This is a genomic window from Flavobacterium sp. ALJ2 (assembly GCF_015594725.1).
Classification (GTDB): Bacteria; Bacteroidota; Bacteroidia; order Flavobacteriales; family Flavobacteriaceae; genus Flavobacterium.
Map to the genome: position 1 here is coordinate 230,687 of NZ_JADNRC010000004.1, position 57,671 is coordinate 288,357.

At 31.6% G+C, this 57,671-nt stretch carries 53 protein-coding genes (2 of these 53 running past the window's edge); 34 read left to right on the forward strand and 19 right to left on the reverse strand.

Annotated elements, in window-relative coordinates; genetic code table 11:
• From IUY40_RS06600 to IUY40_RS06615, 4 genes are all read left to right on the forward strand, one after another.
• Nucleotides 1–1,193, forward strand: partial view of a hypothetical protein gene (locus tag IUY40_RS06600; RefSeq protein WP_195736063.1) — the 3' portion only. The gene continues 121 nt to the left of window position 1, outside the view; 1,193 of the gene's 1,314 nt are visible here — the last part of the coding sequence; its start codon lies off the left edge, out of view; it ends in the stop codon at nt 1,191–1,193.
• A 177-nt stretch (nt 1,194–1,370) separates the two neighbouring features.
• Nucleotides 1,371–1,958 carry a hypothetical protein gene (locus tag IUY40_RS06605; protein WP_195736064.1) on the forward strand — a complete coding sequence of 196 codons (588 nt, stop codon included), beginning with the start codon at nt 1,371–1,373 and terminating at the stop codon, nt 1,956–1,958.
• Nucleotides 1,959–2,117: 159 nt separating this feature from the next.
• Nucleotides 2,118–2,738, forward strand: coding sequence for a hypothetical protein (locus IUY40_RS06610; protein ID WP_195736065.1), 621 nt, complete (start codon nt 2,118–2,120; stop codon nt 2,736–2,738).
• Nucleotides 2,739–2,915: 177 nt separating this feature from the next.
• Nucleotides 2,916–3,767 (forward strand): hypothetical protein, encoded by an 852-nt coding sequence (locus IUY40_RS06615; RefSeq protein ID WP_195736066.1) that lies wholly within the window; start codon nt 2,916–2,918, stop codon nt 3,765–3,767.
• Between the two features lie 461 nt (nt 3,768–4,228).
• On the opposite strand, the gene IUY40_RS06620 is transcribed toward IUY40_RS06615, so the two are convergent.
• The 3 genes from IUY40_RS06620 to IUY40_RS06630 all read right to left on the reverse strand — a co-directional run bounded on the left by IUY40_RS06620 (nt 4,229) and on the right by IUY40_RS06630 (nt 9,516).
• Nucleotides 4,229–5,296 carry a glycosyltransferase gene (locus IUY40_RS06620; RefSeq protein ID WP_195736067.1) on the reverse strand — a complete coding sequence of 356 codons (1,068 nt, stop codon included), beginning with the start codon at nt 5,294–5,296 and terminating at the stop codon, nt 4,229–4,231.
• 166 nt (nt 5,297–5,462) lie between these two features.
• The gene (locus IUY40_RS06625; RefSeq protein WP_195736068.1) at nt 5,463–6,020 is read right to left on the reverse strand and encodes a hypothetical protein; all 558 of its coding nucleotides are present in this window, start codon (nt 6,018–6,020) and stop codon (nt 5,463–5,465) included.
• A 64-nt stretch (nt 6,021–6,084) separates the two neighbouring features.
• Nucleotides 6,085–9,516, reverse strand: coding sequence for a hypothetical protein (locus IUY40_RS06630; protein ID WP_195736069.1), 3,432 nt, complete (start codon nt 9,514–9,516; stop codon nt 6,085–6,087).
• Nucleotides 9,517–9,880: 364 nt separating this feature from the next.
• On the opposite strand from IUY40_RS06630, the gene IUY40_RS06635 reads away from it, so the two are divergent.
• Nucleotides 9,881–10,228, forward strand: a complete 348-nt coding sequence (locus tag IUY40_RS06635) for a helix-turn-helix transcriptional regulator (RefSeq protein WP_195736070.1) — start codon at nt 9,881–9,883, stop codon at nt 10,226–10,228.
• Nucleotides 10,229–10,332: 104 nt separating this feature from the next.
• On the opposite strand, the gene IUY40_RS06640 is transcribed toward IUY40_RS06635, so the two are convergent.
• The 6 genes from IUY40_RS06640 to IUY40_RS19595 all read right to left on the reverse strand — a co-directional run bounded on the left by IUY40_RS06640 (nt 10,333) and on the right by IUY40_RS19595 (nt 15,031).
• Nucleotides 10,333–10,527: a hypothetical protein gene (locus tag IUY40_RS06640; RefSeq protein ID WP_229335414.1), complete on the reverse strand. Its 195-nt coding sequence runs from the start codon at nt 10,525–10,527 to the stop codon at nt 10,333–10,335.
• 393 nt (nt 10,528–10,920) lie between these two features.
• Nucleotides 10,921–13,074 (reverse strand): peptidase domain-containing ABC transporter, encoded by a 2,154-nt coding sequence (locus IUY40_RS06645; protein ID WP_195736071.1) that lies wholly within the window; start codon nt 13,072–13,074, stop codon nt 10,921–10,923.
• A gap of 7 nt (nt 13,075–13,081) precedes the next feature.
• A complete protein-coding gene (locus IUY40_RS06650) occupies nt 13,082–13,603 on the reverse strand; it encodes a redoxin domain-containing protein (RefSeq protein ID WP_195736072.1) in 522 nt (173 codons plus the stop codon).
• Nucleotides 13,604–13,770: 167 nt separating this feature from the next.
• Nucleotides 13,771–14,403 carry a hypothetical protein gene (locus IUY40_RS06655; protein WP_195736073.1) on the reverse strand — a complete coding sequence of 211 codons (633 nt, stop codon included), beginning with the start codon at nt 14,401–14,403 and terminating at the stop codon, nt 13,771–13,773.
• A 137-nt stretch (nt 14,404–14,540) separates the two neighbouring features.
• Nucleotides 14,541–14,699 carry a twin-arginine translocase TatA/TatE family subunit gene (tatA, locus tag IUY40_RS06660; RefSeq protein WP_195736074.1) on the reverse strand — a complete coding sequence of 53 codons (159 nt, stop codon included), beginning with the start codon at nt 14,697–14,699 and terminating at the stop codon, nt 14,541–14,543.
• 203 nt (nt 14,700–14,902) lie between these two features.
• Nucleotides 14,903–15,031, reverse strand: coding sequence for a hypothetical protein (locus IUY40_RS19595; protein ID WP_255520463.1), 129 nt, complete (start codon nt 15,029–15,031; stop codon nt 14,903–14,905).
• A 177-nt stretch (nt 15,032–15,208) separates the two neighbouring features.
• Between IUY40_RS19595 and IUY40_RS06665 the strand changes: the two genes are divergently transcribed.
• Nucleotides 15,209–15,556, forward strand: a complete 348-nt coding sequence (locus IUY40_RS06665; RefSeq protein WP_195736075.1) for a helix-turn-helix transcriptional regulator — start codon at nt 15,209–15,211, stop codon at nt 15,554–15,556.
• Nucleotides 15,557–15,626: 70 nt separating this feature from the next.
• Here IUY40_RS06665 and IUY40_RS06670 read toward each other — a convergent pair whose 3' ends face one another.
• On the reverse strand, nt 15,627–16,886 hold the full coding sequence (locus IUY40_RS06670; RefSeq protein WP_195736076.1) for an aspartate kinase: 1,260 nt from the start codon (nt 16,884–16,886) through the stop codon (nt 15,627–15,629).
• Nucleotides 16,887–16,917: 31 nt separating this feature from the next.
• Entirely contained in the window at nt 16,918–17,391 is a 474-nt protein-coding gene (locus IUY40_RS06675; RefSeq protein WP_195736077.1) for a GNAT family N-acetyltransferase, read from the reverse strand.
• A 172-nt stretch (nt 17,392–17,563) separates the two neighbouring features.
• Here IUY40_RS06675 and fbp point away from each other — a divergent pair, with 172 nt between their 5' ends.
• Complete coding sequence (gene fbp, locus IUY40_RS06680; RefSeq protein WP_195736078.1) at nt 17,564–18,571, forward strand: class 1 fructose-bisphosphatase; 1,008 nt, start codon at nt 17,564–17,566, stop codon at nt 18,569–18,571.
• 110 nt (nt 18,572–18,681) lie between these two features.
• Here fbp and IUY40_RS06685 read toward each other — a convergent pair whose 3' ends face one another.
• Nucleotides 18,682–19,113 (reverse strand): TerB family tellurite resistance protein, encoded by a 432-nt coding sequence (locus IUY40_RS06685; protein WP_195736079.1) that lies wholly within the window; start codon nt 19,111–19,113, stop codon nt 18,682–18,684.
• Between the two features lie 194 nt (nt 19,114–19,307).
• Between IUY40_RS06685 and IUY40_RS06690 the strand changes: the two genes are divergently transcribed.
• The 4 genes from IUY40_RS06690 (at nt 19,308) to IUY40_RS06705 (ending at nt 22,710) form a co-directional block, all read left to right on the forward strand.
• Entirely contained in the window at nt 19,308–19,901 is a 594-nt protein-coding gene (locus IUY40_RS06690) for a HupE/UreJ family protein (RefSeq protein ID WP_195736080.1), read from the forward strand.
• Nucleotides 19,902–19,903: 2 nt separating this feature from the next.
• Entirely contained in the window at nt 19,904–20,335 is a 432-nt protein-coding gene (locus tag IUY40_RS06695; protein ID WP_195736081.1) for a dCMP deaminase family protein, read from the forward strand.
• Nucleotides 20,336–20,417: 82 nt separating this feature from the next.
• Nucleotides 20,418–21,995 (forward strand): S41 family peptidase, encoded by a 1,578-nt coding sequence (locus tag IUY40_RS06700; RefSeq protein ID WP_195736082.1) that lies wholly within the window; start codon nt 20,418–20,420, stop codon nt 21,993–21,995.
• Between the two features lie 403 nt (nt 21,996–22,398).
• Nucleotides 22,399–22,710 (forward strand): hypothetical protein, encoded by a 312-nt coding sequence (locus IUY40_RS06705; protein WP_195736083.1) that lies wholly within the window; start codon nt 22,399–22,401, stop codon nt 22,708–22,710.
• A gap of 21 nt (nt 22,711–22,731) precedes the next feature.
• Here IUY40_RS06705 and IUY40_RS06710 read toward each other — a convergent pair whose 3' ends face one another.
• From IUY40_RS06710 to IUY40_RS06720, 3 genes are all read right to left on the reverse strand, one after another.
• On the reverse strand, nt 22,732–23,337 hold the full coding sequence (locus IUY40_RS06710) for an FAD-dependent oxidoreductase (protein ID WP_195736127.1): 606 nt from the start codon (nt 23,335–23,337) through the stop codon (nt 22,732–22,734).
• 4 nt (nt 23,338–23,341) lie between these two features.
• On the reverse strand, nt 23,342–23,542 hold the full coding sequence (locus IUY40_RS06715; protein ID WP_195736084.1) for a hypothetical protein: 201 nt from the start codon (nt 23,540–23,542) through the stop codon (nt 23,342–23,344).
• 127 nt (nt 23,543–23,669) lie between these two features.
• Complete coding sequence (locus tag IUY40_RS06720) at nt 23,670–24,248, reverse strand: MarC family protein (RefSeq protein WP_129540701.1); 579 nt, start codon at nt 24,246–24,248, stop codon at nt 23,670–23,672.
• Between the two features lie 260 nt (nt 24,249–24,508).
• Here IUY40_RS06720 and IUY40_RS06725 point away from each other — a divergent pair, with 260 nt between their 5' ends.
• The 14 genes from IUY40_RS06725 to queA all read left to right on the forward strand — a co-directional run bounded on the left by IUY40_RS06725 (nt 24,509) and on the right by queA (nt 41,292).
• Nucleotides 24,509–25,078 (forward strand): DUF3109 family protein, encoded by a 570-nt coding sequence (locus tag IUY40_RS06725; protein ID WP_195736085.1) that lies wholly within the window; start codon nt 24,509–24,511, stop codon nt 25,076–25,078.
• Nucleotides 25,079–25,419: 341 nt separating this feature from the next.
• Nucleotides 25,420–26,409, forward strand: a complete 990-nt coding sequence (locus IUY40_RS06730) for a ribonucleotide-diphosphate reductase subunit beta (RefSeq protein WP_195736086.1) — start codon at nt 25,420–25,422, stop codon at nt 26,407–26,409.
• Between the two features lie 274 nt (nt 26,410–26,683).
• Nucleotides 26,684–29,098 carry a ribonucleoside-diphosphate reductase subunit alpha gene (locus IUY40_RS06735; RefSeq protein ID WP_195736087.1) on the forward strand — a complete coding sequence of 805 codons (2,415 nt, stop codon included), beginning with the start codon at nt 26,684–26,686 and terminating at the stop codon, nt 29,096–29,098.
• 226 nt (nt 29,099–29,324) lie between these two features.
• Nucleotides 29,325–30,722, forward strand: coding sequence for a DUF1800 domain-containing protein (locus tag IUY40_RS06740; protein ID WP_195736088.1), 1,398 nt, complete (start codon nt 29,325–29,327; stop codon nt 30,720–30,722).
• 12 nt (nt 30,723–30,734) lie between these two features.
• On the forward strand, nt 30,735–31,904 hold the full coding sequence (locus tag IUY40_RS06745) for a DUF1501 domain-containing protein (RefSeq protein ID WP_195736089.1): 1,170 nt from the start codon (nt 30,735–30,737) through the stop codon (nt 31,902–31,904).
• Nucleotides 31,905–32,555: 651 nt separating this feature from the next.
• Complete coding sequence (locus tag IUY40_RS06750; RefSeq protein ID WP_195736090.1) at nt 32,556–33,395, forward strand: prephenate dehydratase; 840 nt, start codon at nt 32,556–32,558, stop codon at nt 33,393–33,395.
• A gap of 81 nt (nt 33,396–33,476) precedes the next feature.
• On the forward strand, nt 33,477–34,622 hold the full coding sequence (locus tag IUY40_RS06755; RefSeq protein ID WP_195736091.1) for an aminotransferase class I/II-fold pyridoxal phosphate-dependent enzyme: 1,146 nt from the start codon (nt 33,477–33,479) through the stop codon (nt 34,620–34,622).
• Between the two features lie 85 nt (nt 34,623–34,707).
• The gene (locus IUY40_RS06760; protein ID WP_195736092.1) at nt 34,708–35,565 is read left to right on the forward strand and encodes a prephenate dehydrogenase; all 858 of its coding nucleotides are present in this window, start codon (nt 34,708–34,710) and stop codon (nt 35,563–35,565) included.
• 12 nt (nt 35,566–35,577) lie between these two features.
• Complete coding sequence (locus tag IUY40_RS06765) at nt 35,578–36,660, forward strand: bifunctional 3-deoxy-7-phosphoheptulonate synthase/chorismate mutase type II (RefSeq protein ID WP_195736093.1); 1,083 nt, start codon at nt 35,578–35,580, stop codon at nt 36,658–36,660.
• 265 nt (nt 36,661–36,925) lie between these two features.
• Nucleotides 36,926–37,903 (forward strand): ribosome small subunit-dependent GTPase A, encoded by a 978-nt coding sequence (gene rsgA, locus IUY40_RS06770; RefSeq protein ID WP_195736094.1) that lies wholly within the window; start codon nt 36,926–36,928, stop codon nt 37,901–37,903.
• 95 nt (nt 37,904–37,998) lie between these two features.
• Nucleotides 37,999–38,451 (forward strand): D-aminoacyl-tRNA deacylase, encoded by a 453-nt coding sequence (dtd, locus tag IUY40_RS06775; protein WP_195736095.1) that lies wholly within the window; start codon nt 37,999–38,001, stop codon nt 38,449–38,451.
• A 26-nt stretch (nt 38,452–38,477) separates the two neighbouring features.
• On the forward strand, nt 38,478–38,804 hold the full coding sequence (locus IUY40_RS06780) for a nucleotide pyrophosphohydrolase (RefSeq protein WP_041518431.1): 327 nt from the start codon (nt 38,478–38,480) through the stop codon (nt 38,802–38,804).
• Nucleotides 38,805–38,884: 80 nt separating this feature from the next.
• Nucleotides 38,885–40,114: a 3-phosphoshikimate 1-carboxyvinyltransferase gene (locus tag IUY40_RS06785; protein ID WP_195736096.1), complete on the forward strand. Its 1,230-nt coding sequence runs from the start codon at nt 38,885–38,887 to the stop codon at nt 40,112–40,114.
• Between the two features lie 128 nt (nt 40,115–40,242).
• Nucleotides 40,243–41,292: a tRNA preQ1(34) S-adenosylmethionine ribosyltransferase-isomerase QueA gene (gene queA / locus IUY40_RS06790; protein WP_195736097.1), complete on the forward strand. Its 1,050-nt coding sequence runs from the start codon at nt 40,243–40,245 to the stop codon at nt 41,290–41,292.
• Nucleotides 41,293–41,358: 66 nt separating this feature from the next.
• On the opposite strand, the gene IUY40_RS06795 is transcribed toward queA, so the two are convergent.
• Nucleotides 41,359–42,093 (reverse strand): SIMPL domain-containing protein, encoded by a 735-nt coding sequence (locus IUY40_RS06795; protein WP_195736098.1) that lies wholly within the window; start codon nt 42,091–42,093, stop codon nt 41,359–41,361.
• A gap of 147 nt (nt 42,094–42,240) precedes the next feature.
• Here IUY40_RS06795 and kynU point away from each other — a divergent pair, with 147 nt between their 5' ends.
• Both kynU and IUY40_RS06805 read left to right on the forward strand, forming a co-directional pair.
• Nucleotides 42,241–43,515 (forward strand): kynureninase, encoded by a 1,275-nt coding sequence (kynU, locus tag IUY40_RS06800; RefSeq protein ID WP_195736099.1) that lies wholly within the window; start codon nt 42,241–42,243, stop codon nt 43,513–43,515.
• 165 nt (nt 43,516–43,680) lie between these two features.
• Nucleotides 43,681–44,109 (forward strand): glycine zipper family protein, encoded by a 429-nt coding sequence (locus tag IUY40_RS06805; RefSeq protein WP_195736100.1) that lies wholly within the window; start codon nt 43,681–43,683, stop codon nt 44,107–44,109.
• Nucleotides 44,110–44,217: 108 nt separating this feature from the next.
• On the opposite strand, the gene IUY40_RS06810 is transcribed toward IUY40_RS06805, so the two are convergent.
• A complete protein-coding gene (locus IUY40_RS06810; RefSeq protein ID WP_195736101.1) occupies nt 44,218–46,017 on the reverse strand; it encodes a hypothetical protein in 1,800 nt (599 codons plus the stop codon).
• Between the two features lie 107 nt (nt 46,018–46,124).
• A complete protein-coding gene (locus IUY40_RS06815) occupies nt 46,125–47,687 on the reverse strand; it encodes a hypothetical protein (RefSeq protein WP_195736102.1) in 1,563 nt (520 codons plus the stop codon).
• Between the two features lie 122 nt (nt 47,688–47,809).
• Between IUY40_RS06815 and IUY40_RS06820 the strand changes: the two genes are divergently transcribed.
• Nucleotides 47,810–50,197, forward strand: coding sequence for a penicillin acylase family protein (locus IUY40_RS06820; RefSeq protein WP_195736103.1), 2,388 nt, complete (start codon nt 47,810–47,812; stop codon nt 50,195–50,197).
• Between the two features lie 197 nt (nt 50,198–50,394).
• Nucleotides 50,395–51,732, forward strand: a complete 1,338-nt coding sequence (locus tag IUY40_RS06825) for an NAD(P)/FAD-dependent oxidoreductase (RefSeq protein WP_195736104.1) — start codon at nt 50,395–50,397, stop codon at nt 51,730–51,732.
• A 76-nt stretch (nt 51,733–51,808) separates the two neighbouring features.
• Here the strand turns inward: IUY40_RS06825 and IUY40_RS06830 are convergent, their stop codons facing one another.
• Nucleotides 51,809–53,323 carry a helicase HerA-like domain-containing protein gene (locus tag IUY40_RS06830; RefSeq protein WP_195736105.1) on the reverse strand — a complete coding sequence of 505 codons (1,515 nt, stop codon included), beginning with the start codon at nt 53,321–53,323 and terminating at the stop codon, nt 51,809–51,811.
• A 378-nt stretch (nt 53,324–53,701) separates the two neighbouring features.
• Here IUY40_RS06830 and IUY40_RS06835 point away from each other — a divergent pair, with 378 nt between their 5' ends.
• The 5 genes from IUY40_RS06835 to IUY40_RS06855 all read left to right on the forward strand — a co-directional run.
• A complete protein-coding gene (locus IUY40_RS06835) occupies nt 53,702–54,523 on the forward strand; it encodes a MotA/TolQ/ExbB proton channel family protein (protein WP_195736106.1) in 822 nt (273 codons plus the stop codon).
• A gap of 45 nt (nt 54,524–54,568) precedes the next feature.
• A complete protein-coding gene (locus IUY40_RS06840; protein ID WP_195736107.1) occupies nt 54,569–55,180 on the forward strand; it encodes a biopolymer transporter ExbD in 612 nt (203 codons plus the stop codon).
• A 19-nt stretch (nt 55,181–55,199) separates the two neighbouring features.
• Nucleotides 55,200–55,757, forward strand: coding sequence for a biopolymer transporter ExbD (locus tag IUY40_RS06845; RefSeq protein WP_195736108.1), 558 nt, complete (start codon nt 55,200–55,202; stop codon nt 55,755–55,757).
• 39 nt (nt 55,758–55,796) lie between these two features.
• Complete coding sequence (locus IUY40_RS06850) at nt 55,797–56,591, forward strand: energy transducer TonB (RefSeq protein WP_195736109.1); 795 nt, start codon at nt 55,797–55,799, stop codon at nt 56,589–56,591.
• Nucleotides 56,592–56,823: 232 nt separating this feature from the next.
• A protein-coding gene (locus IUY40_RS06855; protein WP_195736110.1) for a substrate-binding domain-containing protein crosses the window boundary here: on the forward strand, nt 56,824–57,671 show its 5' portion. 73 nt of this gene lie beyond the right edge of the window; only the first 848 of its 921 coding nucleotides appear in the window; it begins with the start codon at nt 56,824–56,826; its stop codon lies off the right edge, out of view.

Below are 57,671 nucleotides of genomic sequence, written 5' to 3' on the forward strand. Positions count from 1 at the left end.
ATAATAGATTGTCAGCAATTACTATTCAAAATACAAAGGCATTGTTTATTTCAACATCAAATGTAGGAAGTAAACTTTATGGTGTAAAATCTTCTTCTATTTCTAGTAAAAATATGTCAAATACTGAAGAAATTTTTGAAATTAAATACTTAAATAGTGATGGTGAAGAAATACAAAAATCAAATCCTGCCTACATCTACAATCTAAAAGATTTTATAGTATTAGGATTTGGTACAAATTATTTAATTAATAGTGGATTTGAGGAAGCCTATCTAATAAAAAAAACAGATGGAAAAGTATTCGAGATACCTAAGAACTATATGCCTCACGTAGTCGGAAATAAATATAATTATTTACGACAATATTTAAATACCGAAAATAAAATTCAAGAAGATGAAAACAATAATATTTATTACACAACTTATCCAAGTCAGAAAATACTGAAAGTATCGTTAAATACACCTTCTTCATTACAATTTCAAGAAATTTCAGCCGTAAATGATGTTGTATATGGTTTTTGTGTAGATGGCAAAGGAAATATTCATTATGGATATCATGATTCTAATACCCAAATTTACAAATATCGTTACAGAAAATCAGAAGGAAACTTTGTAAATACTTCTTTCCCTCAAAGTCAGTATTATAATCGTATTTGGACAGGTACAGATGGAGTAATGTATAGCGCTAAGATGAATACAGCAGATGATTCATATCTTGGAAAAATACAAGATGGTAGTTTTTCAGAAATTAAACATTCCAATATGAATATTAATGATTGGAAATTTGGTGATGTGTTTAATGTAAAAGGAAAAATAATCTATACTTACTATGAACATAATCCTAACAAAATTTTTAATCTTTCAAATGAAATGGCGTTTGCCGAAATCTCTTGTTCAGTAAAGGCTAATTATGTGTTAAATAACGATTTGTATAACTTTGACAAAGCTACTTTTGCTTTAACTTTAATAAACGTGTCGAATGGGAACACTTCAGTAGTTTATGATTTAGATGAAACAAAATTAGGCAATTACGACATCGACAAAATAATAAATGTAGACCAAGACGGCGTAACATTTAGTGCAGTAGATTTAAGCAATGGACAATATGTTGTAGCTAAAATTTCCACGGCAAATCTGGTTACAATTCAAACAACTATTAATGGACAGATTACAACGGTAACGTCCTTAAATTAAGATAACACTGGAAAAGTACATTTAAACTGCCTAAAACCGCCGATTTACAATATGGCGGTTTTAGGCATAATTTAAAGCTGGTTTTGTATTTTAAAAATTAGTTTTTAACCGAAAGTCTAGGCTTTCTTAATCCCAGTCTACGTGTAGCGCGAAAACGTTAGACCCAATATCCTACCAATGACACATTCCGAATATTTTTTAAAAAAATTAGCCAGCGAAAAAGTTACAGGAGACTTTTACCCATTTGACACAGGCGAAATTGATAAGGTAGAAGATTATATTCGACAAATTGTTGGCAGACTTAAAAATAATCAGAAAATCATTATTGAACCAGATTTTGACTATTATGGAAGCGGTTTTGCTTCATATATTAACGTTCGTATTTCAAAGCGAGATAAATCTGACAGTAAAATCACGACAGACAAAAACCGTGTAACAAAATGTACAAAAGGACTTTTGTTGTATATTTCAAATCTGACACCATTTTGGTATTATGGCACTGCTGAGTGGGACAGAACAACAGAAAACGGAGTTTTTAAAAGCGGTTCAACGGGGTTTTTAAGACCTCATAGTATAGACAATATTGACACGCAACTTTGGACGAACGACATTGAAAAAATTAAACTAGTAATGAGCGATTTCGGCTACTACTTACTAACGAGACAAGAAGTAGAAGATCCAATAGATTTTAAAGTAAATATGGCAAGTAACTTAATCGAAAAACCGACAAAAGTGTTTGACTGCTTTTTCCATTGGGAAGACTAATAACACCTAGAAAAACGGCGTGCAACATGGTATTTCCAAAAGCGGTGCTTCGGTGCTTTATTGAACATTAGTAATTCTAAACCCCGCCTTCGGAAATAGCTAGACGTTGTGTGCAATTTTATGACAGAGCATCTATACCGAAAATTTGAACCTAACATTATGGCAATATCACACAAGCGAAAGCGGAAAATAATATTTAAGGAAAAATTATACTTGTGGTATATTATTAAAGATGACGATTACGAATACCATTATTTAAGGATAATCTCTGAGGATAAAAAATTACAGTTATCTTACAGAATAAATCAAATTAGTGATTGTTTTATACATCCAAAAATTGGGGTTCTTAAAAGTGAGAATTTGGAAGAAGGGGTGTACCATTTTTTTCCAACAATTGCAGACGAAATAATTTCAAATCATAATGTAGGAGCAATATTGAATTGGTATGACAATCAAGAAAAAACAGTAAAACCGATAGTATTTAAACTGCCGAAAAATCCTTTTGAAAGTATTGAATTTAAAAGTGGTATTGTGACCCATATTGAGAATAATTTTTCGAAAGTAAACCTAAAAGAAGATATGTTGCAAGTAATTTATCCTAAAAACTATTTACTTGATGTCGGTTGGTATGGCTCAATGAATAGCTATATAATTTATATAATCAGAAATAATGATTGGGAAAATCCAGTGGCAAAAGCGAATAAAGGTCTCTATGATTTGCAAGAAGCCATCATTTCTGCTATTAATATAATTGAAAAACGAATTAATGAGTTGGAATAATAAAAGTGGTACACAACAAGGGCTTGGTGTCAGGCGGGCTGAAGTACAAAATTAAACAGTAGTTTTTTAATTGAACTTTAGTAATAAAACCAGCTTTTGTGTTTCGATTTCCCGCCCGAACGCAAAGCTCCAAAACGTTACCTGCTATTTTTAAAGACACAGCGAAAGACAAACAATATGGACAAAAAAACACTTTCAATATTAAAAAAAATCTACTTTCACGAAAATGGATTTTATAATTCTAAACTTAAAAGCCACGAACATAAAATTCCAGCGACAGTAACACAAGCTGATTTAGAATTATTAGACAGCAAAGGACTGAAACCAAATAATTTTGAAACTTTTGACCACGATAATTCTTTGGACAGACTTCTGAAACTTCGAGAAAACAAAAAATTAACACTTGACTTTGTAACAACAATGTTTTTAAAAGGTTTTACAGGAGAAATGCCTAGAGGAAGACAAACTTTGATGAGTTATTTATATATCAAACATTTATCTAAACATAGTTTTGTTGGCAAAGACACTTGCGAAATTTGTGGTTTACCGAAAGTTAAAACGGAAGATAGAACACATAAGCTTTATACCTATTATTTAGGATATTCGTGGAACGAATTACCCTTACATTATTTAATTGAACTTGAAGAAGCTATTACCTTTGACAAACCAGAAATAACAAAAACGGACAGAGAAAAATTAGAAAAATCATTAGAGTTTATTGCAAAAGCTGATGAAAAGGAAACACCAAGCAAATTAGAAAAAAGGCTTGCATCAAACAAAATTTTAGACCAAACAGACAAGTATAAACGTTACGGGATTTTACAAACACTTTCCGAATGTGGAATATTGCCCAACAAATTTATGCGACCAAAATATGAACAATTCACAAGCCAAAAGGATTTATGGAAAGTAAGTGAAAAGCTGACAACTTCTTTTCGGTCAGACATTATATTGCCTTTAGGTGGTTGGAAAGGAGAAAATGGTATTGATACTAAACGCTACAATGAAATATTCAATGCGACAAAATAAAACAGCAGGCAACAAGGGCTTGGCGTCAGGTGAGCTAAAGTGCAAAAATCAACAGCAGTAATTTTATTAAAAATTAGTAATAAAATCAACTTTAGTACTTCGATTTCCCGCTCGAACGCAAAGCCCAAAATGTTAGTGGCAATTACCACGCAGAATCAAGAATCAAAAACAATTTTTAATGAATTAAAGAAAATTTAAAAGAAAATGAAGAATTAAAAAAATACGTTGCAAATGAGTTTGAAGTATATTATGATGCTCATTTGTTGATAGAATCGGCACGTACTATAGGAAAAATAACAGCAATACTTTAATGCTGAAACTATGATAAAAGTTACTGTAGAATATGTTATTGCAGATAGAACTTTTGAGGATAGCATATTACCAAATAACCGACAACAAGGAAATTTATTGAGAATACAGGTTCAATTTAATTTCTAAAAAAAATATAAGGATGGAGTTTCTTATTTTTCGAAAACGGAAAATAATGAACTCCATTTCGCTTTCTTCTTATATTGGGGTAATCCTTTATACTCGTCAATTTTTGTAATATCCTCAATCCTAAAATCATCTTGTAATGCATAAGGTACAAGTCCTTCTTCTTCTAATTTTTCAGCTAGATATAGTTGTTCATATTGACCAGGAGTTGGTATAAAAAAAGCTTTCTTCTCTAATTTAACCAAATCCATTACGGTTGTATAGCCAGAACGACATAAGATTTGCTCACTTTCGTTAAAAGTTTGCTCTAGTTGTCGTGTATTCATGAAATTATAATAGGTAACATTCTCAACGATTTCCTTTTTTTGGTCTTTTTCGACAATACCTTTTACAAAAACAACTTTCCCTTTGTAGCGAAGCACTTCTTTCTTTAATTTCTCTTCAAGATAGCCTCGTTGAGGTTCTGGTCCAGATAAGATAACCATTAAATCATAGACTTTTGGTGTTTCTTTCTTGCGCATTCTGCTTAAAGGACCAATGTATTTTAATTTAATTTTTTTTGTTTTTAAATGGCCTAATTCACCAGTTAGATTCGGTTTCTTTTTTATGTCTGGAACCCAGCATTCAGTATATTTTTTTATAAAGTACTGATGACATTTACTAGTAAACCAAGTAGTATTTCCTGTCATCACATTTAACTGGTGTGTAATAAAAACCGAAGGTATTTTGTTTGAGTAAACTCCTAAACGATTATCAGAAATAATACCATCAATGCCATATTTTTTTATCCAAGATTTTACCATCTTTTTTTCATCTAGAATGGCTTCAATCATTTTAGGACAATTTTTGATTAATTTCCATTTGAAGTTCTTGGCATTTTTTGCATATTCTATTTGGTAAGAAGGTAATTCCAGCGTTTGGATATAGGGAAATTCTTTTCGCAATAATTCTAAAGCAATCCCATCTGAGGCAATTATCGGAATGTAATTGTTTTCTTGTAGCGCCTTAATTATAGGGATACATCTTGTAGCGTGGCCTAAGCCCCAATTTAATGGAGCAATAAGAATGGTTTTATTGGTTGAATCTAAATTCATATAGAATTGGGTTATGTTAAGTTAACCCTGCGAAAGTTACAAATAGTAAGTGTTTTCCTTATTTATAAATGATTACTAAAATATTAAGTTATTATTTTAGTAAATACAAAAAAGGTTAGACATTATAAGTAGTCTAACCTTTTTGTATTTATCAAGAATAAGTTATTTAGTCTTGAATGTACGTTTTATTTCCGTTAGAATTAATGTAGTATTTGCCACCTCTAGGGCCAGTATATACTTTTTTACCATTATACTCACCAGTAACTTTATCAGCTACTTTAGGAGCCTTTTCGTTAGTTTCTTTAACCTTTTTTGTAGTAGTCTTTGATGCTGCTTTAGTATCAGCCTTAGCTTTGTCTACTTTTTCAGTAGCAGCTTTAGTATCTGCTTTGGCTTTAGTTACTTTTTTAGTGGCATCATCAGTTGTACTTTTAGCATCTGCTTTAGCTTTGGTAGCTTTTTTTGTAGCAGGCTCTTCTGTTTTAGTTGTTTTAGCTTTAGCATCACTTTTTGTTTTTGCAACTTTATCATCTACACTTTTAGTAGCAGTTGCTTTTTCTTTAGTTGCTTTTTTCTCTGCAGTAGTTTTAGAGTCGGTAGCCTTTTTTTTCTCTTTAGCGGCTTCTGTTTTAGCTTTGGCTTTAGTCTTTTTTACAGCAGTTTCCTGAGCGTAAAAATTACTAGAGAAAACGAACATAAAACAAAGTAATAATAGTTTTTTCATGTCTTAAAGTGTTAAAATTCATAATAAAATTAATCAATTTATTGTAATGTTTTCAAAATATATATTAAAAATAAGCTCTTAGCTGAATGTTTCCTGTATGAATAGTAGTTCCCATTTCGCCTTTTCGTCCCTGGTAGTTGACATTAACATCTAAAAATTGTGTAATATTTTTTTGTAATAGCAATCTCCACACCAAGTTTTGCCCTGTTTGTAAGCCTTCTAGCATTTGAAAACCTACAGATGAAAACTCATTGCCTGTGAATTTATTCTGGTAAAAAGAGAATTCTCCATTTAGGGTTATTTTTTTATCTCCTGCATAAGAGAATGATGTTCCTAATCGGGTTTGTTTTAAGGTTTCTTCATCGCCAATTTGGTTGTCTTTGTTTTGAATCTCATAAAAGAAATCCAAGCTTGTACTTTTAGAAAATAAATAACTAATCTTTGGTGCTAGTTGATAACCAGTAAGTTTATAGTTTTTTTCGGGGAAACTTTCAGAAATAAGATCAGTTTGAATGGTTTTGGTGAAAAAGCTTAATAACCAGCTTTTATCATATAAATGAGAATATTGTAATTGATGCGAACTGTTTGTAGCTTGCTGAGACCCTATTGTAAGTAAGTTTCTGCTTTTGTTTTGTAAATAGGTATAAGTTGTTGAATGGTTTTGTTTGCCTCGATTATAAAATAGACTGTTTCTGAAACTTGAGTTTAAACCCAATACATTTTCATCAGAGGAATTAAAAGGGTTTAGCTCAAAACGATCGCCATTACTTTTTACTTTTCGATCTAATATAAATGAGGTTTGATTATAAAAATACGAGATTATTTTTTTTATGCCAGTCTCATTTAACCATTGATTTGGATTTAGGGTTACTGATTGGGAAAATTTATTCTGATTTGTTTTTATGTAAACTCGGTTAGGCAAAAAGATTCGAATGTATTTTGCCTGATCAATAAATGCTGCGATTTCAAACTCTTGTAGCTCCTGAATTCCATTATTGTTGTAATCTATCCAAGTATAAACCCCTTGCCCTGCGGGAACTTCTATGTATGTATAATCTTGTTGTGGCATTGTTCCTGAGTTGGTTTCGTATGCAGTAGTAGTTTGAATAAACTGATTAAAAAATCGATCGTTATATAGAATTCTTGAGTTTAAAGAAGGTTCTCTTTTTTTAGTAACATCTTCAAAATTTAATACTCTATAGCTTGCATATACAGACAAATCACTTTTGGTGGTTTGTATCAACTTTGACTTCAAGTAATAGGTTTGAGAATTATTTACACGTTGTAATAATCCGTTTTGCAAACTATCATTGCTTCGTCTTAAAAATCCCAATTCTACAAAAACTTTGGTACTATCACCACGACCCACAAATAAGCCATATTCATTAAATCGTTGGCTTAAAACCGAAAACTGATTGGTTTCCTTATTCTTTTCTTGATTGTCCTCGAGTTGTATTGTGCCACCAACCCAGTTTTTATTAAAATGATAACGGGCTTGAGTTTGATTTCTTAAAAACTTAGAAGTCGATATTATACTGTTGCTATTTAATAAACTACCTTGATTTTGAATAAGCCAGTTTTTTAGTTTAAAAAGTCCATTAACTGTATGTCGGCTTCCAGAATAGTTTTTGGTAAAATCTAAATTTTCAAATTGATAGGTAATCAGTCCTATATCGGATGATTTTTTTTGAGGAAACAAATCGAAGTTTAATCCCGAAATCAGTAAACTTTGATTCCCAAACCGTGTTGCGGGAAGATTCCAATCCCGATCAAACTCAATATTATAAAGTCGTTCAACTGATTTGAAATTTTCCTGAATAAATTGATAATTTATAAATGCATCCAGATTCCAGCTTTTACTAAACAAACGCTGTTTAGCGTTTATTTTGGTAGCGATACCTTTATTATTGCTATCCTGTATATTCGAAAATAAGTTTGCATCATTGTTACTAACTCCAAGTTCAAAATCAAAAATAGTTTTTTCGGTTGGGCTATATTTACCCAAAAAAGTAGCTACTTGTAGTTTTATTGGAGCAACAAGTTTAACAATTGGAGCATAATTTCCCTGCGAAATACCATTTATAGGAGCAATATATTCATAAATACGATCAATAGTATTTACGTTCTTGAGGATATAGTCTCCAGAGTGAGCGCCTATTAAATTGAATCTTACGTTGTAAAGCTCCTCTTTAGGATCATTGGAGAATTCGTATATTTCCTCCCCGTTAAGTATTATTTTTTTATAGAGAATTTTATTGTCTGAATACGTATCTGCATATGCTGAGGGAGCAATCATAGCATTTGTATCATCTCCTGCATTACTTAATATTTCAACCTGTTCCTTGGTTAAATTTTGCTGTAGCGGTTGGTTTTTTAAATCATTTTCGGAGTATAAATACCCTCCAAAGCTCCATTTTTTATTTTCATGAGTTACTCCAGCATAAGTTACAAATCGGGTGTAATTTTGATTTGAATATTGGTATTCCACGCTTATTCGCATCTCTGAAGTAATGGTGAATAACGAAGTAAAAGTGATTTCGCCGGCATTATAGTCAATAGTATAATCTTTATTTTCACCTCGTTTTAATAAAACACCATTTACATATACTCGCTCAGAACCCGAAATCACCAATATATATAGCTCACCATTTTGTCCAGTTAGTTTATATGGGCCTTGATTTCCTTCTTGTCCAGTAATGTTGCTTTTAGCATATTGACCTCTTACTAGTGCAGCCGAGGCGAATACATTGGTTTTACTTTCTTCATCGCCAAAATTAAAATTAACGGCCAGTCCTTGAACCTTTTTATCAAAATTAAGGAATTGAGTTTTTTTGTTCTCAAGAAAAATATCTCCAGCTCGTAATGCCCAATTATTGCTAAAGAGTTCTATAAATATATTGTCAAATTGATCTAGCTTTTGAGAATAACCACCGTCTTGTAGCGGAATATTATTGTCTTGTAATGAAGCACGAATACTTACATTATCGGATATTTTTCCTGTAATTTGAAGATCCAGATTGGAGTTTAAAACTGTGTTTTGATTGTTGCCAATGGTGATTCCGCGAGTAATACTTCCCGAAGTAGTTAATCCATCAAAAGGAGTAATAGTTTTAACATTCTTAGGCTGTATTTGGTACAGAGATTCAGAAGTTGCGCCATTGCTTACAATTCTATTAGAGTCGTAAATTTTATATTCTTTGGTTAGTATATCGGGAAGCTTTAAATACTCAACTGTTATGGAGTCGGTACTCGAAGTTAATTTTCCGTTTAAAAGTAATGTTCCTTTTTGAAAGTTAATTTTGTATAAACTGCTATCAATAAGTTTATTGTTGGCGTCTAAAAGCTGAAAAAAATTGGAATTGATACTAAAGTTCTCTAAATAAATAGTGTCTCGAGAGGTACCGATTTTTTTGGTTTTATAGTACGAGTTTATTTCCTGGGCATGAAGCCCAGAACAAAAAATAATTACAATCCAAAAAAGTAATTTTTTAATCATAAACACTTTAACTCCAAAACTTCAAAAGTAGTATTTATAATTGGGAAATATAGGTAACGTTGATGATGATGAATTAAAGAATATTGTAAAGATGTATTTTATAAATTTTGATAAGATATAATTAGTAAAATTAAGATTTCAAGAAAAGGAAATTAGGGTTTAGAATGCCAATGTAGTGGCTATTTTTTTTTTAAAGGGTATTGTTTAGAAATATTTTAAGTACCTAATAACCTAAGTATTTAATTTTGCAAGGCAAATCTATAAGTACCTATAAATGAGTATTATATGTAAATTTATTATTTTTAATCTGTATATTTGTCAATTGTGTAATTTTTCTTATATTTTTGTAGTTAAAATAGAGTTAATGAATTTAGTTGTAGGAAATAAGTTAAAGCAGTTGCGTAGAAGTAAAGACTTGTCACAAGAACAAGCGGCAAATTTGTTAGAAGTGTCACAATCTACTTATGCTAGGATCGAAAGAGGGGAGAGTAGTTCATGGGCAAGCCATATAAATAAAATATGTACAGTGTTCAAAATAAGCCCAGAAGAGCTAGTAAAGAATGTAATAGCAGAAAATAGAGAAGAGATTAGTAATTTAAATGAAACTTTTATAATTAATCAATTATCTGATAAAATAATAGAACAATATGAGGCTCGAATAAAGGAGTTAAAAAAAGTAATAAAAGGTTTAAAGAAAAAACGAAAGCTATAAAAAACGAAGCTGTCTAAAAAAGTATTCTTTTTCTCGTTTTTTAAAGTTGAGGGTTTTGGTTTAATCAATATTAAAATAGGGATTTAGGATTTCGGCTAATTTATTTAACCAATAAACCCATGGTCTAACTCTGTTGTATGGCATTCTAATGTCTCATTTCCTCTAATTAAACTTAATGCAATTACGTAGTTTAAGTGGCGAATTATTTTGGTCATAGATTCGGGAGGTACGTCCTTACTAAAAAATTCGAGAAGCTTTTCAGGATTGTAGCTTGTAGCGGATGTGTGTTTTGCATTCATAATGTAGTAATTTCAGAAGTTACAAATACAAGAAAACCCGTACAATCAATACGGGTTTTCTTATCAATAAAAATAATTAGGCTAGTAACCTCCTAACTTTACGTTTATGTTGCCGGTTTTCGGTACTCCTAATAATTTTGAATAACCGTTGTAAACTAACAGAAAGAGGTTGTCTTTAGACAGCCTCTTAAGTAGGATATAAAATAAATCATCTAGAAATAGAATGTTTGTTTACCTCATATTTAAGTTAATTTTCTTTTGAAGAAGGGTTTAGGTTTAAGCACAAAAGCCATAATTTTTTTGTTTCCATTAAAAGATAGAAAAAGCACCAATATATAGGAAGCTTGAATTTATCTTTAATTAGCTATATGATTTATTATGAAGAAAAATTATTTACAAGGTTTCCCAATAAGTGCTATAAAAGTTTTTGGTTTCCATTAATTCTAAATGATTCCCCGATTTAGAAATTGTTTTGTTTTCTAGAATATAAATAGTATCGGCTATTTTTTTTAGCATATTTAAGCGATGTGAGATAAAAAAAATGGCACATTCTTTTTTAATTTTTTGCAGGAGATCTATAGTAAATTGTTCTGTGTTTCGGTCCATTGCAGCAGTAGCCTCATCAAGAATTAATAATTGAGGTTTTTTGTATAATGCTCTAGCCAAAGCTAGAATCTGTTTTTGACCTCCAGACAAATTGATACCTTCTTCACCAAGAATAGTTGTTAAGTCTTGAGGTAATTGGCTAAAATAGAAATCAAAACCATATTGTTCTATAAACTTTATGAAGCCCTCTGGCGTTTCTTCTTTGCCGAGTAAAATGTTATCAATAACGTTTCCGTTAAAAATAGTAATTTCTTGAGGAATTACCGCCAATAAATCCCTATAGTATTTAAGACCAATTTCTTTAAGAGAATATTTATTGTTTAGGATGATATTTCCGTTTTCAAAATTATAAAAGCGCTGTAGTATTTGGCTTAAGGTACTTTTTCCGCTTCCACTTTCTCCAACAATAGCAATAAACTCACCTTTTCTCATTTCTATGTTTACATCATGAAAAAGTTCGCTTCTTCCTGCAAAGCGAAAAGAAAGATTTTGGATTGAAATTTTTTCAATTGAAAAAACTTCTAAACCTTCTTCGTTTTCTTTTTCTATCGATGCAAATTCGTACATTCTATTAAAAGCAATTTTAGCTTCATTTATTGGGATTGATATTAATGCTAGATTAGCGATAGAAGGTAACAAAGAACTTATGATACCTAAAATTGCCATTAATTCGCCAATTTTAATTTCTTTATTAAAAACCTGTATAGAAGTGTAAATCAAAATACTAATCGAAAAGAGAACACTAGCTAAGCCAGATTTCCAAGATAAAGAGATGTTTATTTTTCCCAGATTGAATTTTTTTTCTTGAAAATTAGTAAAGATCTGTTCATTTAATTTATTAAAGATAGGTTGTTTATTGTCGTTTTTTATAGTTGAAATTCCTTGAATACTATTGATGTAATTGCTTTCGTTTAGGGCATAACTTTGCATGACATCTTTCTGAGAATCTATTATTTTTTTATTGTTCCGATAAATTATAAAAAAATAAATGGGTAAACTTAGCAAGGAAATCAAGCCCAATTTCCAAGAATAACTAAACAAAAATAGTAATGAAATGATAGCTACTAAAATATCTATGACTAAAGTACTTGTAAGCATTTTTATTACATTTTGTACACGCTGTGTATCGTTTAATCTTGCCACAAGTTCCCCTATTTTTCGAGTATCAAAAAAGGGTTTTGGTAATTGTAATATAGAGGAGAAAAATGAATTGTTTATTCGATTATTAAAATCTTTAGATTGTTGTAATAAAAAGTACTCTCGTAGAACAGTTATTCCAACTCTGGCTAAGAGCAAGATAACTAATAAAGAAATTCCTGAAATTAACTTTTTGATATTATGTGAAGGTAAAATATCATCTATCAATTTTTGAGAAAATAAAGCCATAGACATTCCTAAACCAGCGATAAATACACCTAATAAAACAGAGATCCAAATAAGTTTATAATCTTCCTTTAGTAGATTTAAAAACCATTTTATCTTAGCGTTTTTTTCTGCTTTTTCGGTTGTAAAATTCTCGTTTGGTTCTAGCGTTAAACAAGTTTTTGAAATCCAAATTTTCTCTAATTCTTCTGTAGGTAAATTATAAATTCCTTTTGCAGGATCTCCAATCAAGAAGCCTTTGTTTTTATTATATTCATAACAAACTACATAATGTTGTAGTTTGTTTTCGATTAAAACATGTAAAATTACAGGCTGTTTGTGGTTAATAAGAGCTTGGATATCTGCTTCACAGCCTTCGGCATTAAATCCTAACTTATTGGCAGCTTGGTATAAGCCCAGTACCGTAGTGCCTTGCTTGTTTGTACCACTTATTTCTCGAAGTTTTTCGATAGACTGGTTTCCGTTATATAATTTTATTATTGACAATAAACAGGCTACACCACAATCGGATTGGTCTAATTGTGAGGTGTGCGTTTGTTGTATGTGTTTTAAATTCATTATAATTTTAATTGGCATTCATTTTTTTGATTAAAGTTTCGATTTTTATTTGCCCTTTTATTTTATCTATTAAGTTTTGTTCCTTATCATAAAGTACTAAATAAGGCAATGTATTTATGTCAAAAGTAGAAGCGAAAGTAATTTTGTCATCACATAAAAAATGAATGTTGTTATACGTATTCAGTTGATATTCCTTAGCAAATTTTTTTATGTTTTCGTTTTTTTCAAATGATACAAAAATTAATTGAAAATCATTTAAATACTTCATATTTTCTTTAATCATTTTAGCTTCTTCATTGCAAAATTCGCATTCTGTATTAAAATAAATAAAAATAGTTGCAGTTCCTTTTTTTAGATTTTTTTTGGTAAAAAGTCCTCCATTTATATCTGGATATAAAAATTCAGGAATGCTTTTTATGTTTTGAGCAATTTCTTTTTTTTGATTTATTTTAGATACTATTTTGTAACCTAAAAAAAGTAAAATACCCATGAATGCTATAAGAAGAGTAATTTTTAGTTTTTTTTTCATTTTTGTAGTTCTTTATTTTAAATCAATGATGTAATAATGAAAATCATGGCAACAGTACCTAGAAAAGTCTGGGCAATGTATATATTAGAAAAGAAATATCGAACAACATGCGAAATAAGGATGATAGAGCATATAATAAGAAATATTTTTCTGTAGTTTTAGATATTTTAAGAATAACTAAGTGTAAAAAACATTACTGTTGTTATCCATAATAATAAAGCAGGTCCATAACTATAAACTACAATTTTAAGTCCTTTGTCCATATTCGTATCAGTTTCTTTACCAATAAAATAGGCAAGAATAAGCCAGTATGTTAACTCAAATAAATTAAGAGTTTGGAAAGGATAAATAAACCAAGTTTCTAATCCCCTATATCCAACTATATTTAGTGCTGATAATGGGTAGAAATATTGAATATCTTCTAAATCGTAGTTGGTTTGAAAAAAATAAAACCAAATAATTTTAGTTGTGGCTACCAATAAAAATATAAACTCAGCTTTAATTACAATGTTCCATAAAGAGTTATACCCTACTTCTTTTTGACTGAAAAAATAAGTGCCCACATACAATACTGTTGCAATTATACTTGTTTTGATTACAATATATATTGGAAAAAAAATATAAGAAATCCACTTCCATTTATTCTGAAATTCGAAAAAATGATTCAATTGTTGAGAGGTAAGTTTTTCTGCTATTGTATTGTAAAGTAATTTATCAATGTCTAAAGCTATTTTTGTAATTTCAGAAATTAGAATTAATAGAATAGAAAATAATATACATTTTACAAGAGGATTTTTCATTTTTATTATAAATTTTAAAATAGCTAAATACTTCTAGTATGTAACAGAATATTAGAATTACGGATGTTTATTGCCAGAAATCTTGTTTTTAATTAATTACTAGATAAAATAGTTATTAATTAAAAATAAGTATTAGGCTATGTTTTTTTTTCATCTTCTTTTTCTTTAGATGCTTTCTTGAATTCTTTTATACCATTTCCAATTCCTTTCATTAATTCAGGGATTTTTTTTCCGCCAAATAATAAAGTTATTGCAAAGATTATAAGTATTATTTCTGTAGTTCCTAATCTTCCCATAGGCTTTGTTTTAATAAAAGCGACCTTAAACAAATTTGTTTAAAGGTCGCTTTTAAAGGAGTTATTTATTGGTTTTTTTATTATTATACCTGTATCCTAATCCAATTATTATAACGAGAAAGGATAAAATTAATACTGAATTATTCATAATTTTTTTAAGAATATGTTATTTTAAAGTGATTATTCTTAACATATACGCGTTGTTAGGTTAATAAAAAACATCCAAGTGTTGTTAGTCCTCCAACAAGAGGATTGAGACCTGCAGCAACTCCTGCCGCTAAGCCTGTTAAGGCACAACCTGCAAGTCTATCTCCACCTTCTAATTTTTCCATTTGATTTAATTCTAATTTTTTCATAATATGATAATTTAATGGTTAGTAATAATATATTGTATAAACAAATATATGTCTGAATTTCAGATAAATCTTATGCGTTAATTGACTATTTCAAACCTAATTTCGATTAAATATGTTTTATTTCTTATGTTTGTGATTGTAAATAGTTAAAGTATGACTATAACCGTAGGAAATAAGTTAAAAGAATTGCGTAAAAGCAAGAATATGTCGCAAGAGCAAGTAGCAGATTATTTGCACTTATCTCAATCAGCTTATGCTAGGATTGAAAGAGGCGAGAGCAGTTCTTGGGCAAGTCATGCTAATAAAATATGTGAGTTTTTCGAAATTACCCCTGAAGAATTGGTGACAAATGATATGCGACAAGATAAAGAAACTACTAATGATTTAAATGAAACACTTATTATAAATCAATTGTCGGATAAAGTCGTAGAACAATATGAAGCGCGAATAAAAGAGCTGAAAAAAGTGATTAAAATTTTAAAAAGTAAACAGAAACCATAAGAAAGGCTTCACTTTTTTAAGTGAAGCCTTATTTTATATTGAATGATGTAATTAATTTTTTTAAAGAAAACTAATCTATATTTTTTGTTACCACTTGCATGGTTTCGCGGCTAACTTGTTTCAGTAAAACCACTTTATTTTTTTCAACGGCTTCGGCTGCTTTATCATCAAAATGGCGAATAGTATATAGGGTAACGTTTTCACTAAAATCAACTTTAAACTTTTTAGAAAGAATAGCATTCATATCATTGAAATTTTCAAATTTATCTTCTACACAAACAGAAAAACTAATTGCTGAGTTTTGAATTAAATTCACTTTAATTTTAAACTCATGAAATAAGGCAAAAATCTCACTGATATTTTCTTCCATTATAAAAGAAAAATCTATAGATGAAAGAGAAATTAAAAGTTGGTTTCTCTTTACAATAAAACAAGGTAAATAAGGTTCTAAATCGACACCTTTAGAAACGCTTGTTCCTTTTAACAATGGGTTGATAAAAGATTTTACATATAGCGGAATCTCTTTTTTTTGTAAAGGCTGTAATGTTTTTGGATGAATAACCGTTGCTCCGTAAAATGCCAATTCAATAGCTTCACGATATGAAATCTGATTAAGTAAGCTTGCATTTTCAAAATAACGAGGGTCAGCATTCATTACTCCAGGAACGTCTTTCCAAATGGTAACACTTTCGGCATTTAAGCAATAAGCAAAAATAGCAGCAGTGTAGTCAGAACCTTCACGGCCCAAAGTTGTAGTGAAGTTGTTTTCATCGGCACCTAAAAACCCTTGAGTTATGTTCAGCATATTTCGCTTTACATTTTTACTAATATTTTTTTGGGTTAACTCCCAATCTACTTCAGCATCTCTGTAAGTTGCGTTAGTTTTTATGAAGTTGCGTACATCAATCCATTGGGTCTGAACACCCATGAAATTCATGAAATGACTTAAAATAGTAGTCGAAATTAATTCTCCAAAACTTACAATTTGATCATAAACAAAGTTATAGTTAGGCGATTTATTATGGACAAGAAAATATTCTAATTCCGAAAAGAACGCATTTACAGCAGCAAAAACTTCATGTTTTTCATTCTCGAATAAATCCAGCAATATCTGGTTGTGGTATTTTTTTACTTCTTGAACAGATGCATTTAACTCACTCGATTTTTCAAAATAATTCTTTATTACAACTTCTAGAGCGTTTGTGGTTTTTCCCATAGCCGAAACTACAAGCAATACATCTTCATAACCTACTTTTTGTAAAACGTCATATACGTTTTTAATTCCTTCAGCATCTTTTACTGAGGCACCACCAAATTTGAATACTCTCATTATTTATTGTTATATATTGTGTCTTGAATTTTTATTTTTTCTCTAAAAAAGTATCTATTCCAGCTTCGTCCATTTGAACAACACGCCATTCTTCGAAGACTTTGGCTCCAGATTTTTCATAGAATTTAACTGCAGGAGTATTCCAGTCAAGTACATTCCACTCGACTCTTCTTACTTTATCTTTTTTCGCCTGCTCCATTATTTTAGAGTATAATGCCTTTCCTAAACCAGATCCGCGCATTTTATCTTTAACAATTAAATCTTCTAAATGTATTGTTTTGCCTTTCCAGGTTGAGAATCGGTAATAGTATAAGGCAATTCCAACTATTTCGGCATCGACCTCGGCTACAAATACATGAAAAAGAGGATTTTCTCCAAAGCCATCACGAACTAAATCGCTCTCCGTAACCAAAACTGCATCTGGTTCATTTTCAAATAGGGCTAGTTCCTGAATCAAGCCTAAAACAGCTTTCATGTCATCAGGATTTCCTTTTCTAATATTCATAAAATATTATTATTAATGTGTTTATATCTAAAACAGTGGTTTTTTAGAACTTAATTTTCGCTTTTGATTAACAAATATACAATACGCACAAACTAACTAAATAAATTTTAAATCAATTTCACAAAAAAGGCGATATTTGTGACTTCAAAAAAACCTACAACGATATAGTATAATGGAAGAACGCAATAAAACACTAGGAGAGTTTATTATTGAGAACCAAAAAGCATTTCAGTATTCGTCGGGAGAGCTTTCCCGAATTATCAACTCTATACGTTTGGCGGCCAAAGTCGTTAACTATAAAGTAAACAAAGCCGGATTGGTGGATATTATTGGCGCTGCAGGCGAACAAAATATTCAGGGCGAAGACCAACAAAAATTAGATGTGTATGCAAACGAAGTATTTATCCAGACGTTAATAAACCGTGAGATTGTCTGTGGTATTGCTTCAGAAGAAAACGATGATTTTATTACAGTTCAGGGGAGCGACAACTGTCATAATAATAAGTACGTGATCTTAATGGATCCGCTTGACGGATCTTCAAACATTGATGTAAATGTTTCTGTTGGGACTATTTTTTCTGTTTTCAGAAGAATTACACCGATAGGAACCCCGGTAACAAGCGAGGATTTTTTACAACCGGGAATCAATCAAGTTGCAGCAGGTTATGTAATTTATGGAACTTCGACCATGTTGGTTTATACCACAGGTCATGGCGTAAATGGTTTTACACTGAATCCGGCAATTGGTACATTTTATTTGTCACACCCTAATATGAAATTTCCACAAAACGGAAATATCTATTCGGTAAACGAAGGAAACTATGTTCATTTTCCGCAAGGAGTAAAAAACTACATTAAATATTGTCAGAGAGAAGAAGAAGACAGGCCTTATACCTCCAGATATATTGGAAGTTTAGTTTCTGATTTTCATCGAAATATGATTAAAGGCGGAATTTATCTGTACCCAACAAGCTCAAAAGCACCAAAAGGGAAGTTACGTTTATTATACGAATGCAACCCAATGGCATTTATAGCTGAACAGGCAGGAGGAAAAGCAACAGATGGTTTTAACCGAATTATGGAGATTAATCCAACTGAATTGCATGAGCGTGTTCCATTCTTTTGTGGAAGCTACAATATGGTAGAAAAAGCAGAAGAGTTTATGCAGAAAGCAAAATGATAAAGAAGCAAAACCCGACTAGTAAATAGTCGGGTTTTATTTTTAGTAGCAGTCTTACTTTTTAGTACCAGTTTAAAAACTGAATATTGTCACTGAAAACTAAATACTTCTTATTTATTCATATTTTGCATTTCGAAAGTAAAAGTATCTAAATCTACTTTTTTATCTACTAGCGAAAGTGCTTTTGCAATGATATAGTTTACGTTTCCAGGAGTAAATCCTAGTGCGAGTCCAAGTCTTCTTAGCATGATTTCTTGACTATCTCCTATGTGGTGATCTACGTGTACCATACGAGCCAAATCGTATAAACGCTCTAAACGTTGAGAATACAAATAAGGCGCGTTTATAGGGTGTTTGAAAGGGTCAGCAAGAATCTCTTTGTATTCTTCGTCCGAAATTTCTAATCGAGAAGCTAACTTGTCTAAAAAAGCTTTTTCTTCTTGATTTGTTTTTCCGTCTGCAAGAGCTACGCGAACAATAGCCGAAAAATGACCTTTATTTCTTAGTTTAAATTCGCTATCAAATAAATCTGAAAATGACATAATTAATTGGTTTTTTGTATCACAAAGATAAATCTATTTTTAAATTATTAATTTTAATTTTCTCATAATTTTTATAATTGCAAAAATTGTAATTTTAACTTATTTTTATTTAATGATTTTAGAATAGCAATCTACCATTTTCAAAATTAATCGTAAGTTTACACACCCTTTATCAATTTTAAATTAAAATACTCATGTCGGATTTTTGGATTTATTTTCAAATAGGATTAAAACACGTTCTAGATATTCATGCATACGATCACGTAATGTTTTTAATGGCCTTAACGGTTCCTTATTCGTTTAAGGATTGGAAAAGAATTTTACTACTTGTAACTGTTTTTACTGTCGGTCATACATTAGCTTTATTACTTTCGGTTTATGGAGTCATTATTATTAAAGTAAATATCGTAGAATTTTTAATTCCGATAACCATTTTAATAACTGCCTTCTTTAACTTTTTTACAGCAGGAAAATCATCTAAAACAGAGAGTATTAATTTAGTGTTTTTTATAACACTTTTCTTTGGGATAATTCATGGATTAGGATTCTCTAACTATTTCAGAACGATATTAGGAGGTAGTCCAACATCAAAATTGTTGCCCTTGGGAGAATTTGCATTAGGGATTGAGGCAGCTCAAATTATTGTAGTTTTTGTGGTTTTAATAATCTCATATATTGTTCAAACAATTTTTCGTTTTTCAAAACGTGATTGGACACTAGCTATGTCGGCTTTTATAATAGGAGTTGTAATTCCGATGGTTATTGAAAGTGAAATATGGAATAGATAAAAATGGAAAAAGAAAAATTAAATAGATATGACAAAGCTTATTTGCGAATTGCAAAAGAGTGGAGCATGTTGTCGTATTGTAAGCGTAAGCAAGTTGGTGCAATTATCGTAAAGGATCGGATGATTATCTCTGATGGTTATAATGGTACACCAACAGGATTTGAAAACTGTTGCGAGGATGAAGATGGGTTAACGCGATGGGATGTTTTGCATGCCGAAGCCAACGCTATTTTAAAAGTAGCAAGATCAACTCAGTCTTGCGAAGGAGCAACCTTGTATATAACACTCTCACCTTGTAAAGAATGTAGCAAATTGATTCATCAATCGGGGATAAAAAGAGTAGTTTATCAAAATGGATATCGGGATGATGCTGGAATCCAATTTTTAATAAAAGCAGGCGTAGAAGTCGTGCATATTCCTGTGTTAGAAGAGTAGAAAGTCGCAGTAATTTCAAAATACATGGTTGCTTATGAAGAATAACAATAGTATATTCTCGTAAAATAAATATTAGCTACATATGAAATTCAATACGAAGTATTTACCAATAGTTATTGGAGCAACTTTAGCTCTGGGAACTGTACTCGGGAGCTTATTAAGCACTCCAGCACAGGATCAGTTCTTGGCTAAGAATAACTCTAAGAATAAACTCAATAAATTAATTGATTTCATTAATAATGAGTATGTCGATAGTATAAATACTGATTCTATAGTTAATCTTACAGTCGATAATATACTGTCAAAATTAGATCCTCATTCCGTCTATATTCCGCCCAGTGAACAAGCAGAAGTTGCAGAAAGTATGAAAGGCGATTTTGTTGGAATTGGAGTGAATTTTTATATGTATAAAGATTCGGTTGCAATAATAAAGCCAATAGAAAATGGACCTTCTGCAAAAGCAGGAATTCAGGCTGGAGATAGAATTTTATATGTAGGGAAGACTAAATTATTTGGGCGAAAACTTCCGTCAGATAGTTTGTTTGCTAAATTAAAGGGAAAAAAAGGCACAGAGATAGAGCTTACTGTTTATCGAAAATCAGAACAAAAGAAATTAAAAGTTAAAATAAAGAGAGACATTATTCCTATAAAGAGTGTTGATATCTCGATGCTATTGGATAAAAATACTGGATATATAAAGATAAATCGTTTTGCTGAGACAACCTATGCCGAATTTAAATCAGGTTTAACCAAATTAAAGCAAAACGGAATTCAGTCACTTATTATAGATCTTCGCGATAATGGTGGAGGTTATATGGAAGAAGCTGTTGCAATTGCGGATGAATTTTTGAAAGATAAGCAACTTATCGTTTTTACCAAAAACAAGAATGGAGAAATGGAAAAAACGTATGCAACTGGAAGCGGAAGTTTTGAGACTGGAAAAGTATCTGTATTAATCAATGAGAATAGTGCTTCGGCTAGTGAAATTTTAGCAGGGGCAATTCAGGATAACGATAGAGGAAACATAATAGGTCGTCGTTCATTTGGAAAAGGACTGGTTCAGCGCGAAATGGATTTTAATGATGGATCAGCAGTTCGATTAACGGTTGCTAGATATTACACGCCAACAGGGCGTTCTATTCAGAAGCCTTATAGTCATGGAAACGAAGATTATTTTAAAGAGTCGGATTCACGTTTTAACAACGGAGAATTATATAGTAAGGATAGTATTAAGATTATTGACACATTAAAATATAAGACCCCAAAGGGTAAAATTGTTTATGGTGGAGGCGGTATTGTGCCAGACGTTTTTGTACCTATCGAAATTGAGCATGGCAGCGAAGGTTCAGCTTATTTGTTGCAAACAGGAATTGTTGGGCATTTTGTTTTCGAACAATTGGATAAAAACCGTAAAGCGTTCACAGGGTTAAATTACCGAGAATTTGTTGCAAAAATGCAGTCAACAGATTACTATTTTAAATCTTTTCAGAAGTACCTTTTTAAGAATGGATTAGATTTGAAATTAGAAAAAAATAAAGCAATCATTAATCGTTATATTACAGCTGAATTTGCTAGACAATTGTATGGTGAAATTTATTACTATGATATGATTCTTAAAAATGATGCAATGATTAAGGTAGTTTTAAACCAGAAAAAATAATTCTAATTTTTTTAAATGGAAATAAGTGCTATTGTAAATACTGAAATCGAGCTATTAGCTGCGGTCAAGAATGCAGATGTTTTAGCTTTATAAAATTTATTTACGATGATTTATTATTTAATTTACAAGATGGATAAACGATAACTAAGGAATTCGATTTAGAGTTATATCGTTCAGGTAAAATGAAAATCGAAGTATTATAAGCTTCGGGTCAAATTATTAATGTAATTGATGTCCTGTTTTAGGAGTTGCTATTTTATTAAGAGGGGAGCATGAAAAGCCTTTTAGATGGCATTTTTGGATATAGTAGAGTTTGGAAGCAATTTGTTGATAATCTAAGGGTTATTGTAGGAAACGGTGTAAAGTTAAAATAGCATTAATAGTTCAATTAAAAAGATAAAAGATGAGGAATGCCAAAAAAATAAGTTTCCTGTTAGTTTTAATGGTTCTTGTGATTTCTTGCGTAACTATGAAAGATAATAATACTATTTCAGGGAAAATTGAATCGATTGAGTTTGGTAAAGACGGATATACTGCAAAAGTTAAGACCGAGAAAAACGAAATTTATTATGCTATAATAAGTATTGTAAATATGGGCGGTCCTGAAAACTACAAGAAATTAAAAGAGGGAGATGAGGTTTCTTTAAAAGGAGATATATGGAAAACCAACACAGAGAAACATATAAAAGTAAAAGAAATTATTTCTGTAAAATAAAAAAACTAATGTTTTAAGAAATTATCGAATACTATCGTGCGCATGAGTTTGTACGCCATTATTCCATAGTGTTAATATATCAGTTGCAACGGCTGCACCGCTTCCTGCTGCAATTGCCAGTTGGCTTCTCCAACCAGCGAGAGTACCAATAACATAAATGCCTTCGGCAACTTTATGATCACTGTTTTTTAACTGAATTCGTTGTTTTTCGGGGAGTGCTTTTTTGTGAGGCTCAATGTATTCTGTTAAGCCTTCGATAGCAAAAGTATTTGCAGAACCAATTCCAATAACTATTATTTTAGTTTTGTACGTGTTTTTGTTGGTAGTAATTAAAAATTCAGGATATTCACCTTCAATCTTTATTACTTTCTCGTTGGGAATTTGTGTAATATGTGGGTATTCCTGATTTAAATGTTCGGTACTTTCTGATAATAATTCAGAACCTAATTTCCCAGGTATAATACCGTAAGCATTGTTGAAAAGAGCATCTTGGAGAGAAGAACTTTTTTGATGCGTAAAAACCCCAATTTTTTTATCAATGACAAAAGGTTTATTTTGTGCAGATCCTAAAACAAGTGCACAGGACATACTTGATACGCCTCCGCCAATAATTAAAATATCAAACATATTATTATTGATCATTCATTTTTTCTTCTATCTTTTTAGAAATTCTAAAAATTAAAAGAATTAGTACGGCGCAAAATGCAGCTGCTATTCCAATAAATGCTACCATGCTATCTCCTTGTAAAGGATTTTGAAAGTCAAGCAAAGTAATATTGAAAATAATCAAAGCTAATGCTAAAAGCACTAATATGGAAGTAAAAATTTTCATAGGATAACTATTTATTTCTAAATGATTAAAAGAAATAATTAAAAAAGAAATATTGCTTTTGGTAGTTCCGTAAACGAGTATTTCGACTTTTAAGTATTACTAGTGGGTAAATTTATGAAAATTAATTTTAGACAAACAAACCTTTAACATTAGCTGCGAATAATTTAACAGCAATAGCCAAAAGTACAACTCCAAAAGTCTTTCTAACTACGCCAAGTCCGTTTTTTCCCAGCATTTTTTCAATTTTCGAGGATGATTTTAAAACAATATATACAAGGGTTATGTTGAGAATAATAGCAATAACAATATTTATAGTATGAAATTGTGAACGTAGTGAAAGTAATGTGGTCATAGTTCCAGCTCCTGCAATTAAAGGAAAAGCTAATGGTACTATAGAAGCAGAGCTTGCTTCTTCATCACGATATATATGGATTCCGAGTATCATTTCTAAGGCTAGAAAAAACAATACAAAAGATCCAGCGACAGCAAAAGAATGTACGTCGATACCAATTATCTTCAGGAAACCTTCTCCAATAAAAAGAAAGATAATCATTATTAGTCCGGCTACTATCGAAGCCTTTTCAGATTCAATGTGTCCAACCTTAGATCTTAGGTTAACAATAATAGGAATAGAACCAACGATGTCAATTACGGCAAAGAGTACCATTCCAACAGTAATTATTTCTTTTAAGTCTATTTCTAACATGTGTTTTTATTTAAGAGTTAAACGTGTGTAAAGGTAAAAAATAAATGGCTTTTTTTAACATTTCGGCATTAATCTGTAATTTTTTGTTATAAAAATATGTTTTAGCGGCTCTTGCGTGATTTTTGTAACAAAAATGAGCTTTATTTGGTTAATCTATTAAGTAGAATTGATGTCTATTTTTTTTTTTGATTCAATTTATCTAGCGGGCATCGAGATAGTTTGACTATCTTTGCATTTTTATAATTCAGTACACTATTATCATGTTTCAATTAGGGAAAACTATTATTTCTGAGGATATTCTTGAAAAAGAATTTGTTTGTAATTTATCTGCTTGTAAAGGCGCTTGTTGTGTTGATGGAGACGCTGGGGCTCCCTTAAGTGAAGAGGAGACAAAAATTTTGGAAGAAATTTATCCAAAAGTAAAGCCCTTTTTGCGAAAAGAAGGAATTGCGGCAATTGAAGCACAAGGAGCTTGGATTAAAGGTATTGATGGTGATTTTGAAACACCATTAATAGATAATAAGGATTGTGCATATGTGATTTTCGATGGAAAAACTGCGCTTTGTGGTATCGAGCAAGCATACAATCAAGGTATCGTGAGCTGGAAAAAACCTGTATCATGTCATTTGTATCCAATTAGAGTAAAAGACTTCACTGAGTTTGCAGCAGTTAATTATGATAAATGGGACATTTGCGACGCAGCCTGTTCTTTGGGTCAGGAGCTTGAAGTTCCAGTTTATAAATTTGTCAAAGAAGCGTTAATTCGTAAGTTTGGCGAAGATTGGTATATGGAGCTTGATAAAATTGCGGAAGATCTGAAGCGCTCTTAAAAAAAAATCTATTTTCATAATTGAATAAAGCTGAGATTATAATAAAGAATCTTCCAAATGATTCATAAAAAATATTTTTAAAATTTATAAAAAAGTCTTGCTTTTTATTTTAAAAATCCTATATCTCACGGTTGCTAGAGTCTATTTAGTTAGATTTAACTTATTCATTTACAGAAAGTTAATAATTGTATGAAAATTATTCTGTTTTTGTCGCTTTGTTAAAAACTAGAGCCGATTGTGAATAAGTTTGGCTTTTATTTTAGCCAACAAATGACAATCTTTGTAGTCTACAGAAATGGATGAAAATTCATTGAAATTTTTTAAAATAAAACACAACAATAATGTCACAAGTCGAACCAATTTTACAAGAAAATAAGAACCGTTTCGTAATTTTTCCAATCAAGCACCATGATATTTGGGATTGGTATAAGAAGATGGAAGCGAGTTTTTGGACTGCTGAAGAAATTGATTTACATCAAGACTTGAATGATTGGAATAATAAGTTGTCAGATGATGAAAGATATTTCGTTAAACATATATTAGCATTCTTTGCTGCATCTGATGGAATTGTAAATGAAAATCTAGCTGAGAACTTTGTAAACGAAGTACAATATGCTGAAGCTAAATTTTTCTATGGTTTTCAAATCATGATGGAAAATATTCATAGCGAAACGTATTCACTTCTTATCGATACTTATGTAAAAGATGAAGCTGAAAAAGATCAGTTGTTTAATGCATTAGATGTTTTTCCTGCAATTGCAAAGAAAGCAAATTGGGCATTAAAATGGATTGAATCTGACTCGTTTGCTGAGCGTTTAATAGCATTTGCTGCAGTAGAAGGAATATTTTTCTCAGGTGCTTTTTGTTCTATTTTCTGGTTGAAAAAACGTGGTTTAATGCCAGGTTTAACATTCTCAAACGAATTAATCTCTCGTGACGAAGGAGTTCATTGTGATTTCGCAGTGCATTTACACAATCACCATTTAATAAATAAAGTTCCAAAAGATAGAATTAAAGAAATTATCGTTGATGCTTTAGATATAGAAAGAGAATTTGTTACAGAATCTCTTCCAGTAAGTTTAATTGGTATGAATGCAGTTTTAATGACGCAGTATTTAGAATTTGTTGCAGATAGATTACTTGTTGAGTTAGGTTGCGACCGTGTTTATGGCTCATCAAATCCATTTGACTTTATGGATATGATTTCGCTTCAAGGGAAAACTAATTTCTTTGAAAAAAGAGTTTCAGAATATCAAAAAGCAGGAGTTATGAATAGTAGCTCTGGTGGAGATAGCGATTCTCAGAAAATTAGCTTTGATGCAGATTTTTAGACATCAGTAATTTTTAGTGATTACCACGCACTAGAAATAATAAAATTAATGAACGAAGGTTCTTATAACTAGACAATTTAAAGATTGAATTTTTCTCCTAAATCGAAGATTCAATAGTATTACTGACTAATTTTTGATCTATATATTAGATTGAGGAGAGGCAAACTATTGGGAAGTAATTTCTAATATTAAAAATAAAACACACAATGTTTAAGTACTGGGATTCGTTATTTCAGTGTCTTTCATTTTTTCAATAACAATAAAAAGTAAGCTTATGTATGTAATAAAGAGAGATGGACGTAAAGAGCCAGTAATGTTTGATAAGATTACAGACAGAATCAAAAAGTTGTGTTACGGGTTAAATGAACTTGTAGATCCTGTTAAAGTAGCTATGCGTGTTATTGAAGGATTGTATGATGGAGTTTCGACTTCAGAATTGGATAATCTTGCTGCCGAAACTGCTGCATCTATGACTATTGCGCATCCAGATTATGCACAATTAGCTGCTCGTATCGCCGTTTCTAATTTACATTCTAATACGACAAAATCTTTCTCAGAGACGATGTCAGATATGTATAATTATGTTAACCCAAGAACAGGTAAAGAAGCGCCTTTGCTGGCAGATGATGTTTACGAAATAATTAAGAAAAACTCACAGGTTCTGGATTCAACAATTATTTATAACCGTGATTTTAATTACGATTATTTTGGATTTAAAACATTAGAACGCTCTTATTTATTAAAAATAAACGGAAAAATTGTTGAGAGACCACAACATATGTTGATGCGTGTTTCAATAGGAATTCATAAAGATGATATTGAGTCTGCGATCGAAACGTATGAATTAATGTCTAAAAAATTCTTTACTCACGCTACGCCAACATTATTTAATTCAGGAACACCAAAACCTCAAATGTCATCTTGTTTCTTATTAACAATGAAAGACGATAGTATTGATGGGATCTATGATACATTAAAACAAACAGCTAAAATCTCACAGTCAGCAGGAGGTATCGGTTTAGCAATACACAACGTTAGAGCAACTGGATCTTATATTAGCGGAACTAATGGAACTTCTAATGGAATTGTTCCGATGCTTCGTGTATATGATATGACAGCTCGTTATGTTGATCAAGGTGGAGGAAAACGTAAAGGAAGTTTTGCTATGTATATTGAGCCTTGGCATGCTGATATTTTTGATTTCCTTGATTTGAGAAAAAACCATGGTAAAGAAGAAATGAGAACCCGTGATTTATTTCTTGGAATGTGGATTCCAGATTTATTCATGAGAAGAGTTCAGGAAGATACAACTTGGACATTAATGTGTCCTAATGAATGTCCAGGATTATCGGATGTACACAGTGAAGAATTTGACGCTTTGTATTTAAGTTATGAGGCAGCTGGAAAAGGAAGAAAAACAATTAAAGCAAGAGAAATATGGGAAAAAATCCTTGAATCTCAAGTAGAAACTGGACTTCCGTACATGTTGTATAAAGATGCAGCAAACCGTAAATCAAACCAAAAGAATTTAGGAACAATCCGTTCATCAAATTTATGTACTGAAATTATTGAGTTTACATCTCCGGATGAAGTTGCAGTTTGTAACTTGGCTTCAATATCATTACCAATGTTTGTTGAGAATGGACAATTTAATCACCAAAAATTATTTGATGTTACTAAACGTGTAACATTCAACTTAAATAAAGTAATTGATAGAAATTATTATCCAGTAAAAGAAGCAGAAAATTCTAATGTACGTCATAGACCAATTGGTTTAGGTGTTCAAGGACTTGCTGATGCTTTTATCATGTTAAGAATGCCATTTACAAGCGATGAAGCAAAACAATTAAATCAAGAAATTTTTGAAACATTGTATTTTGCTGCCGTAACTTCATCTATGGAATTAGCTAAAATTGAAGGACCATATTCTACATTTGAAGGATCTCCAATGTCAAAAGGAGAATTTCAATACAATATGTGGGGAATGAAAGACGAAGAATTGTCAGGACGTTGGGATTGGGCTTCATTGCGTAAGGAAGTTGTAGAACACGGTGTTCGTAACTCTTTATTAGTTGCACCAATGCCTACAGCATCTACTTCTCAGATTTTAGGAAACAATGAGGCTTTTGAGCCATATACATCAAATATTTATACAAGAAGAACGCTTTCAGGAGAATTCATTGTGGTAAACAAGCATTTACTTCATGATTTGGTAGAAAGAGGTTTATGGAATGAAACTCTGAAACAAGAGATCATGCGTCATAACGGATCAGTTCAAAATATTGATGGAATTCCAGCTGATCTTAAAGAATTGTATAAAACAGTTTGGGAAATGTCTATGAAAGATATCTTGGATATGTCACGTCAAAGAGGTTATTTTATTGACCAGTCGCAATCATTAAACTTGTTTATGCAAGATGCGAACTATTCTAAACTTACATCAATGCACTTCTATGCATGGCAATCAGGTTTAAAAACAGGAATGTATTACTTGAGAACAAAATCGGCTGTAGATGCAATTAAATTTACATTAAACAACGATAAGAAAGAAGAAATTGCACCAGTAGCTAAAGCATCGGTTTCAGTTTTAACTCCAGAAGTAGAGCCAATAAACGTAGAGGATTATAAAGCAATGCTATTAAAGGCACAAGCCGGAGATCCAGATGATTGCGAAATGTGTGGGTCTTAATTTAGAAGAAATAAAATTGAGCAGAGAGAATAGTATTTGCTCTTAATTTAATAGGAAGCAGTTATCATAATGATAGCTGCTTTTTTTGGCAATATACCTAAAAAATATCCGTTTTAAATGGTATCAAAGAGTTTTAAAACGTAATATCTAAGTAGTTTATAAGATATCTCTAAGTTAAACCTTTAAAAAATAGTTGAGTCCTATTTTCAATATAATTCTAGTTATTATGAAAAAAAGCAATGTTTGGTCGTTACGATTGGGTTTTTCAGGTAAAGAATTCGATAAGATTGAAAAACTAGGATTAGAAAAATTTCTAAAACATTCCTATGACTCAAATTTCGACAAACAACTTCCAGCTTTTTTAGACGATGGTCCCAAAACACTTATTGAACTTAAAGAGCTACGTGAATCTATAAAAACAGCAGATACAGATGCTAAAAGGAAGATTCTCAAGCAAGAGATTTATTCATCAGTTGAATTAAAAAAATGGTGGATTGCCAAAATGCAAAATGATGAATTTCCATTGCGAGAAAATATGGTTTGTTTCTGGCACAATCATTTTGTTTCAACTTCCCAAAAAGTAAAAGTCAATTATTGGATTTATCAGCACAATATGATTTTACGAGAACATGCTTTTGGAAATTTCAAAGAACTAACCAAGCAGATTATAAAATCGAATGCGATGGTGAAATACTTAGATAACGTTGATAATAAAAAAGGTAAATACAACGAAAATCTAAGTAGGGAATTACTGGAATTATTCACAATCGGAATTGGAAATTATACCGAAAGCGATATTAAAAATGGCGCTAGGGCTTTGGCAGGATTAAATTATGGTGATGATAATGCGGTTTATAGAAAATTTGCTGAAGACAATACTGATAAAACTTATTTTGGAAAAACTGGAAATTGGAAAGCCGATGATTTAGTCGATATTATTTTTGAACAAAAGAATATTCCGTATTTAATTACTCGAAAAATTCTGAAATGGTTTGTTTATGATAATCCATCCAAAGAATTAGTGACCTATTATGGAGATTATTTCAGGAAAGTGAAGTTTGAAATGCAACCCTTACTAACTAAAATTTTCACAGAGGAATATACCAAAGATGTTTCCGGAACTAAAATTAAAAATCCGTTGGTGTATATTTTACAACTTTTAGAAGAATTGCATATTGACGATTTGGATGATGGTGTGATTGTATTCTTTTTGAAACAGCAAGGAATGGATTTGTATAATCAAGTTAATGTAAAAGGATGGGATGGGGGGAATTCATGGCTGACTTCTCAGATTTATTTACAACGAAATAATACCTCGGATATACTTTGCAGCGGAAGAAGCATTACAAGAAAAGTACTGAATACTATGAGTAGTGAAAGTGAAAAACAAAAGACCGAATACGAGAAAATTGATGTAAAAATCGATTTTAATTCCAACGGAAATAATAAAACAATTATTACAGAATTGTCGAATAGGTTATTATTTAATGTAAGTGACTCTATGCAAAAAGATATGGAAAACTTACAGAAATATGATTTTTCCCCTAAGGATTCTCATGCTGATTTTGCAGTGATTCGATTGTTTAATTACATTTCAAAATTACCAGAATATCAATTAATCTAGAAGTTTAAGGTTATGAACAGAAGGAATTTTATATCGATAACAGGAACGTTTACTGGTGGGGTGCTTTTACTTCCTGATTTTTTGCACGCTTATGGTTCTCAAAATAGTTTGGTAGTTGGGGAACAATGTGTTGTATTTGTTCAACTTAACGGTGGGAATGATGGATTGAATACTTTTATTCCGTACGATAATCCGTTGTATTATGATTTGAGGACAAAAATTGCTTTGGATAAAGATGTTATGGTAGGAAAAAATAAAGGAATGGCATTTCATCCCTCTTTAAAAGATTTTGCTCAAATGCAACAGAATGGAGATTTAACTGTAATTCAAAATGTTGGTTATCCAGAGCCTATTCGTTCACATTTTCGCAGTCAGGAGATTTGGCAAACAGCAACAGATTCGAACAAATATATAAATGAAGGCTGGCTTGGGCGCTACTTAGACTTGCAGTGTAAAGAGCATCAGGCTACGGCAGGAATAAATCTAGATACTATAGATAATTTGGCTTTGAAAGGATTTGAGCCAAATTCAATCACGGTAAAAGATCCAAACCGATTTAAAGTGAAATCAGATAAAGAGGAGAATGTAATGTTATCGGATAATCCGCAATTGGATTTTGTTCGAAAAATAGCCAACTCGGTTACCGAAGGTTCCAATGAAATCCAGAAAGCATTGGCAAAATCAAAAGCCGAAATAGGTTATCCTAAAACAGGCTTGTCTAAAAATCTGGAATGGATTGCAAGATTGATAAAAGGAAATTTAAACTCAAAAGTGTATTATACATCATTAGGAGGTTTTGATACGCATGATAATCAGCTTGCAATTCACGGGAGAAAATTAACTGAATTAAACGATGCACTTTATAGCTTTTATAAGGATATAAAGCAGTCTAAGATGCTTCAAAATGTTACTGTAGTTGTCTTCTCGGAGTTTGGAAGAAGAGTAAAAGACAATGGAAACGGAACAGACCACGGAACGGCAGCACCAATGTTTATTATAGGAGGGAACAATAAAGGAACAATTTTAGGAAAAAATCCTGATTTGACCAATCTCGATAACGGAGATTTAAAATATGAAATTGATTTCAGAAGTGTTTACGCCTCTTTATTACAACAAAAAATGAATTTTGATTATTCTAAAATTGGAATAAATAATAAACCTGTTGTGGGATTGTTTTCTTAAAGTGCAAAATAGTCAAACTGGTTTACTTGTTTCTGATAAAGTGAAAGGAGAATTAGACATCATTTTATTCCTTGTGCTAAAGCAGGAGATAATTTAAAAAAGCCATCATTAAGATGTTTTTTTTAGGATATCGTTTTGCATAGATAATTTATCTGAAGTAATTAAGCTCAATATATGGTAGATAATAATTACCTGAATTTGTTTCGCCAGATGTAACAGATTTAATAGTTTTTAGAGTAAATAGAGATAACAGACTTTTTTAGATTTAAGAAATCAGTATATTTTTTATATAATATTCTTGGAAAAGAAAAGGGGATACATCTATAATTACTAATTAGCAATTGGTTAAATCGCATTTTAAGGTCAATTTATTTAGATATCTTACAAAATTGAGCTTATTTGTTAGGAAATCCTTTTTTGTTCAATAAAAAGCATTATTTTTTTTGGTGCGGTAAAAATAATTTATACATTCGCAGAGTATTTATTGAAAAACACAAACAAAATGTCAAGCAACCGTTTTTATTTTAGCAACTCTTTTTATTTCTTCTTTAGTAGAAGAGAGGATTGTGCTATGGTTATTTGAGAAAATTTAAAAAGACAAATAAAACTAATATACAATCCTGATGAAAATCAGGATTTTTTTTTGAGTATATGACAACAAAAATTGCAATACAAGGTATTAAAGGTTCATTTCATCATCAGGTAGTGAATGAGTATTTCGTTGAAAACGTGGATATTGACGAGTGTTTGTCATTCGAAGAATTAATTGATAGCGTACTTTCTGGAAAATCAGATCAGGCTGTAATGGCTATCGAAAACTCAATTGCGGGGCCAATTATTCCGAATTATGCGTTGATAGATAAAAATAATTTACACATAATTGGAGAGCATTATTTAAATATTAGTCAAAATTTAATGGCGCTAAAAGGTCAAAAAATAGAGGATATTACAGAAGTTCATTCGCACCCAATGGCATTATTACAATGTATGGATTTCCTGAAAAAATATCCAAATATTAAATTAGTAGAGGATAAAGATACTGCTGAAACAGCAAGAAGAATCCAACAGAAACAATTAAGAGGTATTGCTGCAATAGCAAGTAAAACAGCTTCGGTGATGTATGATTTAGAGATTCTGGCGCCAGAAATTCAGACAATCAAAAACAATATGACTCGTTTTGTGATTATTAAGAAAGAAAATTCTTTTTTACCAAAAAATGAAATCAACAGAGCCTCAATTAAATTCGAATTAAATCATAAAAGAGGAAGTCTGGCAGCAGTTTTAAACGTAATGAGCGATTGCAAACTGAATTTAACAAAGATTCAATCGTTGCCAAAAATAGAAACACCTTGGAAATATTCTTTTTTCGTAGATGTAACTTTTGAAGATTACGAAGATTACGCAAAAGCAAAACGATTAACAGAGATAATGGCAGAGTATTTTAAAGTTTTAGGAGAATATAAAAATACAAAACCTTTAAGCGGGGCATAAGATCAGAAAATAGAAAGTTAGAAAGTCAATAGAGAAAGCATACAGCTAAAAGCCAAAGCTGAAAAAATATAAAACAGAACCATGATCACAACAGCAAAAAGATTAGATGTCGTAGAGGAATACTACTTTTCTTCAAAACTTAGAGAAGTAAGACAGCTACAATCAGAAGGCAAGCCAATTATCAATATGGGAATTGGAAGTCCAGATTTAAATCCTTCTAAAGCAGTTATCGAAGCAATAGTTTCGGCAATGCAAGATGAAAATGCACATCAATACCAAAGTTATCAGGGATTGCCAGAATTAAGAAAAGGAATGGCCGATTTTTACCAGAATAATTACGGTGTTGCTTTAAATCCCGCTAATGAGATTTTGCCATTAATGGGATCTAAAGAAGGGATTATGCATATTTCATTGGCTTTTCTGAATGAAGGAGATCATGTTTTAATTCCAAATCCAGGATATCCAACGTATACTTCGGTAACCAATTTGGTTGGAGCAGTTCCGGTTTATTATGATTTGAAAGAAAATACTAATTGGGAGCCAAATTTTGAAGCTTTAGAAAAATTAGATCTGTCGAAAGTAAAGATTATGTGGTTGGGTTATCCTCACATGCCTACAGGAGCAAGAGGAAGTTTAGAGTTATTTGAAAAATTGGTTGCTTTTGCTAAAAAACACAACATTTTATTGATTAATGATAATCCGTATAGTTTTGTTTTGAATGATAAACCGATGAGTTTATTACAAGTAGAAGGAGCAAAGGATGTAGCATTAGAACTGAATTCATTGAGTAAGACCTTTAATATGGCAGGATGGAGAGTTGGAATGGTTTTAGGTAACGCTGCGGTGATTGATGCAGTTTTGAAAGTGAAAAGTAACATGGATAGCGGGATGTTTTACGGAATCCAGAAAGGAGCTATTGCAGCATTAAATTGTGATGAATCATGGTTTGAAGAGCAGAATGTGATTTACAGACGTCGTCGTGAACTGACCGATAAGCTAGCCGAAAAATTGGGTTGTAAAGTATATGCTGAAGGAGTTGGATTATTTGTTTGGGCAAAATTACCAGAAGGTATAGCATCAGCAGAAGATTTTATCAATCAGATATTATATGAGAAGCATATTTTTATTACACCAGGAACTATTTTTGGTAGTAACGGAGAAGGATACATAAGGTTTTCACTTTGCGTAAAAGAAGAAAAAATACAAGAAGCAATAGATAGATTTTAAAACTAAAAGTTGTTAGAAATGAAAAAGACACAGTTGGACAGCAGGTTTCGATAGTTATCGGGAAGCTTCAAATAAAAAATAAAAAATGAATATACACGTAATAGGAATAGGGTTAATAGGTGGTTCAATGGTTTTAGATATCAAAGAATTATATCCAAATGCTACTATTTACGGAATTGATAATAACGAGGAGCATCTGCAAGAAGCAATTGCATTAGGAGTTATTGATAAAGCGTCGACTTTTGATGATTTGGGAACTGCCGATTTTGTGATTGTTTCAGTTCCGGTAGATGTTGCGCTTTCCGTTTTACCTAAAGTTCTAGATGTAATTGGCGAAAAGACAATAGTTTTTGAAGTAGGTTCTACCAAAAAACCAATTTGCGAAGCAGTAGTAAATCATCCTAGAAGAAGAAATTTTATAGCAACACATCCAATTGCAGGAACAGAATTCTCTGGGCCTTCAGCAGCAATAAAAGGACTTTTCAAAGGGAAAACGAATATTATTTGCGAGGTAGAAAAAACTACTTTTAAATTACAAGAAAAGGCTTTACAGCTTTTTACAGCAATAGGAATGCGGATACGATATATGGATCCAACATCGCATGATAAGCATATTGCATATGTGTCGCATTTGTCTCACATCAGTTCGTTTATGCTAGGAAAGACAGTTATCAATAAAGAGAAAGACGAACAAGATATTTTTGATATGGCGGGAAGTGGATTTGAAAGTACCGTACGGTTGGCAAAAAGTTCACCAGCAATGTGGACGCCAATTTTTAAACAAAATAAAAAACAGGTAATTGAAACCCTGGAAGAATATATATCAAATCTTACCCAGTTTAAAGATCTACTGGTTGCAGATGATTATAATGCCATTTATGAAGAAATGGAAAGCGTGAATAAAATAAAAGAAATATTAAACGGAATTACTATTAAAAAATAAACTAAAGAAAAGATGGAAAATAAGAAAGAAATGAGAAATTGGTTAGAGGCATTCAAATTAGATCATCCACTAGTAATAGCAGGACCTTGTAGTGCTGAAACTGAAGAGCAGGTGTTGAAAATTGCACATGAATTAAAAAACTCTGATGTGAGTATATTCAGAGCTGGAATCTGGAAACCAAGAACACGTCCAGGAGGATTTGAAGGTGTAGGAGAAATTGGTTTGAAATGGTTACAAAAAGCTAAAGCAGAAACTGGTTTACTAATGGGAACTGAAGTTGCGACTGCTGCACATTGTAAATTGGCTTTGGAACATGATATTGATGTTTTATGGGTTGGAGCTCGTACAACAGCAAATCCATTTGCAGTTCAGGAAATTGCAGATACTCTTAAAGGAACAGATAAAATCGTTTTGATTAAAAACCCTGTTAACCCAGATTTATCTTTGTGGTTAGGTGGTGTTGAACGTTTACATATGGCGGGAATCGAAAAACTAGGAGTTATACACAGAGGGTTTTCGACTTACGAAAAAACAAAATACAGAAATATTCCAGAATGGCAGATTGCTATCGAATTACAAAATAAATTCCCTGATTTGCCTTTAATTATTGACCCATCTCATATTACAGGAGACCGCAAAATGATTCTTGAAGTTACTCAAGAGGCTTTGGATTTAAATTATGACGGTATGATTATCGAAACTCATACTGATCCTGATAATGCTTGGAGTGATGCTGCACAACAAGTTACACCAGATACTTTGAAACAAATTTTCAAAGATTTGAGAGTAAGAAAAACGGATGATAAAACAGATGAGTATAGCCAAAAAATGTCGAAATTAAGAGCTAATATCGATGTTCTAGATGCTAATTTATTAGATTTATTAGGGAAACGTATGAAAGTTGCAGACGAAATTGGTCAGGTGAAAAAAAATGCAAACGTTGCTATTCTTCAAAATAACCGTTGGAACGAAATTTTAGGAAAAATGATTCTGGAAGGGGAGAAAAAAGGATTGTCGGAAGAGTTTGTGCTTAAAATGTTTAAAGCTATTCACCAAGAAAGTATCAGTCACCAAGAGAGAATTCTTAATGCATAATTCGGTTTAAACCATATAAGAGGTATAAGTTCATATTAAGGATTTGTAAGCACTAAACTTAAATGGTTTTATATTACTTAAATGGTTAATAATTCTCGAAAATAGAATCTTCATCACTTTTAAGAAAGTGGTGGAGATTTTTTTAATTTATACTTAAGATCAAAAACTTTGAACTTTAAACTTTAAACGAAAAACAATCATTTATCTTTGCAAAGAATTTAGTTTTGAATCCAAAAGCTGAAATCTGAATATCTAAAATTAAAAAATGACAGGAACCGTTTACAAATCTACAGGGAGTTGGTACACCGTAAAATCCGAAAGTGGTGATTTTATAGAGTGTAGAATGAAAGGAAAGTTTAGGATGAAAGGTATTAAGAGTACCAATCCTATAGCTGTAGGTGATGTTGTGGATTATGAACTCGAAGAAAGTTCAGATACTGTAACAGGAACGATTCATAATATTCACGAAAGAAAGAATTATATCGTTCGTAAATCCGTGAATTTATCTCATCAGATGCATATTATTGCATCTAATATTGATTGTGTATTTTTATTAGTAACAATTAATAATCCACCAACAACATTTAATTTTATCGACCGCTTTTTGGTTACTGCCGAGGCATATGGTATTGAAACTGTTTTGATTTTTAATAAAATTGATACTTTTGATGAAGCTACGCTTGATGAGCAATTGTATATGCAGTATGTATACGAGCAAGTAGGATACAAATGTTTGCGTATTTCATCGACAGAAGGGAAAGGTGTTGAGGAATTAAAGGGAATGATGATTGGTAAGGTAACGATGTTCTCTGGGCATTCAGGAGTTGGTAAATCAACTCTAGTAAATGCGATGGAGCCTAGTTTGCATCTTAAAACAAAAATGATTTCGACTGCAAGTAAACAAGGACAACATACAACAACATTTGCAGAAATGTTTGACTTGTCTTTTGGTGCACGTATTATTGATACACCAGGAATTAAAGGCTTTGGTATTGTTGATATGGAAAAAGAAGAAGTTAGTGGTTATTTCCCTGAATTTTTTAAATTAAAGGATCAGTGTAAATTTAATAACTGCTTGCATAAAGACGAACCTCATTGTGCTATAAAAGCAGCTCTGGAGAGAGATGAGATTGCTTGGTCACGTTACAATAGTTATCTTAAAATTCTAGAAGGCGAAGACGAACATTATCGTACAGATATTTATAATGATGATCGTGCCGCCAGCGATGAAACAAGAAAGTAAAATAGTCTAAAGTAAAATTTATCTGGACTTTAAGTTTATTATAAATATTTCTACGAAATGAATTCACAATTAACTATTCATAATCCACCATTATTTTGAGAGTTGTCCTTCAAAGAGTTTCTTCAGCTTCGGTAGTGGTTGATGGTAATAAAGTAGCCGATATCCAAAAAGGGTTACTTGTTTTTGTTGGTATTGAAGATGCCGATATACAGGAAGATATTGATTGGTTAGCTGGAAAAATAACCAAAATCAGAATTTTTAACGATGAAAATGATGTCATGAACTGTTCTGTTCAGGATATTAATGGCGAAATCATAGTTGTTAGCCAGTTTACACTTCATGCAGGTACTAAAAAAGGGAATCGACCATCTTACATAAAAGCGTCAAAACCCGATATTGCGATTCCGCTATATGAAAATTTTGTAGCTACTTTGGAAAAGGAATTTGGAAATAAAATTCAGACAGGAATTTTTGGTGCAGATATGAAAATCAGTCTGTTAAATGACGGTCCTGTAACAATAATAATGGATAGTAAGAATAGAGAGTAAAATTTACTTCTTAAAAGAATATAAAAATGGATTTAAAAAATGCCCAACTAGACGTTGATACTTGGATAAAAGAACACGGAGTTCGCTATTTTAACGAATTAACAAATATGGCTCAGCTTACAGAAGAAGTAGGAGAAGTAGCCAGAATTATTGCGCGTCGTTACGGAGAACAATCAGAAAAAGAAAGTGATAAGAATAAAGACCTTGGTGAAGAATTAGCCGATGTGGTTTTTGTAGTTTTATGTTTAGCGAATCAAACAGGAATTGATCTTCAGGCAGCTTTTGATAAGAAAATGGATTTGAAATCTATTCGAGACAAAGACCGTCATAAAAACAACGATAAACTAAAATAATGTGATAAGTTAGAGCAAAGCTTTGGAGTATCCTTTTTTTAAAATAAATTTACCGAAACGCATAAAATAACTACCCTACAATGAATTTACTATTAAAAACATCACAAGCTAATTTACAAGGACAAATTGCAGTAACTGGCTCAAAAAGTGAAACCAATCGACTGTTATTGCTAAAAGCGTTGTTTCCGAATATTAGTTTGGCAAACACATCAAATTCAGATGATAGTGAAGTAATGCAAAAAGCATTAGTAGGTAATGAAGAAATAGTAGATATCCATCATGCAGGAACAGCAATGCGTTTTTTAACAGCATATTTTGCTATTAACGAAGGTAGAGAAGTAGTAATCACGGGTTCAAGCAGAATGCAAGAACGTCCTATAAAAATTCTTGTTGAAGCTCTGGCTCAGCTAGGAGTGCAGATCTCATACCAAAAAGACGAAGGCTATCCTCCAATTCGTATCAAAGGAAAGAAAATAACAGCTTCAAAAGTTACATTAGCTGCCAATGTGAGCAGTCAATATATCTCAGCATTATTGCTTGTAGCACCTAAATTAGAAAATGGTTTAGAACTTACATTAGAAGGAGAAATTACTTCTATACCTTATATTAAAATGACTTTGGCTTTACTTAATGATTTAGAAATTCAAACTAGTTTTGAAGGAAACGTAATCAAAGTGTATCCAAAAACTGAGGTGGTTACAAAAGAAATGGTTGTAGAGTCAGATTGGAGCTCAGCCTCCTACTTTTTTAGCTTGGTAGCTCTTGCCGACACAGCTTCAATCACACTCAGTAGTTATAAAGAAAATAGTTTACAAGGAGATTCAGCATTGGTATCACTTTATGAGAGAATGGGAGTTCAAACTACCTTTCAGGATAATAAGATGACTTTGGTTAAATTACCAGATTTTAAATTTGAAACTGTAAACTTTGAATTAAATAATACTCCAGATATTGCGCAAACTATTGTAGTTACTTGCCTAGGTTTAGGAATAGGTTGTCATTTAACGGGTTTACATACTTTAAAAATTAAAGAAACAGATAGATTAGAAGCCTTAAGAATTGAACTAACCAAATTGGGAGCTGCTATTTCGGTAACGAATGATAGTTTGACACTTGTTGCTACGAATACAATAAAACCAAATGTAAAAATTGCTACATATAATGACCATCGTATGGCGATGGCATTTGCTCCGCTAGCCTTAAAAGTGCCAATAATCATAGAAGATGCAGGGGTAGTTTCTAAGTCTTACCCAGATTTTTGGAAAGATTTAACAAATTTAGGGTTTGAGACAACAGAAATAGTTGCGTAATAAGCAATGTTTACGGCTAAAAGCATCAAAATAGCTTGAAGTTTGCAATTTTAAACTAAATAAAAGCCAAAAGACTTGACAACGCCTATCTCACAATCGTATATTTGCACTCTAAATAAATAGACTACATGAAATTATCTCATTTTCAATTTAATTTACCAAAAGAACTTTTAGCTGAATTTCCAGCTGAAAACAGAGATGAGTCTCGTTTGATGGTAATTGATCGTAAAAAACAAACGATAGAGCACAAAATGTTCAAAGATGTAATCAATTACTTTGATGATGGTGATGTTCTTATTTTAAATAATACCAAAGTTTTCCCTGCTCGTTTGTATGGAAACAAAGAAAAAACTGGAGCAAGAATTGAAGTTTTCTTATTAAGAGAACTTAATTCAGAACAACGTCTTTGGGACGTTTTGGTTGATCCAGCTCGTAAAATCCGTATCGGAAATAAATTATACTTTGGTGATGACGATTCGTTGGTTGCTGAGGTTATAGATAATACTACTTCTCGTGGTAGAACATTACGTTTCCTTTATGATGGCTCTTACGAAGAATTCAGAAATAAATTAACAGAACTTGGAGAAACTCCAATTCCTAAATACATCAGTAGAGATGTAACTCCAGAAGATGCTGAAAGGTACCAAACGATATATGCTAAAGAAGAAGGAGCTGTTGCGGCACCAACTGCAGGATTGCATTTCTCGAAGCACCTTTTGAAAAAATTAGAAATAAAAGGAATAAACTTTGCAGAAGTAACACTTCACGTAGGTTTAGGGACTTTTAATCCAGTTGAAGTTGAAGATTTATCAAAACATAAAATGGATTCTGAAGAGTTAATCATTACTCCGGAAGCTTGTGAAATTGTTAATAATGCAAAAATAAACAAGAAACGTATTTGTGCAGTAGGAACAACTTCAATGCGTGCTATTGAAAGTTCTGTTTCATCGCAAAATACATTAAATCCTTTTGAAGGTTGGACAAATAAATTTATTTTCCCTCCTCATGATTTTAGTATTGCAAACTGTATGATTACAAATTTCCACACACCAAAATCAACATTATTAATGATGATTTCTGCATTTTGTGGACATGATTTAATGAAAAGAGCCTATGACGAAGCTATAAAAGAAGAATATAAATTCTACTCTTATGGTGATGCAATGCTTATTATCTAAGAAATATATAATAAGGTTAATTCATAAATCTCGCTATTATTTTAATAGCGAGATTTTTTTTTAAATTTAATTGACCTGATATACTAGTCTTACTGTAATATTAGCAGTTTTGTTTTTAGAAGACGTATTGAATGAGCCTCCATAAGAAAAATCTTCAGATGAATTTTGTCCAGTAATTTGGAAAACGCCCATATCAGATTTTTTTAATCTTCCTAAAGTAGCATCTGCATTTTCGGAAATACTTTTGGCCCTGGAGCTAGCGTCTTTGGTTGCTTCTGCAATCATTTTTATTTTAAGTTCAGCTAGTTTAGTATAATAATATTCAGGAGCATTAGAATAAAATTCAATCCCGGAATTTATTAGTTCACTAGATTGTCTGGAAATTTCCTCAATTTTATTTACTTCTTTAGACTGGATAGTTACATTTTGTGTTAATGTAAATCCGGTAAAAACTTGCTGTTTTGGAGTTCCATTTTCATTATAAGAAGTATCAAAATCCTTATTGAAATCTACAGCCGAAAAAACCATTTCAGAATTTTGGATTCCGTTACTATTTAAGTAGTTTTTTATTTTATCTCGATCACTATCTAATGAGGCATATGCTTCTTTTAGGGTAAGACTCTTTTTAGAAAACGAGCCACTCCAAACAATTAAATCAGAAACAAAATCTGTTTTACCTAAACCAGTAACACTAATAGTGTCGTTGTCTTTATTTCTATTTTGAAATGCATTTGAAAATAAATAGGCAGAGATAATTACTGCTAAAGAAAGGATAATGATGTTTAAATTTTGTTTCAACATAGCTTATAATTTTAAATTGAATTACAATATATCAAACTAATTTTGTTAAAATATATTTTATTGTATTTATTTTAATATAGGTTTGTGTCTTTTTCCTTTTGCCTGAGTCCTAATTTTTTTCTACATTTACCAAACAAAAATTTAACAATGACTTTCGAAAACACCCGTGAATTTGCACAAAAACTTGATTCACAAGACATATTGCGTAAATACCAAGACGAATTTATTTTTCCTGAAGTGAATAATAAAAAGGTTATTTATTTTACTGGAAATTCTTTAGGATTACAACCTAAACGCACAAAATCATACGTTGATGAGGTAATGACAGATTGGGCTAATCTAGCAGTTGAAGGGCATTTTTACGCCAAAAAACCGTGGTGGGATTACCATGAACGTTTCGCTAATCCGCTTAGTAAAATTGTAGGCGCTTTGCCAAGCGAAGTTACTGTGATGAATACATTAACAGTTAATCTTCACTTATTGATGGTTTCTTTTTATAAACCAACTGCAACCAGATATAAGATTATTTGCGAAGAAAAAGCATTTCCGTCAGATCAATATATGTTTCAGAGTCAGGTACATTTTCATGGTTATAAAACAGAAGATGCAATTGTTGAAATTAAGCGCCGTGATGGAGAACACAATATCCGATTAGAAGATGTTTTAGCGAAAATTGAAGAAGTAGGAGACCAATTGGCTTTGGTATTAATAGGAGGAGTAAATTATTACACAGGACAAGTTTTTGATATCAAAACCATTACTGCAGCTGGACAAAAAGCAGGAGCTAAAGTAGGTTGGGATCTAGCACATGCAGCAGGAAATATAAAATTAGAATTGCACGATTGGAATGTAGATTTTGCAGCTTGGTGTAGTTATAAGTACATGAATTCAGGACCAGGAAATGCATCTGGTTGTTTTGTACACGAAAAGCATCATAATAATCCAGATTTACCTCGTTTTGCAGGTTGGTGGGGGCATAATAAAGAACGCCGTTTTAAAATGGAACCTAATTTTGATCCAGTACATGGAGCAGATGGTTGGCAAATAAGTAATTTACCGATACTTTCTTTAGCGCCTTATTTAGCATCAGTAGAAATGTTTGAAGAAGTAGGAATGGATGCTTTGATTACCAAAAGAGATAAAATAACAGCTTATCTAGAGTTTATTTTGCATGAAATAGATAAAGAGGTAAAAGGGAATTTTGAGGTTATTACTCCAGCTGACCCTAAAGAAAGAGCATCACAATTATCTGTGTTGTTGCATGGAGAAGGACGTAGTTTATTTGATTATTTGATGAAAAATGGTGTTATTACCGATTGGCGCGAACCTAACGTTATTCGTTTGGCTCCAGTTCCTTTGTATTGCTCTTTTGAAGATATGTATGAATTTGGACAAGTTTTAAAAAGAGGAATTTTAGAATAATCTAAATTTAAATAAAATATTTAAAGTCAGCTAATTCAGATCGTTCTGAGTTAGCTGACTTTTTTGCATAGTTTAATTTTATAACGATCTCTTGAAATTATGTAATTGCATACAAAAAGTTTAAACTTTACTTTGCTATGTTATAAAAACCTAAAATTTAGAATCATGAAAACATTATATTTAATAGTATTCTCTTTTGCGATTATCTCGTGTCAGAATCAAGGGAAGATGGATATTCAAAAAGCCAAACAAGCGAGTATTGACTCTATGAAAGTTGAAATTAATAAGCAAAAAGTTATTGATTCAATGAAAACAGAGATGGCAAAAGTTCAAGAAGAAAAAGAGAAAGCAGAGGCAGTACCTCAAAAGGTAGTTGTTGTAAATCAGCAAGCACCAGCTGCTGCGGCTACACCAAAGAAAAAAGGATGGAGTTCGACTGCAAAAGGAGCTGTAATTGGTGCTGGAGTAGGAGCAGTTACTGGAGCAATTATCAGTAAGAAAAAAGGCGAAGGTGCAATAATAGGAGGATTAGCAGGTGCTGGTGTAGGTGCAGGAACTGGAGCAATTATAGACGGAAAGAAGAAAAAAGAATAGAGAGACCACTATTCTTAGAATAAGTGTTAGTTATATTCAAATAGAAAAACCACCTCAAATTAATTTTAGAGGTGGTTTTTTGTATCAGAAGAAATAGTGTTAATCGCTTTATGCCGGAATAGTTATAGCAATAAGCTTTGTTCTATAATCATTAAATTGTTCTTTAATTTTTGCTTTCTCATTCTTAAAGTAAGAAGAAGAAGCAAGCAGATTTTCATAATAAGAAATGCCACTTAAGAGATTGTCTTTAAAAGCTTGAATTTTTTTAGTTTGCGCAGCTGTTATTTCTGCTGAAATATTTTCAATATCTTTCTTAAAATAATCAAGATACATCTTCAATTCCTTCACGAATAAATTTGGACGATTTTCAACGCGTATAACCGACTTATTTCCGTAAATATGCTGTACCATATCATTCAAAGATACTTCTTGGTCAAAATAGGCCATATTTGGACCAGGGCATATAACAACACCTTGAGCTTGTCCTTTTATTTTAATATCGTTCTCTATATAAGAAGCATTTGCTAAACCTACACATAAGCATGATTTCTCAGTAATAGCAGTTTTAGATTTTTCAAAAGATTCAGGAGAAATAGTATCTTTTATAGTTTCTAATTCGGCCAATTTTAAATCCTGATATTTTTTTGAAGCCGAACAAGTTCCTTTAGGGTCATATTCTTTGCTCAATGCTAAGAATTTTTTCGGACATGAACTTCCTGCTTTATTATCGTGAATGCGTTTTTGTTTAAGAATTTCGTTAGAAGTTCCTCTTAGTGTATTAAATGGTACACCTAACGGAGAGATATGACTTAAATATAAATCGGCTTCTTTTGCTTTCATTAATAAATTTCGGGTAGGCTGATCGACAGATGTTGCTTCTGGAACTAGTAAAAAAGGAGTTCCCCAGCCTACAGAATCTACGCTGTAATTATCTAACAAAAATTCGTGTTCTTCAGCAGTTCCTACACCTCCTTGTACCGTAATTTTTAGCGGTAAAGGTTTTTCGGGAACTAGAAATTGTTTTTGCACTAAAGCCTTCACCATTAAATCATGAGCAGATTGGATTAATTGGTCCTTTTTCTGTTTAAATTCTTCCAGGATAGGACCTAGTAATAATCCTTCGGTAGCAAATGCATGCCCGCCACAATTTAATCCAGATTCAATGCGATACTCAGAAACCCATAGTCCTTTTTTTGCCAAAAAGTTACCTTGAATCATAGCTGATCTAAAGTCACTTACTTTTAGTATAATTTTCTTTTTAAGCTCATTATTACTATTTGGAAAAAAATCTGGAAAATTCTCGAAGTAACTATATAATCTAGGATTCATACCAGCAGAAAGAACTAATGAAGATTCCAGATTGCTGTTGGCAAAACCACGAAGAGCTGCATGAGCATCATTAAATTCAATAGGTAATTGTTTATCCTTGATAAAATTATCTTTATCCAGTTTTGTCATTATGTTTACATCGATAGCACCTGCAGAAAGATGTGATTCGATATAATTTCGGATGTTTTCTTTAAAAGAAATGCCATCTTCCATTAAGTTTAAAAAACCTTTTTTTATCTCCGAACTATTAGGTAACATCGAGATGTAGTTTTCTAGAGCTTGTTTGCTCTCAGATAATTCAGTTTTAAAACTTTCAAATTTTTGTTTTACGATTTTATCTACTAAGTTTAAGTAGGTTGTAATACGTTTGGCTCTGTAATCATGAATTTTTTGACTTATTTCCTGATAAGAAGAATTGAACTTCTCAGAATAAAAAGCGGTCATCTTTTCAATTAACTCATCATCAGCAATCGAAATCACCGATGAAATACCATATTTAGCCACTCGAATCGGACTATCAATAGTATAAGCGAGTCCCATTACAGGAATATGAAAAGAGTGTATAGGGGTTTTTGTCATTTGCTATTATTATAAAATTTAATAAGTAACAAATGTTGTGAAATAAATTTATTTAAAAACTGATATATGTCATGTTTATAGCAGATTAAGTTTGTTTTTTTAGGTAATTAAATCAAAATCTTTTTGAAAGATTCTGCGATGCATCTCCATAAAAAATTATAAAAAGACTTTTCTTGAATTCGATCTAATTCTATTTTGGTCTTTTTAGCTTCATTATCAGAGTCTTTTTTAAGGATTAAATTAGCTAGAGAACTTTTTAATTTTGCTTCTTTTTCAGGATTTTTCTTTTTGTATAAAGTAACTTTTAAGTCTTTGTATTTTAAGCTCGCATTTCCGGTGGCTTTTTTGTCATTTCCAGTAATGTCAAAATGGTAATCATCAAAAGTGCCTTTGAATGAAGTATTAGTATATGGTTTTGTAAAAGCATACATTGCCTGAACGTCAAATTTTGCAATATTACCTTTTATACGAAAACCATCCTTTTTATCTAATACGTTTAATGACCAATGTATTTTTAAAGGAGAGTTTTTCATAAAAAGACAATTGACGTTAATATTTAAGTCAGCTACTTTTTTTAAACCAAAACCACTCTGAATGTTTGTTGCGATTAAATTAAAACGACTGAAAGTTAATATGGCTGGGCCTTTCTGAAAATTGATTTCTTCTTCATATACTAATTTTGAATTTCGGATAGAAAGGGTGTCAATTTTTAGTGGAAACGGAATTTTTCGGAGTAAAGCATTATATAGTGGTTTTTTGCTTAAATCATCTTCGGGTAGTTTATTCCGATAGATATTTGCATCTAAATCATCAAAAACAATAGAGTTTGCATTAAAGAAAAACAAATCATTTTTAAATCCCCAGTCCATAGAATTTATACTCAAATCAGTAGCTTTTATTGTAAAAAAGTCTTTTTCCTTTGTTATTTTCTGTACAAATTGATGGCGAGAAAATAAAGGAATATAACTGAATTTTTTTACTTTTAAAGAATGATTATTAGTTGTTATTTGCGAAGCGTTAATGGTATAAAACGGGTTGGGTTTGTAATATATGCTATCACAATTTAGAGCGTATTTTTGATATGAAAAAGGAATTTTCTGTTTAAGAGTTTCATCATTGATAATAATTCCTTCTAATACAATGGCGATATTTCGCGTGTATAAAATGGGTTTATTTGTTTTGGTAGACATAATATCTAAACTCGTTTTATTGAGATAAATATTAGAAACAATAATAATTTTTTGAAAAGGTTCGATTACTTGTGTACGGATGCTATTGCTATTGTCGATTACTTTCTCATCGTTTTTGTATAAGATTACTCGAGCATGATCAATCGTGATGCTTTTGGCACGTAAAACATCATTAAATAAAAGATTCCAAATACTAAAATCATTTATGGCAACTGTTCCGATTTTAGAATAAATTCCAATTTTGGTTGCACTATCTTTAGGAGCATTTTTAGGATTGATAACAATGTTAGAAGCGTAGATGTCAGCTGACCAAAGATCTATTTTAATATCTGCATAAGTAATTTGATAAGGTGTTTTATTATTGTCTTGAATGATTTTAGGAAGTTGTTTTTTTACCCAAAAATTTAATCCTGAATTTATTAAAAACAAGAGAGCTAGAAGCGAAAGGATTCCTGTAATTATTTTTTTATTTAAAGACATTTAGTGTGTATTTTATTTTAAATATATAAATTTAAAGACTTAAAAAGAATACCTTTTAGATACAATTGTGATTTTAACACGACTACATTTCATTAAAATATTTATTTATACAATTTAGAAACATGAAAAAAATCAAAAAAATACTGTTTGTTTTGTTCTTATTACTGGTTGTTTTAGGAATTGGTTTATGTACTTATATTTTTCATTTAAAACCAAAATATGAAGGAGAAGTAAAACTGAAAAATATTCAAAAAGAGACAACGGTATATTTTGATGATTTTGGAGTGCCACATGTTTATGCAAACACTCAAAAAGATGCTATGACCGTTTTAGGTTATGTACATGCTCAGGATCGTTTGTGGCAAATGGAGCTAATGCGTCGTATTGCATCAGGACGATTATCAGAAATCTTTGGATCAGTAATGCTGAAAAACGATAAGTTTTTTTCGGGTTTAGGAATTGAAGAAGCTTCGGCTAAAGCAATAGCTCAATTAGATAAAAATAGTCCAAGTTACCAACTAACAATGGCTTATCTAGATGGGATTAACCAATATATGGATGAAGGAGTAACCCCAATAGAGTTTCAATTGGTTGGAGTGAAAAAACAAAAATTTACTATAAAAGATGTGTATAATATTTTTGGATATATGTCATTTAGTTTTGCAATAGCTCAAAAGACTGATCCTTTAATGACTGATATTCGTAATAAATATGGGAATGAATATTTAAAAGATTTAGGTTTAAATGGCGAATTTAATACCACACAAATAAGAAGTTCAAAAGAGAATCCTGAAGAATTTGCTGCTATTTCAAAATCGGTTACTCAGCTTCTTGAAAAATCACCAATTCCTCCTTTTGTAGGAAGTAATAGTTGGGTAATAGCTCCTCAGAAAACAAAAAAGGGTAAAGTTATTTTTGCCAATGATCCGCATATTGGATTTTCACAACCAGGAACATGGTACGAGGCCCATATAGTAACTCCGGATTTTGAATTGTATGGATGTTATTTGGCAGGAACACCATATCCTTTATTAGGACATAATAGAGATTATGCCTACGGATTGACAATGTTTGAAAACGATGATATTGATTTTTATCAAGAAGAAAATAAACAAGGGGACACTAATCAGTATAAGACACCAAATGGGTATGAAAAATACGAGACTAGAAAGAAAATTATAAAAGTTAAAGATTCATCAGATGTTGTTGTAAATATCAAAATAAGCCGACATGGTCCAGTTATGAATGGCTTATTAGAAGATTTAAAGAGCAGTAATAAACCAATAACAATGTCTTGGGTTTATACGCAGCAACCTATAAAAACTCTAGAAGCGGTTTATGGTATTTCGCATGCTAAAAATAAAAATGATTTTAAGAAAGCAGTCGGACTTATTGCGGCTCCAGGATTAAATTTAATGTATGGCGATGCAAAGGGTAATATAGGATGGTGGGCAACAGGAACTTTATACAAACACAATAAAGGAGTAAACCCTAATTTTATCCTAGATGGTGCAAGTGGTAAAGATGATATTACTGAATATTTGGATTTCTCCAAAAACCCATCAGCTGAGAATCCAAAATGGGGATATGTGTATTCGGCAAATAACCAGCCAGAAGCTATTGATGGATTTCTATATCCAGGATATTATTTGCCAGAAGATCGTGCTAAAAGAATTATGCAATTACTCGATTCAAAATCGGATTGGGATAAAGAAGCGGTTAGTAAAATGATTTTTGACAATACTACAATAGTTGCTCCAACAGTAGTTGAGAATTTAATTTTGAATGTAAAAAATGGATCGCTTACAGCAAATGAAAAAAAGGCATTATCAATTCTTAAAGATTGGAAAGGAACGAATAATGTGCAAGATGTAGCGCCTACGATTTATAATAAATGGGTGTATGTATATTTAAAAAACACTTTTGAAGATGAATTGGGAGAAGAGAATTTTAAAAATTTATTGGAGACTCATCTTGTAAAACAAATTATAGCAAAACAAATACAAAATGAAAATTCAGTTTGGTGGGATAATATATTGACTAAAAATGTAAAAGAAACGAAGAAAGACATTTTGATAAAATCATTTCATGAAGCAATAACGGGACTTGAAAAACAATTGGGAACGAATGTTCAAGATTGGAAATGGGAAAAGGTACATACAGTAGAGTATCATCATCCATTAGGGCAAGTAGCAGCTTTACGAGGTATATTTAATGCAGGGCCTTTTGCAGTTTCGGGATCGTCGGAAGTGATTAATAATCAGTTTTTTGATTTTACAGACAAAGGGATTTATGATGTAAAGGGCGGTCCATCGACAAGAAGAATTATTGATTTTTCAGATATAGAAAATAGTTGGAGTATTTTGCCTACTGGGCAATCAGGAAATCCATTTAGTAAACATTATACCGATCAGGCAGAACTCTATAATGCAGGAAAGTTCCGAAAAATGAAATTAAATAAAAAAGAGATTATAAAAACATCTACAAAGTTGATTTTTAAACCTAAATAGAAAAGCTGAAAGGGTTTGAGATTCGATTTCATTATGTAATTGATTGCGTGAGGGATTGAACTAGAAAACCTATTCAGAGAAATGAAAGCCTTGCCTGATCTTTTGGGAGGAGCACGACCAAATTTTTCTTTGATTTATAGTCTATTCTATACATTATATAGTTATTTTTACGATTCGTATAATTACATTTTTTTTTAATGCAAACTCCACTTAAAATTGCTGTTGTAGGTTCTGGATTAGTTGGCTCATTGTTGGCAATTTATCTTAAAAAGGAAGGGCATGAAGTTCATGTTTATGATCGAAGTCCAGATATTCGTAAAATTAATTTTTCGGGACGATCGATAAATTTAGCCATGTCTAATCGAGGTTGGAAAGCATTAGATGGTGTTGGTGTTGGAGATGCAGTACGTGAAATTGCAATTCCGATGGATAAACGAGCCATACATTTAGTAGATAAACTTAATTTTCAGAATTACGGACAGGAAGGTGAAAGTATTTATTCAATTTCAAGAGGAATGCTAAATCGTAAAATGATTGATTTAGCAGAAAATGCTGGAGCCGAGTTTTTCTTTGAACAAAAAATATGGGATGTCACGTTAAGTGAAGCTACACTACATATTGGAGAAACAGAAAGAGGGGAGTGGGAAGAAAAAAAATACGATATGGTTTTTGGAGCCGATGGAGCTTTTTCTAGAATTCGCCATCGTATGCAACGTCAAAGTATGTTTAATTATTCGCAAGAATTTTTGAATATAGGATATAAAGAATTAAATATTCCTGCAAATCCCGATGCAACACATAAATTAGATAAAAATTCTTTTCATATTTGGCCACGAGGGGAATATATGCTTATTGCATTGCCTAATTTAGATGGTAGCTTTACATGTACTTTATTTATGCCTTTTGAAGGAGTAAATTCTTTTGCCTCGTTAACAGATAGAAAACAGGTGGAAGGCTTTTTTGAGGAAAATTTCCCAGACTCTATTGAGGTTATACCAAAATTAGCCGAAGATTTCTTTAATAACCCTACAAGTACATTGGTGACAATGAAATGTTTTCCTTGGACATATAGTGATAAAATAGCTTTAATAGGAGATGCTTGTCATGCTATTGTTCCGTTTTATGGACAAGGAATGAATGCAGGTTTTGAAGATATAACGGTTTTATATGAGATGATGCTTAAATACGGAGATGATTGGAAGACTGTTTTCTCTGAATATGAAATTTCACGTAAACCCAATGCAGATGCAATAGCTGAACTATCGTATCGCAATTTTATGGAAATGAGTACCAAAACAGCCGATGAAAAATTCTTATTACAAAAAAAGATAGAAAAAGCTTTTTCAGATAAGTATCCAGATAAATGGATTCCGCTTTATAGCCGTGTTACTTTTAGTGATCGTCCTTATGCTGAAGCATTAGCCATTGGTGATTTTCAAAATACAATTATGGAAGAGATTTTAAGAATAGAAAATATAGAGGCAATTTGGGATAGTCCTGTTGTTGAAAATAAAATTCTAGAATTATTAAAATAAGAACATTTACATAGATATCCATAAAATAAGAAACCCTTTTGATGTTATATTAAAAGGGTTTCTTGTTTTTTAGAATTTATTTCTTGAACATTTTTGATAAAACACCAAATACACCTCTTATAAAGGTAGCACTTGTTACTACTTTTAATACTGATTTGCCAACGACACTTGCAGTACTAGGTTCATTGCTTATTTTCTTCGAAGATTTCTTCTCTTCTTGTGAGGAGGTAGCTTGTTCAGCATCGCTAATTTTTTTGGTTAGTATCTCGTAAGCGCTTTCACGGTCGATTATCTCACTGTATTTCTTAACTAATTTAGATTTCTGATTGATTTCCTGGATTTCACTTTCCGTTAGCACGTCCATTCTACTCATTGGAGCTCTCATCATGGTTGCTACTAACGGCGTAGGGATACCCTTTTCGTTTAATGCAGTTACCAATGCCTCTCCAATACCTAAACTTGTAAGCAGTTCGTCAGTTTTGTAATATTTAGATGTAGGGTAGTTATCAGCAGTTTTTTTAATAGCTTGTCTATCGTTAGCAGTAAAAGCTCTCAGAGCATGCTGGATTTTTAATCCCAATTGAGCTAAAACACCACTTGGAACATCCATCGGGTTTTGAGTTACAAAATAAACTCCAACACCCTTTGAACGAATAAGTTTTACAATAGTCTCAATCTGCTCTAATAATACTTTGCTGGCTTCATTAAAGATTAAATGCGCTTCGTCTATAAAAATGACTAATTCAGGCTGGTCGACATCACCCTTCTCTGGCATTTGTTGGTATATCTCAGCAAGAAGGCTCAGCATAAAAGTGGAGAATAGTTTAGGTTTATCCTGAATATCTGTTAAACGAATGATATTCACATAACCTTTTCCATTCTCATCGATACGCATTAAATCATCAATTTCAAATGATAATTCGCCAAAAAAGATATCAGCTCCTTGTTGTTCAAGTTCGATTATTTTTCTAAGTATGGTTCCAGTTGTAGCAGTAGATATTTTGCCATAACTAGCTGCAATTTCATCTTTTCCTTCCTCAGTAATATAGTTAATAACCTTTTTAATGTCTTTTAAGTCTAGTAAAGGCATTTTGTTATCATCACAATATTTAAAAATCACAGAAATAACACCCGATTGCGTGTCGTTTAATCCTAGTATTCTAGAAAATAAAACAGGCCCAAATTCCGAAACAGTAGCGCGTAATCTCACTCCGCTTTGCTCAGAAAGAGTCATTAATTCTACAGGGAATTGTGATGTTTTATAAGGAATGTCAATTTTAGCATGACGCTCAGTAATAAAGGATTTTTCTTCCCCTTCTTTTGCAATACCACTAAAATCACCCTTTATATCCATCATTAAGACAGGAATTCCAGCTAGAGAAAGTTGCTCAGATAATACCTGAATTGTCTTTGTTTTTCCAGTTCCGGTAGCCCCAGCAATTAATCCGTGACGATTTAATGTCTTTAATGGTATTTTTACATGTGCATTCAGAGGCTCACCATTATAGAGTGCTCCACCAAGAATAATACTCTCTCCTTTGGTTTGATAACCATCATTTATACTTTGAATAAATTCGTCTTTTTGGCTCATATTTTATGTAACATTAATTCAGTTGCAAGATATTATTTTTTTCTTAAATCGTTTAATTCAGAGATGTTAGCGTAAAAAAAATCTATTTTTGTTAAAAATAAAAATAAAAATTATTTTCTTAACATATCAGGAGGATTTTGGCAGATTGTGTTTCTTTTTATTAAATTGTTGTAAATTTTATTATAAATAATTATTTTTTAACTTCGATTTTATTTAAAATTCAATTAATACGATTAGATAATTTTGTGATTAGGTTAAATTAATTGGAATTAAACTGAAAAAAGTTTTTTTATTTAAACTAAAAATATAAATTTGCTCCACTACAAGTTTATTATAACTAAAAAATAAAATTATTTAAAACTATTAAAATTAAAAAAAATGGCAAACGTTAAAGTTAAAAAAGAAAGTACTTCAAATGGCGGAGGAATGGTGTCAGGATTGATTATTGCAGCATGTATTTTTGTGGGTTGGTGTATTTGGAATTTCCTAATGGGATCTCCTTCAAATTTTGAAGGTGGTAATGTTGAAGGGCATCCATTAAATATATTAGGAATGGTTTATCATGGAGGTATTATCGTTCCAATTTTGTTAGGTATGTTATTAATGGTTCTTGTGTTTTCTATCGAAAGATATACAGTTATCACTAAAGCAGCTGGAAAAGTAAACTTGGATAAATTTATGAAAAGTGTTCAAGGAAGTATTAAAGAAGGAAACATTGATGCAGCTATCGCTTCATGTGACAAACAACAAGGTTCAGTTGCAAATGCAATTAAATCAGCTTTAATTAAATACCAAGAAGTTAAAAAAGAAGGATTCAACAGTGAAGAAGCTTCAGAAACTATTCACAAAGAAATCGAAGAAGTAACTTCATTAGAAATGCCAATGTTAGAGAAAAACATGACAATTATCTCAGCTTTAGTATCTTTAGGTACATTAGGAGGATTGTTAGGAACAGTATCTGGTATGATTAAAGCATTTAGCGCATTAGCATCTACAGGTACTCCTGATCAAGCTGCACTTGCAAATGGTATTTCTGAGGCACTTGTAAATACTGCAACTGGTATTAGTACATCTATCTTTGCAATTATTGCTTACAACTTCTTTACATCTAAAATTGATGATTTGACTTACTCTATTGATGAAGCAGGTACGACTATCGTAAATACTTACAGACATTTCAGAGGAAGTTTAAGACAATAAATAATTTTTTAGCATGATTATTGCTAAATTTAAAAATAAAAGATAATGGCAAAAATAAAAATGAAAAAAAAGTCAATGTCTACAGACATGACTGCCATGTGTGATGTTGCGTTTCTTTTGTTGACATTCTTTATTTTGACTGCTACTGCAAAAGTGCCTGAGGCACTTCCTGTAGACACGCCTTCATCTACTGTACAAACTAAATTGCCTGAAACGGATTTAGCTACAATTACAATAGGAAAAGGAAAAATATTTTTTGATTTGAAAGGAAGAGAAGTTCGTAAAAGAACTTTGGAGCTAATGTCAGAGAAATATGGTGTTGCTTTTACTGATGATGATAAAACTGAATTCTCTTTGATGGAAGGATTTGGAGTTCCGATTACAAGTTTGAAACAAATCATTGAAATGAAAGCGGCTGATAGAAGTAAAGCTGGTCAACCTGGTATTCCAAAAGATTCTTTAGATAATCAGTTAAAAGAATGGGTTTACAATGCACGTATTGCAAATATTGAAGTTGCTGATAAAGAATTGCAATTTGCTATAAAAGGAGATGCAAAGGAAGAATATCCTGCGATTCGTAAAGTGATGGATATCCTGCAAGATCAAAAAATCAATACCTTTAACTTGGTTACTGGTTTGAGAGGAAAAGACTTTTAATTAAAAAACATACACTAAAATGGCTGAATTAAATACCGGCGACGGTGGAGGCGAGAAAGGTGGTAAAGTAAGAAGTAAAAAGCAAAACGCAAAAGTAGATTTAACTGCGATGGTGGATTTAGCTTTCTTATTGATCACATTCTTTATGCTTACCACAACGTTGTCAAAGCCTCAATCGATGAGTTTGGGGTTGCCAGATAAAGAGAAAGATCCTAAAGAGAAGAATGATATAAAAGTTGATGAGAATCGTACAATGACTTTATTGTTAGGAGACGATAATAAATTAACTTATTATATGGGATTGTTAGCAACTCCTATCACTGGGCCTAAAGATATTGCTTATGGTAAAGACGGGATTCGTAAAGAATTGTTAAGCAGAAAAAAATCTGTTTTAGAATATTCTGCTGGAATTGGTAAACCGAAAAACGGAATTATTGTAATCATTAAACCGACTAAAAAATCTACTTACAAAAATTTGGTTGATATCTTGGATGAGATGGCTATTACTGGTGTAGAAACCTATGCAATCGTTAATGAGTTTTCACCAGAGGAAACAAAACTGGTAGATAAAAAATAAGAGCAATCTTATCTTTTAACACCCTAATAATCAATAGAAATGAAATTAGATATTATAAAAAACCAGTGGCTTGATATCGTATTCGAAGGGCGTAACAAGATATATGGTGCATATGAGCTAAGAAAATCTAATCAGAAAACTACGGTAAGAGCACTTATCATAGGGTCTGTTATTTTTTCACTTCTTATTGCAGCTCCAGTTATCGCGAACCTTTTGCCAGATTCTAAAACAGAAGAAGGTCCTAAAGATATTAAGATTACCACTGTAAAATTACCTCCTAAGAAAGAGGAAATTAAACCGAATCTTCCGCCTCCACCACCGCCACCTCCAAAAGTGGATCAAGTGAAGTTTGTGAAGCCGGTTGTAGCAAAAGCTAATGAAGTAACTGAAGAGCCACCAAAATTAGTGGAGCTTAAAGAGAAAAAAATTGGTGCTGAAACTATTAAAGGAGATCCAGATGCAATATTACATGTAGAACCAGTAGGTACAGGAACAGCTGCAGTAGTTGAAGAGGATAATCAAGTGTATAACACCGCTGGTATCGAAGTTAAACCTGAATTCCCTGGAGGAATTGAAAAATTCTACAAATTCGTAGGAAATAATTATAGAACTCCAGAAGAAGAAGGATTAAAAGGTAAAGTATATGTTACTTTCGTAGTTGAAAAAGACGGTTCGTTAACCGACATTAAAGTTTTAAGAGATATAGGTTATGGAACAGGAACCGAGGCGATTAGAGTTTTAAAGAAATGTCCAAAATGGAACCCAGGTGAGCAAAATGGTAAGAAAGTTAGAGTATTGTACTCTCTTCCTATTACTATCCAATCTGCAGACTAATGTTGAAACAACTGCTTGATAATATTAAGAAGAAATCGCTAAAAGAGCGATTTCTTCTTGTTTTAGGAATGTTCTTCTTCCTAATGTATTTTGTGATAGGTTTAGCAATTATTTTTTGGAAAACCTTACCAATCGCGATGGAATATAAGTACAGAGTTGCTTTTGGTATATTATTAATTGTATATTCGTTTATAAGATTTGTTAGATTTTTTAATTCAAATACAGATTAAACATGCTTAAGAATAGTAAAATTTTGTTATTAGTAATATTTGGTTTCTTGTTCATTACTTGTAATCAGAAAGATAAGAGTAAAGATGAAAAAGAAACTATACTTAAAGGAACTATGGATATTGCCGTGGATGAAACATTAGTTCCCATTGTCGAGGATCAGGTAGCTGTTTTTGAAGGTACTTACGATGCGAAAATTACTATTAAGCCAAAATCTGAAGCCGAAATTATTAATGATTTATTAAATCAGAAATCTACTGTTGCTTTTACTGCAAGAGATTTAACTAAAGAAGAGAGAGACGTTTTTAATAATAAGAAAATAGTACCTAAAGTAACAGCAGTTGCTATAGATGCAATTGCATTTATTTCAAACAAAGGCAATAATGATACTTTAATTGCGTTGAAAAGTGTAATTAATTTTATGCAAGGTAAACCTGAAGCAAATATCAAAGGATTAGTCTTTGATAATCCAAACTCGAGTACAGTACGATATTTAAAAACATTGGCAGGAGTTAAAGATATTCCCAAAGAAGGTGTTTTTTCATTTAAAACGAATGAAGAAGTAATTAAATTCGTGTCCGAAAATAAAGGAATGATCGGGGTTGTTGGAGTAAATTGGTTATCACAACCATCTCCGGAGTTAAAAGAGTTTGTAGCTAAAATAAATGTGTTGAGCGTAAAAGGCCTTACAAGTGATAAGTTTATTGCTCCAACTCAAAATAACATAGCAGAAGAGACTTATCCTTTGGCACGTGATTTGTATATTATAAACTGTCAGGGATATTCTGGATTAGGTATTGGGTTTGCTTCTTTTGTAGGAGGAGATATTGGACAAAGAATAATTCTCAAATC

What these genes read in the sequence shown, in the direction of transcription:
- IUY40_RS06605 (WP_195736064.1), top strand. Translation starts at nt 1,371, where the DNA reads ATGACACATTCCGAATATTTTTTAAAAAAATTAGCCAGCGAAAAAGTT.
- IUY40_RS06610 (WP_195736065.1), top strand. Translation starts at nt 2,118, where the DNA reads ATGGCAATATCACACAAGCGAAAGCGGAAAATAATATTTAAGGAAAAA.
- IUY40_RS06615 (WP_195736066.1), top strand. Translation starts at nt 2,916, where the DNA reads ATGGACAAAAAAACACTTTCAATATTAAAAAAAATCTACTTTCACGAA.
- IUY40_RS06620 (WP_195736067.1), bottom strand. Translation starts at nt 5,296, where the DNA reads ATGAATTTAGATTCAACCAATAAAACCATTCTTATTGCTCCATTAAAT.
- IUY40_RS06625 (WP_195736068.1), bottom strand. Translation starts at nt 6,020, where the DNA reads ATGAAAAAACTATTATTACTTTGTTTTATGTTCGTTTTCTCTAGTAAT.
- IUY40_RS06630 (WP_195736069.1), bottom strand. Translation starts at nt 9,516, where the DNA reads ATGATTAAAAAATTACTTTTTTGGATTGTAATTATTTTTTGTTCTGGG.
- IUY40_RS06635 (WP_195736070.1), top strand. Translation starts at nt 9,881, where the DNA reads ATGAATTTAGTTGTAGGAAATAAGTTAAAGCAGTTGCGTAGAAGTAAA.
- IUY40_RS06640 (WP_229335414.1), bottom strand. Translation starts at nt 10,527, where the DNA reads ATGAATGCAAAACACACATCCGCTACAAGCTACAATCCTGAAAAGCTT.
- IUY40_RS06645 (WP_195736071.1), bottom strand. Translation starts at nt 13,074, where the DNA reads ATGAATTTAAAACACATACAACAAACGCACACCTCACAATTAGACCAA.
- IUY40_RS06650 (WP_195736072.1), bottom strand. Translation starts at nt 13,603, where the DNA reads ATGAAAAAAAAACTAAAAATTACTCTTCTTATAGCATTCATGGGTATT.
- IUY40_RS06655 (WP_195736073.1), bottom strand. Translation starts at nt 14,403, where the DNA reads ATGAAAAATCCTCTTGTAAAATGTATATTATTTTCTATTCTATTAATT.
- tatA (WP_195736074.1), bottom strand. Translation starts at nt 14,699, where the DNA reads ATGGGAAGATTAGGAACTACAGAAATAATACTTATAATCTTTGCAATA.
- IUY40_RS19595 (WP_255520463.1), bottom strand. Translation starts at nt 15,031, where the DNA reads ATGGAAAAATTAGAAGGTGGAGATAGACTTGCAGGTTGTGCCTTAACA.
- IUY40_RS06665 (WP_195736075.1), top strand. Translation starts at nt 15,209, where the DNA reads ATGACTATAACCGTAGGAAATAAGTTAAAAGAATTGCGTAAAAGCAAG.
- IUY40_RS06670 (WP_195736076.1), bottom strand. Translation starts at nt 16,886, where the DNA reads ATGAGAGTATTCAAATTTGGTGGTGCCTCAGTAAAAGATGCTGAAGGA.
- IUY40_RS06675 (WP_195736077.1), bottom strand. Translation starts at nt 17,391, where the DNA reads ATGAATATTAGAAAAGGAAATCCTGATGACATGAAAGCTGTTTTAGGC.
- fbp (WP_195736078.1), top strand. Translation starts at nt 17,564, where the DNA reads ATGGAAGAACGCAATAAAACACTAGGAGAGTTTATTATTGAGAACCAA.
- IUY40_RS06685 (WP_195736079.1), bottom strand. Translation starts at nt 19,113, where the DNA reads ATGTCATTTTCAGATTTATTTGATAGCGAATTTAAACTAAGAAATAAA.
- IUY40_RS06690 (WP_195736080.1), top strand. Translation starts at nt 19,308, where the DNA reads ATGTCGGATTTTTGGATTTATTTTCAAATAGGATTAAAACACGTTCTA.
- IUY40_RS06695 (WP_195736081.1), top strand. Translation starts at nt 19,904, where the DNA reads ATGGAAAAAGAAAAATTAAATAGATATGACAAAGCTTATTTGCGAATT.
- IUY40_RS06700 (WP_195736082.1), top strand. Translation starts at nt 20,418, where the DNA reads ATGAAATTCAATACGAAGTATTTACCAATAGTTATTGGAGCAACTTTA.
- IUY40_RS06705 (WP_195736083.1), top strand. Translation starts at nt 22,399, where the DNA reads ATGAGGAATGCCAAAAAAATAAGTTTCCTGTTAGTTTTAATGGTTCTT.
- IUY40_RS06710 (WP_195736127.1), bottom strand. Translation starts at nt 23,337, where the DNA reads ATGTTTGATATTTTAATTATTGGCGGAGGCGTATCAAGTATGTCCTGT.
- IUY40_RS06715 (WP_195736084.1), bottom strand. Translation starts at nt 23,542, where the DNA reads ATGAAAATTTTTACTTCCATATTAGTGCTTTTAGCATTAGCTTTGATT.
- IUY40_RS06720 (WP_129540701.1), bottom strand. Translation starts at nt 24,248, where the DNA reads ATGTTAGAAATAGACTTAAAAGAAATAATTACTGTTGGAATGGTACTC.
- IUY40_RS06725 (WP_195736085.1), top strand. Translation starts at nt 24,509, where the DNA reads ATGTTTCAATTAGGGAAAACTATTATTTCTGAGGATATTCTTGAAAAA.
- IUY40_RS06730 (WP_195736086.1), top strand. Translation starts at nt 25,420, where the DNA reads ATGTCACAAGTCGAACCAATTTTACAAGAAAATAAGAACCGTTTCGTA.
- IUY40_RS06735 (WP_195736087.1), top strand. Translation starts at nt 26,684, where the DNA reads ATGTATGTAATAAAGAGAGATGGACGTAAAGAGCCAGTAATGTTTGAT.
- IUY40_RS06740 (WP_195736088.1), top strand. Translation starts at nt 29,325, where the DNA reads ATGAAAAAAAGCAATGTTTGGTCGTTACGATTGGGTTTTTCAGGTAAA.
- IUY40_RS06745 (WP_195736089.1), top strand. Translation starts at nt 30,735, where the DNA reads ATGAACAGAAGGAATTTTATATCGATAACAGGAACGTTTACTGGTGGG.
- IUY40_RS06750 (WP_195736090.1), top strand. Translation starts at nt 32,556, where the DNA reads ATGACAACAAAAATTGCAATACAAGGTATTAAAGGTTCATTTCATCAT.
- IUY40_RS06755 (WP_195736091.1), top strand. Translation starts at nt 33,477, where the DNA reads ATGATCACAACAGCAAAAAGATTAGATGTCGTAGAGGAATACTACTTT.
- IUY40_RS06760 (WP_195736092.1), top strand. Translation starts at nt 34,708, where the DNA reads ATGAATATACACGTAATAGGAATAGGGTTAATAGGTGGTTCAATGGTT.
- IUY40_RS06765 (WP_195736093.1), top strand. Translation starts at nt 35,578, where the DNA reads ATGGAAAATAAGAAAGAAATGAGAAATTGGTTAGAGGCATTCAAATTA.
- rsgA (WP_195736094.1), top strand. Translation starts at nt 36,926, where the DNA reads ATGACAGGAACCGTTTACAAATCTACAGGGAGTTGGTACACCGTAAAA.
- IUY40_RS06780 (WP_041518431.1), top strand. Translation starts at nt 38,478, where the DNA reads ATGGATTTAAAAAATGCCCAACTAGACGTTGATACTTGGATAAAAGAA.
- IUY40_RS06785 (WP_195736096.1), top strand. Translation starts at nt 38,885, where the DNA reads ATGAATTTACTATTAAAAACATCACAAGCTAATTTACAAGGACAAATT.
- queA (WP_195736097.1), top strand. Translation starts at nt 40,243, where the DNA reads ATGAAATTATCTCATTTTCAATTTAATTTACCAAAAGAACTTTTAGCT.
- IUY40_RS06795 (WP_195736098.1), bottom strand. Translation starts at nt 42,093, where the DNA reads ATGTTGAAACAAAATTTAAACATCATTATCCTTTCTTTAGCAGTAATT.
- kynU (WP_195736099.1), top strand. Translation starts at nt 42,241, where the DNA reads ATGACTTTCGAAAACACCCGTGAATTTGCACAAAAACTTGATTCACAA.
- IUY40_RS06805 (WP_195736100.1), top strand. Translation starts at nt 43,681, where the DNA reads ATGAAAACATTATATTTAATAGTATTCTCTTTTGCGATTATCTCGTGT.
- IUY40_RS06810 (WP_195736101.1), bottom strand. Translation starts at nt 46,017, where the DNA reads ATGACAAAAACCCCTATACACTCTTTTCATATTCCTGTAATGGGACTC.
- IUY40_RS06815 (WP_195736102.1), bottom strand. Translation starts at nt 47,687, where the DNA reads ATGTCTTTAAATAAAAAAATAATTACAGGAATCCTTTCGCTTCTAGCT.
- IUY40_RS06820 (WP_195736103.1), top strand. Translation starts at nt 47,810, where the DNA reads ATGAAAAAAATCAAAAAAATACTGTTTGTTTTGTTCTTATTACTGGTT.
- IUY40_RS06825 (WP_195736104.1), top strand. Translation starts at nt 50,395, where the DNA reads ATGCAAACTCCACTTAAAATTGCTGTTGTAGGTTCTGGATTAGTTGGC.
- IUY40_RS06830 (WP_195736105.1), bottom strand. Translation starts at nt 53,323, where the DNA reads ATGAGCCAAAAAGACGAATTTATTCAAAGTATAAATGATGGTTATCAA.
- IUY40_RS06835 (WP_195736106.1), top strand. Translation starts at nt 53,702, where the DNA reads ATGGCAAACGTTAAAGTTAAAAAAGAAAGTACTTCAAATGGCGGAGGA.
- IUY40_RS06840 (WP_195736107.1), top strand. Translation starts at nt 54,569, where the DNA reads ATGGCAAAAATAAAAATGAAAAAAAAGTCAATGTCTACAGACATGACT.
- IUY40_RS06845 (WP_195736108.1), top strand. Translation starts at nt 55,200, where the DNA reads ATGGCTGAATTAAATACCGGCGACGGTGGAGGCGAGAAAGGTGGTAAA.
- IUY40_RS06850 (WP_195736109.1), top strand. Translation starts at nt 55,797, where the DNA reads ATGAAATTAGATATTATAAAAAACCAGTGGCTTGATATCGTATTCGAA.